Source organism: uncultured Streptomyces sp., from assembly GCF_947488945.1.
Classification (GTDB): Bacteria; Actinomycetota; Actinomycetes; order Streptomycetales; family Streptomycetaceae; genus Streptomyces.
In genome coordinates this window covers 1-57,671 of record NZ_CANLBS010000007.1, presented here as the reverse complement: position 1 = coordinate 57,671, position 57,671 = coordinate 1, and the positions used below count along the sequence as shown (strand labels likewise).

The following is a 57,671-nucleotide window of genomic DNA, read 5'->3' as shown; positions in this document are numbered from 1 at the left end:
CGGACAGATCATCCCGGTCGACTCCGAGCACGCCGCCCTGTTCCAGGCGCTCGCCGCCGGGACCCGCGCCGACGTGCGCAAGCTGGTCGTCACCGCCTCCGGCGGGCCGTTCCGCGGCCGCACCCGGGCGGAACTGGCCGACGTCACCCGCGAGCAGGCGCTCGCCCACCCCACCTGGGCGATGGGGCCGGTCATCACCGTCAACTCCGCGACCCTCGTCAACAAGGGTCTGGAGGTCATCGAGGCGCACCTCCTCTACGACATCCCCTTCGACCGCATCGAGGTCGTCGTCCACCCCCAGTCGTACGTGCACTCGATGGTCGAGTTCACCGACGGCTCCACGCTGGCGCAGGCCACCCCGCCCGACATGCGCGGCCCGATCGCCGTCGGTCTCGGCTGGCCGCAGCGGGTCCCGGACGCCGCACCGGCCTTCGACTGGACCAAGGCCTCCACCTGGGAGTTCTTCCCGCTGGACACCGAGGCGTTCCCGTCGGTCGGACTCGCCCGGCACGTGGGCGCGCTCGGCGGCACCGCCCCGGCGGTGTTCAACGCCGCCAACGAGGAGTGCGTCGACGCGTTCCTGTCCGGAACGCTCGCCTTCAACGGCATCATGGACACGGTCACCGCCGTGGTGGCCGAGCACGGCACCCCCGCCCCGGGAACCACACTGACCGTCGCGGACGTACTGGAAGCGGAGACCTGGGCACGCGCCCGGGCCCGCGAGCTCACGGTGAAGGCGACAGCGGAGGCGCGCGCATGAGTTGGACCACGATCCTGCTGACGATCCTGGGGATCGCCATCTTCGCCGTGGGGCTGCTGTTCTCGATCGCCTGGCACGAGCTCGGCCACCTCTCCACGGCCAAGCTCTTCGGCATCCGGGTCCCGCAGTACATGGTCGGCTTCGGACCCACCGTCTGGTCGCGCAAGAAGGGCGACACCGAGTACGGCATCAAGGCCATTCCGGCCGGCGGCTACATCCGCATGATCGGCATGTTCCCGCCCGGCGCCGACGGCCGCCTCGAAGCCCGCTCCACCTCCCCCTGGCGCGGCATGATCGAGGACGCGCGCTCGGCGGCCTTCGAGGAGCTCCGGCCGGGCGACGAGAGCCGCCTGTTCTACACGCGCAAGCCGTGGAAGCGCGTCATCGTGATGTTCGCCGGGCCGTTCATGAACCTGATCCTCGCCGTGGCGATCTTCATGGGCGTGGCCATGTCCTTCGGCTTCCAGACCCAGACCACCGAAGTCGCGGGCGTCCAGCAGTGCGTGATCTCGCAGAGCGAGAAGCGCGACACCTGCGCCGCCGGCGACCCGGTCTCGCCGGCCAGGGCCGCCGGACTGCGCGAGGGCGACACGATCGTCGCGTTCAACGGCGTGGAGGTCGACGACTGGACCACCCTCTCCGACCGCATCCGCAAGACCGTCGGCCCCGCGACGATCACCGTCGAGCGCGCCGGCCGGGACGTCGTGCTCCACGCGGACCTGCTGGAGAACCGGGTGGCGAAGAAGGACGGCGACGGCGAGGTCGTCCCCGACCAGTACGTCCGGGCCGGTTACCTCGGCTTCGCCGCCCGCACCGAGATCGTGCCGCTGGGCTTCGGCCAGTCCGTCGACCGCATGGGCGACATGCTGGAGAACGGCGTCGAGTCGATCGTCAAGCTGCCCTCGAAGATCCCGGCCCTGTGGAGCGCGGCCTTCGGCGACGGGGAGCGGGCCGACGACTCGCCGGTCGGCGTGGTCGGCGCGGCCCGCATCGGCGGCGAGGTGATGACGCTGGACGTGCCGGCGCAGAACCAGATCGCGATGATGCTGTTCCTGCTCGCCGGGTTCAACCTCTCCCTCTTCCTCTTCAACATGCTGCCCCTGCTGCCGCTCGACGGCGGACACATCGCCGGCGCGCTCTGGGAGGCGCTGCGCCGCAACCTGGCGAGGATCTTCCGGCGCCCCGATCCGGGCCCCTTCGACGTGGCGAAGCTCATGCCGGTCGCCTACGTCGTCGCCGGGATCTTCATCTGCTTCACGCTGCTGGTGCTGGTCGCCGACATCGTGAACCCGGTGAAGATCAGCTGACCGTCCCACCCGTCCCACGCGTGGCGGCCAGGCACACACGAGGTGTCCGGCCGCCACCCGTAGGGGGGAAGCGGCCGAGCGGTGCGTGCGCCGCGCCCTCCGTGCCGTAACCTCGAAAGCTGGAGCCCGCCGATCTCGGGCCTTGATCCACACCTTGGGGATGCAACAGCGCATGACTGCGATTTCTCTCGGAATGCCCGCCGTTCCGACCAAGCTCGCCGACCGACGCGTCAGCCGCAAGATCCAGGTCGGATCGGTGGCCGTCGGCGGGGACGCACCCGTCTCGGTGCAGTCGATGACCACGACGCGCACCTCCGACATCGGCGCGACGCTCCAGCAGATCGCCGAGCTGACGGCCTCCGGCTGCCAGATCGTGCGGGTGGCCTGCCCGACCCAGGACGACGCCGACGCGCTGGCCACGATCGCGCGCAAGTCGCAGATCCCCGTCATCGCCGACATCCACTTCCAGCCCAAGTACGTCTTCGCCGCCATCGACGCCGGCTGCGCCGCGGTCCGGGTCAACCCGGGCAACATCAAGCAGTTCGACGACAAGGTGAAGGAGATCGCCCGCGCCGCGAGCGCCGCCGGCACCCCGATCCGCATCGGCGTCAACGCCGGTTCGCTCGACGCGCGTCTGCTGAAGAAGTACGGCAAGGCGACGCCCGAGGCGCTCGTCGAGTCCGCGCTCTGGGAGGCGTCCCTCTTCGAGGAGCACGGCTTCCGCGACATCAAGATCTCGGTCAAGCACAACGACCCCGTCGTGATGGTCAACGCCTACCGCCTGCTCGCCCAGAGCTGCGACTACCCCCTGCACCTCGGCGTCACCGAGGCCGGCCCGGCTTTCCAGGGCACCATCAAGTCGGCCGTCGCCTTCGGCGCCCTGCTCGCCGAGGGCATCGGCGACACCATCCGCGTCTCCCTCTCGGCCCCGCCCGCCGAGGAGGTCAAGGTCGGCATCCAGATCCTGGAGTCGCTCAACCTCAGGCAGCGCCGCCTGGAGATCGTCTCCTGCCCGTCCTGCGGCCGCGCCCAGGTCGACGTCTACAAGCTCGCCGACGAGGTGAGCGCCGGACTCGAAGGCATGGAGGTCCCGCTGCGGGTGGCCGTCATGGGCTGCGTCGTCAACGGCCCCGGCGAGGCCCGCGAGGCCGACCTCGGTGTCGCCTCCGGCAACGGCAAGGGCCAGATCTTCGTCAAGGGCGAGGTCATCAAGACCGTCCCCGAGTCCAAGATCGTGGAGACCCTCATCGAAGAGGCGATGAAGATCGCCGAGCAGATGGAGAAGGACGGCATCGCCTCCGGCGAGCCCGAGGTCTCCATCAGCTGACCGCCCCGCACGCCTCCCGCGCCCCGCACGGACCCCGGTCCGGGCGGGGCGCGGCCGTGTCCCGGTCCCGTACCCCGGGCGGGAGCGGCGCGCCACAGCCACTTTGGGTACAGTGCGGAAATCAGCAGACCGTATGGTGAGGCCCCCTCGTGTTGACGCACACCACCACCCGGGTCCTCGAACCGGGTGACCTCGACGCGGCGCTCGCCATCCTGGAGAGCGATCCCGTCACCAACGCCTTCGTGACGTCCCGCGTCCGGGTGGCCGGACTCGACCCCTGGCGGCTCGGCGGCGAGATGTGGGGCTGGTACGCCGACGGGCGGCTGCGGTCCCTGTGCTACTCGGGCGCCAACCTCGTCCCCATCTGCGCCGGCCCGGAAGCCGTCCGCGCCTTCGCCGACCGGGCCCGCCGCACCGGTCGCCGCTGCTCCTCCATCGTCGGACCCGCCGACTCCACCGCCCTGCTGTGGCGGCTGCTGGAGCCGACCTGGGGCCCGGCCCGCGACGTCCGCCCGAACCAGCCGCTCATGGTGACCGAGCACGCCTCGACCGACGTCACCCCCGACCCGCTGGTGCGCCGCATCCGCAAGGACGAGATGGACATCGTCCTGCCGGCCTGCGTGGCGATGTTCACCGAGGAGGTCGGCGTGTCTCCGCTGGCCGGCGACGGCGGACTGCTCTACCAGGCACGGGTCGCCGAACTCATCGGCTCCGGCCGGTCCTACGCCCGCATCGACGACGGCAAGGTCGTCTTCAAGGCCGAGATCGGCGCCGCCACCTCCCGCGCCTGCCAGATCCAGGGCGTCTGGGTCGCCCCCGAACACCGGGGCCGCGGCCTGTCCGAGACCGGCATGGCCGCCGTCCTGCGGTACGCCCTCGCCGACGTCGCGCCCGTGGTCAGCCTGTACGTCAACGACTACAACACCCCGGCCCGCAGGGCGTACGCCCGCGTCGGCTTCCGCGAGACCGGCGCGTTCATGAGCGTCCTGTTCTGAACCCCGCCGCAAGCCCCCCGGCGGTCCGGTGCGGCCCGCACGGTCCACGCCCCGCGCCCCTGCCAGTAGGGTTCGCGCATGGCAGCACCAGTTCCGCCGCACGGCCCCGCGACCCCCGGCGTCACGATCGGGCCGGTCGACCTCGCCGCGCGCGTCGACGAGGCCCTCGTCGTCCAGGCCATGGCCTTCGGCCTCAGCCAGGGCGAGATCGACGTACGCCGGCCCCTGGTGCTCCGGCACCTGGAACAGCCCGGCGCCCGCGCCCTGGGCGCCGTCACCCCCGGCGGGCGGCTCGCCGGGTTCGTCTACGGCCTGCCCAACGACCGTGCCCACTGGTGGTCCTCCGTCGTCGAACCCTGCCTGCGCGCCACCGGAACCGACGCATGGCTCGACGACTCCTTCGTCATCACCGAGCTGCACGTCCACCCGGAACACCAGCACCGGGGCATCGGCCGGGCCCTGATCACCGCCCTCACCGACGGCGCCGCCCAGCCGAAGTCGATCCTCTCCGCGATCGACCGGGACAGCCCGGCCCGCGCCCTCTACCGCTCGCTGGGCTACCGCGACCTCGCCCGCCAGGTCGTCTTCCCGAGCGCCCCCGTGCCGTACGCGGTGATGGGAGCCCCGCTCCCGCTGCGGCGCGGCGGGGGTAAGGATTTCCGCCCACACGGGCCGCCCGGCTAATCTCGGGCACATCACCTCCGGGGCCGGGCGTCCGTCCGGCGGACGGCGCCCCCGGAAGACACAGTCGAGCAGGAGTTCACCATGGCCCAGGTCCAGCGCATGTCCCGATTGATGGTCAAGACACTGCGCGACGACCCGGCGGACGCCGAGACGCTCAACCACAAGCTGCTCGTCCGGGCCGGTTACGTCCGCCGCAACGCCGCCGGGATCTGGAGCTGGCTGCCGCTCGGCAAGAAGGTCCTCGACAACATCTCGAACGTCGTGCGCGAGGAGATGGACGCCATCGGCGCCCAGGAGGTCCTGCTCCCCGCCCTGCTGCCCAAGGAGCCCTACCAGGCCAGCGGCCGCTGGGACGAGTACGGCGACCTGCTCTTCCGCCTCCAGGACCGCAAGGGCGGCGACTACCTCCTCGGCCCCACCCACGAAGAGGTCTTCACCCAGACCGTCAAGGACCAGTGCACGTCCTACAAGGACCTGCCGGTGATGCTCTACCAGATCCAGACCAAGTACCGCGACGAGGCCCGCCCCCGCGCCGGCGTGCTGCGCGGCCGCGAGTTCCAGATGAAGGACTCGTACTCCTTCGACACCACCGACGAGGGCCTCGCCGAGTCGTACCGCCTGCACCGCGAGGCGTACATCAAGATCTTCCGGCGCCTCGGCCTCGACCACCGGATCGTCTCCGCCGTCTCGGGCGCGATGGGCGGCTCCGCCTCCGAGGAGTTCCTCGCCCCGGCCCCGGCCGGCGAGGACACCTTCGCCGACTGCCCGAACTGCGACTACGCCGCCAACACCGAGGCCGTCACCTTCGCGCTGACCCCGGCCGACGGCTCCGCGCACGGCCCTCTCGAGGTGCTGGACACCCCCGACACACCGACCATCGAGACGCTCGCCGCGCACCTCGGCGTGCCCGCCTCCGCCACCCTGAAGAACCTGCTGGTCAAGGTGGACGGCGAGATCGTCGCCGTCGGCGTGCCCGGCGACCGCGAGGTGGACCTCGGCAAGCTCGGCGAGCACCTGGCCCCGGCCGTGGTCGAGCTGGTCACCGCCGAGGACTTCGAGGGCCGCGACGACCTGGTGCGCGGCTACGTCGGCCCGCAGGGCCTGGACAAGGTCCGCTACATCGCCGACCCCCGCATCGCCCCCGGCACCGCCTGGATCACCGGCGCCAACGAGAACGGCAAGCACGCCAGGAACGTCGTCGCCGGCCGCGACTTCGAGGTGGACGACTACCTCGACGCCGTCGTCGTCGAGCCGGGCGACCCCTGCCCCACGTGCGGCACCGGCCTCCAGCTCGACCGCGCCATCGAGATCGGCCACATCTTCCAGCTCGGCCGCAAGTACGCCGACACCTTCCAGCTCGACGTCCTCGGCCAGCAGGGCAAGCCGGTCCGCGTGACCATGGGCTCGTACGGCATCGGCGTCTCCCGCGCGGTGGCGGCGCTCGCGGAGCAGACCGCCGACGACAAGGGCCTGTGCTGGCCCCGCGAGGTCGCCCCGGCCGACGTGCACGTCGTCGCCGCCGGCAAGGCGCTGCAGACCGAACTCGCCCTGGACGTCTCCGAGAAGCTCAAGGAGGCCGGCGCCCGGGTGCTGGTGGACGACCGCGCGGGCGTCTCGCCCGGCGTGAAGTTCACCGACGCCGAACTCATCGGCGTGCCCACCATCCTGGTCGCCGGCCGCCGCGCCGCCGAGGGCGTCGTGGAGCTGAAGGACCGCCGCACCGGCGAGCGCGAGGAGCTGACCGTCGACGAGGCGATCGCCCGCGTCACCGCCGACCTGGGCTGAACCGCCCGGCACCGCACGGCCGGCCCCCGCCGCACCCCGGTGCGACGGGGGCCGTCCGCGTACGGGGGAGGGGCGGCCGGGCCGTACGGGGGCGCGGCGGTCAGAGCCAGCCGGCGAACTCCAGCGACAGCTCGCCCGTCTGGCGCCGCCCCTCGGCCAGCGCCCGGGTCCCCGACTCCACCGCCCGGAACAGCGTCCAGCCGTGCAGCCGTTCCTGGTCCACGTCCAGCGACTCCGCCAGCTTCTTGACCCGCCGCCTCGCCGTCACCGGCCCGCCGGGCGACGCGATCAGGTCCTCGACCCGGTCCCGCGCCAGCCGCGCCAGGTCGTAGGCGCGCTCGCCGACCAGCGGCTCCGGGCCGACCGTCAGCCACGGCGCCCGCTCGCCCGACAGCACCTTGCTCTGCCGGAAGTTGCCGTGCAGCAGCAGCGTCTCGTGCGGGCCGGCGACCAGCGCGTCACGGGCCGCCAGCGCCGCCTCCACCAACGGCTCCACCTCCGGGTCCGCCGCGGCGAACGCCCGCATCGGACCGCTCTGGCGCGCCGTGCGCTCCGTCACCGACTCGAAGGGATGGCCGGGCGGGGGTTCCACCCACAGCCGCCGGACCGTGCCCGCCGCCTCCAGTAGCGCCTTCGCCTCCGGCAGTGAGCGCAGCGACATCTCCTGGTGCAGCCGCTCCAGCAGCAGCCCGCCGGACGGACCGGCCGGCGCCTGCGGGTCCAGCAGACGTACCGCGCCCCAGCCTCCCCAGTGCGCGAGCGCCGCCCGCTCCAGCTCGGGGCCGGCCTCGGGCGGCGCGATCTTCAGCACCGCGGGGACACCGTCGGCCGTCGTCACCAGCAGCACGGCCGCGCTGCGGCCGCCGGGGGCGACCACCCGGTCGAGGACCAGGCCGCGGCCCTCCTCGGTCAGCTCGGCCCGCACGAGGGCGTCGAACCGGCCGAGCCAGACGTCGGCCGCGGCCCTTCCGTACGCCTCGCCGAGCGCTCGCACCAGTCGCTGCGGCGGTTCGAAACCCATACGTGCCCTTGTTCCCTTTCGAAGGCGTGAGCGAGCGCGGACTCAGCGCGTGGCGGCCGGGTCCGGTCCGGCCGCCTCCGCCGGTTCGTCCGACGGCTCGTCGGCCCGTTCGGCGAGCCCCGGAAAGGCTACGCCGCCACCCCGCCAGCGGGCCGCGCGCACCGCCGCCTCCCGCAGCGCGAGCGCCGCCACCCCCCGCAGATCGCCGTCGGTGGCCCGCACCAGGTCCGCGCAGGCCCCCGCGACGCCCTCCTCCAGCACCACCGCCAGCCGGACCGCGGCGCCGTCGTCCCGCACCGCGAACGGCAGGGCGTACGCGGCCGACGCGGCGACCGGGTCGCCGCCCAGCTCCCGCACGGTCCGCGCCAGCGTGTCCCGGCGTGCCCGGTGCGCGTCGTACGCCGCCGTGGCGTCCGAGCGGCGGGCGCCCTCGCTGCGGGCGCCGACCACGCCGTAGCCGTACACCGCCGCGTGCTCGGCGGCCAGGGCGGCCTGCGCCGCCTCCAGAGCCCGTGCCCGCGCCCCGTCGTCGCTCATGCCGCGACCTCTTTCGCCAGCTCGGTGAGCAGATGGGCGTGGACCGCGTCGGCCGCCGCCACCGACGCCAGCAGACGGGCCAGTTCGGGTTCCGCCGTCAGCAGCGCCCTGGTGTGCGTGGCCGAGGAGCGCCGCGCGTCGGCGGCCAGTTCCCTGAGCGCCGCCGCCGGGTCCGCGGCGGGCGTCCGGCTGCCGGCGGCCGGACGCACCGCGCCACCGCCCGCCGTCAGGGCCGCCGCGTGCTCCCGCAGGGCCGCCCGCAGCGGGGCCAGTGGGGCGGCGGTGCCGGGATGGGCCTCGGCGACCCGGTCGTAGCGCGCCAGCAGCTCCGCGCTGGTGCGGGCGGCGGCGGTCCGCAGCGCCCCGGTGGCCGCGGCGGCCGCCGCGCGGGCGCGGGCACTCTCCGGCCCGGTACCGTCGTCGGCCCCGCCGCAGGCGGTGAGTACCGTCCCCGCAGCCACCGCGCCGGCGGCGGTGAGGGCCGCCCTGCGCGTCGTCCCCGTACGCCGCACTGTTCTCCTTCGGCCTGGGACCGGTTCCCGACCGGAACTGTCCGCACGTGATCACCGGTGGTGAGCGTACCCGCGACGAGGGGGCGGGCGGACGGCAACACCCTCCGCGACCGGATACCCTTTGACACGACGCACGACGATCCCCACAACAGCAGACGCGGCCGAGGAGTCACCCGGATGAGCACCACCGAGAGCGAGAGGCTGCGCGGACTGCTCGAACCGCTCGTCCTCGCCGAGCAGCTGGATCTCGAAGAGATCGAGGTGTCCCGGGCTGGCCGCCGCCGCGTGCTGCGGATCATCGTGGACTCGGACGAGGGCGTCGAGCTCGACACGTGCGCGGAACTGAGCCGCGCGATCTCCGCGAAGCTGGACGAGAGCGACGCGATGGGCGAGGCCGAATACGTCCTCGAAGTCAGCTCCCCCGGCGCCGACCGTCCGCTCACCGAGCACCGTCACTACGTGCGCGCCACCGGCCGTCTGGTGAAGTTCCAGCTGTCGGTTCGAGACGGCGGAGACGGCGGCGCGGACGGCGAACTCGTCGCCCGCGTCCTCGCCGTGGACGAGGACGGCCTGGACCTGGAGGTCCCGGGCGTCAAGGGCCGCAAGCCCACGTCCCGCCGGATCGCCTTCGCGGACATCGCCAAGGCCCGCGTGGAGATCGAATTCAACCGCAAGGACAAGAAGGAAGAGGAGGCGTAGCCGTGGATATCGACGTGAAACTGCTGAAGGGCTTGGCGCAGGACAAGGAGATCCCCTTCGACGTGCTCGTCGGGGCCATCGAGTCGGCGCTCCTCATCGCCTACCACCGCACCGACGGCAGCTACCGCCGGGCGCGCGTGAAGCTCGACGAGAAGGGCCACGTCACCGTCTGGGCGACGGAGGACCCCGCCGACCTCGAAGAGGGCCAGGAGGCCAAGGAGTTCGACGACACCCCGTCGGGCTTCGGCCGCATCGCGGCGACCACCGCCAAGCAGGTCATCCTGCAGCGGCTGCGCGACGCCGAGGACGACCGCACCTTCGGCGAGTACGCCGGCCATGAGGGCGACGTCGTCACGGGCGTCGTCCAGCAGGGCAAGGACCCGCGCAACGTCCTGGTCGACATCGGCAAGCTGGAGGCCATCCTGCCGGTGCAGGAGCAGGTTCCGGGCGAGGAGTACACCCACGGGCTGCGCCTGCGCACGTACGTCGTCCGGGTCGCCAAGGGCGTCCGCGGTCCGTCCGTGACGCTGTCGCGCACCCACCCGAATTTGGTCAAGAAGCTGTTCGCGCTGGAGGTCCCGGAGATCGCCGACGGTTCCGTCGAGATCTGCGCCATCGCCCGCGAGGCCGGCCATCGCACCAAGATCGCGGTGCGCTCGACCCGCTCCGGGCTGAACGCCAAGGGTGCCTGCATCGGCCCGATGGGCGGCCGCGTCCGCAACATCATGGCCGAGCTGCACGGTGAGAAGATCGACATCGTGGACTGGTCGGACGACCCGGCCGAGATGGTCGCCAACGCGCTCTCCCCGGCCCGGGTCAGCGAGGTCGAGGTCGTCGACCTCGGCTCCCGCTCCGCCCGGGTCACCGTGCCGGACTACCAGCTCTCGCTGGCCATCGGCAAGGAGGGGCAGAACGCCCGGCTGGCCGCCCGGCTCACCGGCTGGCGCATCGACATCCGGCCGGACACCGAGACCGACGAAGAGCGCGACGTCGCCGACCGCGAGCGCGCCGAGCGCGCCCGTGAGCGTGCGGACCGCCGCTGACCCCGTCCACCGGCGGGAATACGGCGGGCCTCCGGTCCGCTGAGAACACGACAACGTCCGTTCGATTTCTCCCCCCACGGGGTGAGGTCGGTACGGGGAGGTAGACTAAACCGTGTCTGGCCGGACGCTAGCCCGCGCTTGCCCCGAACGCACCTGTGTGGGATGCCGGGAGCGAGCGGTCAAGAGCGAGCTGTTGCGCATCGTGGTGGACGAGGGCGCGTGCGTCCCTGATCCACGCGGTACGCTGCCCGGCCGGGGTGCTTATGTGCACCCCGCATCCGAATGTCTCGGCCTGGCGGTCCGCCGCCGGGCCTTCCCCCGGGCCTTCAAGGCCAAGGGGCCGTTCGACACCTCCGCCCTGGAGCGGTTCGTCGGACGGGTGACACCGTAAGAAAGTGAACGGCACGGGACCCCGTGCGGTCAGGTACCTCGCGAGTTGGAAGTAGGTCGAGATTGCGATGAGCACTCGATGAGTACGCGATGAGTACGCCCATGAAGTAGCGACGGTCCGGCGGTAACCCGGACCTAAAAGGAGCGAAGTGGCTAAGGTCCGGGTATACGAACTCGCCAAGGAGTTCGGCGTGGAGAGCAAGGTCGTCATGGCCAAGCTCCAAGAACTCGGTGAATTCGTCCGATCAGCGTCCTCGACGATCGAGGCGCCGGTCGTGCGCAAGTTGACTGATGCACTGCAGGGGCCCGGCGGCAACGCCGGCAAGTCCGCTGCCAAGCCGGGAGCGCCCCGCAAGGCCGCCCCCGCGAAGCCCGCTGCCCCCTCTCCGGCCGGTACGGCGCGTCCCGCCGGCCCGAAGCCCGGCGCACCGGCCCCCCGGCCGGCCGCTGCGGCTCCGGAGAGTCCCAGCACCCCCAGCACCACCCCGTCGGCGTCCGCGCCGTCGGCCGGTCCCCGTCCGGGTCCGCGGCCCGCGCCGCGCCCCGCCCCGGTGGCACCGGTGCCCGCCGCCGAGTTCTCGGCGCCGGAACCGGCCCAGCCGGCCGCCCCCCAGCAGTCGCGCCCCGCGCGGCCCGCGGGTGCGACCCCGGGTCCCCGTCCGGCTCCGGCCGCTGCCCCGCGCGACGGTGGCCAGCGTGACGGCGGCCGCGGCGGCGAGCGTGGCGGCGACCGCCCCGCGCGTCCCGCCGGCCAGGGCGCCCCGCGCCCCGGCGGCGCCCGTCCCACCGGCCCCCGGCCGGGCAACAACCCCTTCACCTCCGGCGGCACCACCGGCATGGCGCGCCCCCAGGCGCCCCGTCCCGGCGGCGCTCCGCGTCCCGGCGGCGGTTCGGAGCGCCCCGGCGCCCCGCGCCCGCAGGGCGGCGGTCCCGGTGGTGCCCCCCGTCCGCAGGGTCAGGGTCAGGGCGGCGCCCGTCCCACCCCCGGCGGCATGCCCCGTCCGCAGGCTCCGCGTCCCGGCGCCCCGGCGGGCAACCGTCCCAACCCCGGCATGATGCCGCAGCGTCCGGCCGCGAGCCCGCGTCCGGGTGCCGGCGGTCGTGGCCCCGGCACCGGTGGCGCGGGTCGCCCCGGCGGCGCGGGCCGTCCCGGCGGCGGCTTCGCCGGCCGTCCGGCCGGTCCCGGCGGTGGCGGCGGCGGCTTCGCCGGCCGTCCCGGTGGTCCCGGTGGCGGTGGCGGCGCGGGTCGTCCCGGCGGTGGCGGCGGCTTCGGCGGTCGTCCCGGCTTCGGTGGACGTCCCGGCGGCCCCGGTGCCCGTGGTGGCACGCAGGGTGCGTTCGGCCGTCCCGGCGGTCCGGCGCGTCGTGGTCGCAAGTCGAAGCGCCAGAGGCGCCAGGAGTACGAGGCCATGCAGGCCCCGTCGGTGGGCGGCGTCATGCTGCCGCGTGGCAACGGCCAGGCTGTCCGCCTGTCCCGCGGCGCGTCGCTGACGGACTTCGCGGAGAAGATCAACGCCAACCCGGCGTCGCTCGTCGCCGTGATGATGAACCTCGGCGAGATGGTGACGGCGACCCAGTCCGTCTCCGACGAGACGCTGCGCCTGCTCGCGGACGAGATGAACTACGTCCTCGAGATCGTCAGCCCGGAGGAGGAGGACCGCGAGCTGCTCGAGTCCTTCGACATCGAGTTCGGCGAGGACGAGGGCGGCGACGAGGCCCTGCTGCCGCGTCCGCCGGTCGTGACCGTCATGGGTCACGTCGACCACGGTAAGACCCGGCTGCTCGACGCGATCCGCAAGACGAACGTCGTGGCGGGCGAGGCCGGTGGCATCACCCAGCACATCGGTGCCTACCAGGTCTCCTCCGAGGTCAACGGCGAGGACCGCCGCATCACCTTCATCGACACCCCGGGTCACGAGGCGTTCACCGCCATGCGTGCCCGTGGTGCGAAGTCCACCGACATCGCGATCCTCGTGGTGGCGGCGAACGACGGTGTGATGCCGCAGACGATCGAGGCGCTGAACCACGCCAAGGCGGCCGACGTGCCGATCGTGGTCGCGGTCAACAAGATCGACGTCGAGGGCGCCGACCCGACCAAGGTGCGCGGTCAGCTCACCGAGTTCGGTCTGGTGGCCGAGGAGTACGGCGGCGACACGATGTTCGTCGACATCTCCGCCAAGCAGGGCCTCAACATCGAGGCACTGCTGGAGGCCGTCGTCCTCACCGCCGACGCCTCGCTCGACCTGCGGGCCAACCCGGAGCAGGACGCGCAGGGCATCGCGATCGAGTCCCACCTCGACCGCGGCCGCGGTGCCGTCGCCACCGTCCTGGTGCAGCGAGGCACGCTGCGGGTCGGCGACACGATGGTCGTCGGCGACGCCTACGGCCGTGTCCGCGCCATGCTCGACGACAAGGGCGAGAACGTCGAGGAAGCGGGTCCGTCGACCCCCGTCCTCGTCCTCGGTCTCACCAACGTCCCGGGCGCCGGCGACAACTTCCTGGTCGTCGACGAGGACCGTACGGCCCGTCAGATCGCCGAGAAGCGTGCCGCCCGCGAGCGCAACGCCAACTTCGCCCGCAAGGGCGTCCGGTTCTCCCTGGAGAACCTGGACGAGGCGCTCAAGGCCGGTCTGGTCCAGGAACTCAACCTCATCATCAAGGGCGACGCGTCCGGTTCGGTGGAGGCTCTCGAGTCCTCGCTGCTCCAGCTCGACGTCGGTGAAGAGGTCGACATCCGGGTCCTGCACCGCGGTGTGGGTGCGGTCACCGAGTCGGACATCAACCTGGCGACGGGTTCCGACGCCATCGTGATCGGCTTCAACGTGCGCGCCGCTGGGCGTGCCGAGCAGATGGCCGAGCGCGAAGGCGTGGACGTCCGGTACTACTCGGTCATCTACCAGGCGATCGAAGAGATCGAAGCGGCCCTCAAGGGCATGCTCAAGCCGGAGTACGAAGAGGTCGAGCTCGGCACGGCTGAGATCCGCGAGATCTTCCGCTCGTCCAAGCTGGGCAACATCGCCGGTGTCCTGGTCCGGTCCGGAGAGGTCAAGCGCAACACCAAGGCGCGCCTGCTCCGCGACGGCAAGGTCATCGCGGAGAACCTCAACATCTCCGGTCTGCGCCGCTTCAAGGACGACGTCACCGAGATCCGCGAAGGCTACGAGGGCGGTATCAACCTCGGAAACTTCAACGACATCAAGATCGACGACGTCATCGCGACGTACGAGATGCGCGAGAAGCCGCGAGGCTGACCCGTACCTCAACGGTCGGGGCCGGTCGACGGAGCGTAATTCCGTCGATCGGCCCCGGCCGTTCCGTGTACGGTTCTTGTGTCCCCGCCCGGTCCGAGGCGGGGCGCGAACCCGAACCGGCGGGACATCCGGGCACACATGTATGTGGGGACTCTGTCCTTCGATCTGCTCCTCGGCGACGTACGGTCGTTGAAGGAGAAGCGTTCCATCGTCCGCCCCATCGTCGCCGAGCTCCAGCGGAAGTACGCGGTGAGCGCGGCGGAGACGGGCGGTCAGGACCTCCATCGCAGGGCCGAGATCGGCCTCGCCGTGGTTTCCGGGGAGACCCGGCATCTCACAGACGTGCTGGACCGGTGCGAGCGACTCGTGGCCGGCCGGCCGGAAGTGGAACTGCTGTCCGTACGGCGGCGGCTGCACAGCGACGAAGACGATTGAGCAAGGCAGAAGGAGACGGACCAGTGGCCGACAACGCGCGGGCGAAGAAGCTGGCGGACCTCATTCAGGAGGTGGTCGCCGAGAAACTGCAGCGCGGTATCAAGGACCCCCGTCTGGGTTCGCACGTGACCATCACGGACACCCGCGTCACGGGTGACCTGCGGGAGGCCACGGTCTTCTACACGGTCTACGGCGACGACGAGGAGCGGGCGAGCGCCGCGGCCGGTCTGGAGAGCGCCAAGGGCGTGCTGCGTTCGGCGGTCGGAGCGGCGGCGGGGACCAAGTTCACCCCCACCCTCACCTTCGTCGCCGACGCACTCCCGGACAACGCCAAGGCGATCGAGGACCTGCTCGACCGGGCGCGCGCCTCGGACGCCAAGGTCCGCGAGGCGTCCTCGGGCGCCTCGTACGCGGCCGGCGCGGACCCGTACCGCAAGCCGGAGGACGACGACGACAACGACGGGGACACCGCCTCCGCATGACGCAGCAGACCAAGACGCCGGACGGACTTGTCATCGTCGACAAGCCGTCCGGCTTCACTTCGCACGACGTCGTCGCCAAGATGCGCGGGATCGCACGCACCCGCCGCGTCGGCCACGCCGGCACGCTCGACCCGATGGCGACCGGGGTGCTGGTGCTCGGCGTGGAGAAGGCCACCAAACTGCTGGGCCACCTCGCGCTCACCGAGAAGGAGTACCTCGGCACGATCCGGCTCGGCCAGAACACCGTCACCGACGACGCGGAGGGCGAGATCACCTCGTCCGCCGACGCGTCCGGCGTCACCCGTGAGGGCATCGACGCCGGGGTGGCGGCCCTGACCGGGGCGATCATGCAGGTCCCCTCCAAGGTCAGTGCCATCAAGATCGACGGCAAGCGGTCCTACGCGCGGGTCCGCGGCGGCGAGGAGTTCGAGATCCCGGCCCGTCCGGTGACCGTCTCCTCCTTCCGCGTCTACGACGTCCGGCAGGACACCGCGCAGGACGGCACCCCCGTCGTCGACCTGGTGGTCTCGGTCGTCTGCTCCTCGGGCACCTACATCCGGGCGCTGGCCCGGGACCTCGGTGCCGGACTCGGCGTCGGCGGGCACCTGACCGCGCTCCGCCGCACCCGGGTCGGCCCGTACGGACTGGACGCGGCGCGGACGCTCGACCAGCACCAGGAGGAGCTGGCGGTGATGCCGGTGGCCGAGGCCGCCGCGTCGGCGTTCGCGCGCTGGGACGTGGACGAGAAGCAGGCCAAACTCCTGCTGAACGGTGTCCGGGTGAACATGCCGTCCTTCCCGACCGGGCCGGTGGCGGCCTTCGGGCCGGACGGGACGTTCCTCGTCCTGGTCGAGGAGCAGCAGGGCCGGGCGAAGAGCCTCGCGGTCTTCGCCTGACGCACCGCGTGCCGCGTGCCGTGGGTCGCGCCCTTCCGCGTCCGCGCCGCGCGTGGTTCCGTCGTGGAACGGGCCCGTCCCCCCTCCGGCCCCCGTGCCCGTTCCACGACCCCCCCTCCGCCGTAAGCTCTGTCCAATTCTGCACGCGAATTCACCCCAATGGACGGGCGCTCGGAGTGAACCGGGGGTGCGAGGGGGCGCATTCGTCCCCCGTGGTCGGTGACCCGCCCGCGGGCCGCCTACCGTCGGACCATGGGTAGCGGGGACCGGTCGAAGCTGGTGAGGATCTGCGACGAGGCCGGCCGGCCCCGGGGCACCGGCTTCGTCGCCGACGACCGCGGCACCGTCGTGACCAGCCACCAGGTGCTCCTCACCGCCTCCGGCCTGGTGCTGCACGGACCCGACGGCCGGACCCGGCCCGTCCCCCCCGACGAGATCACCGCGCTGCCCGCGCTCGGCCTCGCCCTGCTGGCCACCGACGACCCCGACGCGCTCGGCGTGGCCCCGCTGCCCGTCGCGTCGCGCGAACGCACCGAGCCCGGCGGCTACGTCCGGATCGCCGCGCACGGATGGCGCCAGGGACGCGTCCTCGGCACCACCCCCGCCGTCTACACCGAGCGGGGCCGGGCCCATCCGGTGCCCGCCGCGCTGGAACTCGCCCTCGGCACCGACGCCCGCGACGCCCTGCGCAGCGGCGGCGCCGCCGTCGGAGGGCCGGTCACCGACCCCGCGACCGGCGCCGTCCTCGGGGTGCTCAGCACCGCGCTGCACGCCCCGCACGAGGCGGGCGGGCTCGCCGTGCCGCTCGCGCCGGGCGACGGCGGCCCGCTCGACGCACTGCTGCGCCGCAACGCCCTGTGCGCCCCCGCCTACGGCCCCGACCTCAACCTGGCCGGCGCGCTCCAGCTCACCGCCACCTCGGTCGGCGCGGCCGAGGCAGGGGCCCCGGGCGTCGCGCCGGTCGAGCGGGCCGCGGTCCGGGCCGAGTGCGCCGCCTTCGCCGCCGGGCCCGCCGCCGTCCTCGGCATCGTCGGAGCCCCCGGCACCGGCCGGACCACCGAGCTCGCCGCCCTCGCCGCCCGCCGCGCGCAGGGCCCCGCACCCGCCCCGACGCTGTGGCTGCGCGGCGCGGACCTGCTGCCCGAGGACGGGTCGGTGGCCGACGCCGTCGCCCGGACCCTGGAGCGGTCCGCCCGCATCGTCGCCGCGGACGGCGGCCCCGGCGGCGCGGCCACCGCACCGGAACGGCTGGCCGCCCTCGCCGCCGGCTGCGGCAGCCCGCTGCTGGTGGTCCTGGACGGGCCGGAGGAGATGCCGCCCGTCCTCGCCCACCGGCTCGACGAGTGGACCCCCGCCACCGCCGCCTGGCTGCGCGCGCACGAGGTGCGCCTGGTCGTCGCCTGCCGGCCCGAGCACTGGGAGACCGCCGGCGCGCTCTACCCGCCCGACGCCCTGCACCGCCCCGCCCGCCCGGCCCGCGGTCTGCCGCCCGCGCTGCGGCTGACCGACCTCACCGCCCGGCAGGCCGCCGAGGCCAGGGAACGCCACGGGCTGCCGGACGGCGCCCTCGCCCCCGGCCACGACCGGCACCCGCTCACCCTGCGGCTGCTCTCCGAGGTCCGCGCCGCGCTCCCTCCCGACGTGCCCGGCAGCCCCACCACCGAGGACGTCTTCGGCGCCCACCTCGACCTCGCCTGCCTGCGCATCGCGGTCCGGATCGCGCTGGCCGCAGACGCCGGCCCCCGCCCCCGCGGCGGCGCGGTGCGCCGGCTCGCAGCCCGGGTGGCCGGACAGGTCCACGAGGCGGCCCGCCGGTGTCTCGGCCCCGGACAGGGCGAGCTGGACCGGGCCGCGTTCGAGGAGCTCTTCCCCTGGCGCACCGGCTGGGCCTCCGCGGTGCTCGCCGAGGGGCTGCTGGCCCCGGCGGGCGAGGGATACCGCTTCGCCCACGAGGAGGTCGGCGACTGGGTCCAGGGCGCCCACCTGGACCTGGACGCGGCACTGCACTCCCTGGTCCACCGCCGGCACGCCGACGGCGAGCCGCCCGGCCCGCCCGACCCGGCGGCCGCCCCCCGCAGCCTGCCCGTGCCACGCCACCGGGCCGGACCCGTGGTGCACGCGATGCTGGTGCTCGGCCGCCGCCACGGCCCCGCCGCGCTCGCCCACCGGACCGCGGACCTGATCGAGGCGCTGGACCGGCTCACCGCCCCGGCCGCCGCCGCCCGCCGGGAGGAGCCCGGCCACCGGGACGCCGTCTGGTGGGCCGCCCACCTGCTGCGCGAGGCCCTGCTCCGGGTGGCCGACGCCCGCCCCTACCTGGGCGTGCTGCGGGTGCTCGCCGGACGGATCACCCGGTACGCGGCGGGCGACGCCGATCCGCGGACGCCGGGCCCGTACGCCGGGTTCGGACCGTGGTTCTGGCTCCGGTTGCGGCTGCCCGAGGCGGACCGGCTGGACCTGCTGCGGCGGCTGGTGCCGGCCGACGGCGTGGACCGGCCGGACGGCGTGGAGCGGTACCTCGACGCGGTGGCGCACCGGCTCACCGTCGCCCCGGCGGTCGTCCAGCCGCTGCTGTGCGGATGGTTCACCGACGAACGCCCGCTGCTCGCCGCGGCCGGGGACGGCGCCGGCGGCACCGAGGACGGCGTGCGGCCCACCGTGGCCGCCGCCGCCCAGGCCCTGCTGTACGCCCGCCGGGACGTGGCCGTGGACGGGCTGACCGAGGTCCTGGTCGCCACCGGCCACCCGCGCGCCGCCGAACTGCTCACCGCGCTCGCCGAGGACGCCCCGTCCGCGCTCTGCCGGGCGGTGCACCGCTGGGCCCGCGACGAGGACCGCCCGGAACGCCGGGCCGCCGCCGCCCGGTACGCGCTGCTCGCGGCGGGCTCGGCCACCGGAGCGCGCGACCGGGAACTGCTGCGCTCCACCGCCCTGGCGCTGCTGGCCCGGCCCGGCGACGCCGCGCTGCGCGGCGCCGCGTTCACCCTGCTGGCCCGCGACCCGGACAGCCGGGACCGCTGGCTGTCGTCGGCGCTCGGCGCGTTCGGGGCGGGGGAGCCGGGGCTGCCGGTGGCGCTGCTCGCCGAGTTCTTCACCGAGCGCCCGGACGCCGCGCTCGCCGCGCTGCGCGCCCGGCTGCTGCGGCCCGGCTCCGACGCCGGCCGGGTGCTGCGCGAGCTGGCGGCGCTGGACGCGCCCGCGCTGGCGCTGCACGCCGCCGGGCTGGTCCGCGAGTTCGTCGCCGCCCACCCCGACGGGGCGGCCGACGCGGCCGCCTACGTGGGCCTGCGGCTGGAGCGCGGCCCGGCCGCCCGCGCCCTGCTGACGCCGCTGGTGGTCGGGCTGCTCCGGGAGCGGCCCGCGCCGCCGCCGGTCCGCGCGGAACTGGCCCGGGTGCTGGCCGGGCCCGGCAGCCCGGCGGCCCGCACCGCGCGCGCCGAACTGCTGGAGGTGCTGCTCGACTTCGAGCAGACCACCGGAGGCCACCCGGACGTGCTGGAGGCCCTGCTGCGGGCCGCCGCCACCGGAGCCGCCGATCGCCCCGAGGTCCGCACCCGCACCCTGGTCCACCGGACCGGCATGCTCCTCGTCCGCACCCCGGAGGGCGCCACCCGCTTCGACCGGGCGCTGCTGGAACTCGCCCGGGACGTGCCCGGCTTCGCCCTGCTGGTCACCCGCTGGCTGGCCGACGCCCCCGACGAGTGGGCCGTGGTCGTGGGCCCGAGCACCCGCCGCACACTGGAGTCCCGGGTGGCGGAGCGCGTGCCCACGACGGTGCCGATGCAGGCGGCGGGGCGGGCGCATGGCAGTCTTAGACCTGCGTAATCGACATCCACACGTACACAGGTTCGGGCGAGGAGCGGTCACAGTGCAGCGCTGGCGTGGCTTGGAGGACATCCCGGAGGACTGGGGGCGCAGCGTCGTCACCATCGGGTCCTACGACGGGGTGCACCGTGGGCACCAGCTCATCATCGGCCGTGCCGTGGAACGGGCGCGGGAGCTCGGCGTGCCCTCCGTCGTCGTCACCTTCGACCCGCACCCCAGCGAGGTCGTCCGGCCGGGCACGCACCCGCCGCTCCTCGCCCCGCACCACCGCCGCGCCGAGCTGATGGCCGGACTCGGCGTCGACGCGGTGCTGGTCCTCCCGTTCACCACCGAATTCTCGAAGCTGTCGCCCGCCGACTTCATCGTCAAGGTCCTGGTCGACCGGCTGCACGCGAAGACCGTCATCGAGGGCCCCAACTTCCGCTTCGGACACAAGGCCGCCGGGAACGTGCGGCTCCTCGCCGAACTGGGCGCCACCTACGACTACACCGTCGAGGTCATCGACCTGTACGTGACCGGTGAGGCGGGCGGCGGCAAGCCGTTCTCCTCCACCCTGGTCCGCACGCTGGTCGCCGAGGGCGACGTGGCGGGCGCCGCCGAGATCCTCGGCCGTCCGCACCGGGTCGAGGGCATCGTGGTGCGCGGTGCGCAGCGCGGCCGCGACCTCGGCTTCCCCACCGCCAACGTCGAGACGCTGCCGCACACCGCGATCCCCGCCGACGGCGTCTACGCGGGCTGGCTGGAGGTCGGCGGCGAGTCGATGCCCGCCGCGATCTCCGTCGGCACCAATCCGCAGTTCGACGGTGTCGAGCGCACCGTCGAGGCGTACGCCATCGGCCGCGTCGGACTCGACCTGTACGGCATGCACGCGGCCGTCGACTTCCTGGCGTACGTGCGCGGGATGCTGAAGTTCGACTCCATCGACGACCTGCTGGTGGCCATGGCGGCCGACGTCGAGCGCTGCACCGAGCTGATCACCGCGCACGAGCGCGCCACCGCCTGACGCGCCGCCGGGCCCGGCGATCCGAAGACGCCGGGCCCGCACCCCCGGTCAGGCCCGGTCAGCCCGCTTCCGGCGCCACCGCCGCCCGCGCCCCGGTGGCCGCGGCCCAGTGGCAGGCCACCGCGTCCTCGCCGCCGCCGGCCAGCACCGGCAACTCCTTCGTCCGGCAGGCGTCCGCCACCCCGGCCGCCTCCGCGGCGCCGGAGGCGAGCACCGGGCAGCGGACGTGGAACCGGCAGCCGGCCGGGATCCGCGACGGGTCGGGCGCCTCGCCCGACAGCACCACCGGCTCGCCCGGCGCCTCCGGCAGCACCGACAGCAGGGCGCGGGTGTACGGGTGCCGGGGGGCGGTCAGTATCCGCTCCACCGTCCCGGTCTCCACGATCCGTCCGAGATACATCACCGCCACCCGGTCCGCGATGTTCCAGGCCAGCCCCAGGTCGTGGGTGACCACCAGTGCGGACAGCCCCAGCTCGTCCCGCAGCCGCAGCAGCAGCGCCAGGATCTCGCCGCGCACCGAGGCGTCCAGCGAGGCCACCGGCTCGTCGGCCACGATCAGCTCCGGTTCCAGCACCAGAGCCCCGGCGATCACCACGCGCTGGCGCTGCCCGCCGGACAGCTCGTGCGGGTGGCGCAGGAAGAACCGCTCCGGAGGCCGCAGCCCGGCCCGTGCCAGCGCCCCGGCCACCGCGGCCGTCTCGTCGCCCGCGTAGCCGTGGATGCGCAGACCCTCCGCCACCGCGTCGTACACCGTGTGCCGGGGGTTGAGCGAGCCGCTGGGGTCCTGGAGCACGAGCTGGACCCGGCGGCGGTAGGCCTTCAGGCCCCGGCCGGTGTAGTCCAGCGGCCGTCCCTCGAAGGTGATGCGGCCCGCCGTGGGCGTCACCAGGCCCAGCAGGGAGCGGGCCAGCGTCGACTTCCCGCAGCCGGACTCGCCGACCAGCGCGACGATCTCGCCGCGCCCCACGTCGAGCGTCACCCCGTCGACGGCCCGCGCGGTGCCGGCGCCCCGGCGCCCCGGAAAGGCGACCTCCAGCCCTTCGGCGCCGAGCAGGGCAGGGGTGGGACCGGTCATGTGGTGCTCCTCGCCTCTTCTGCGCCCGGACCCTCGGGGTCCGTGACGGACGTCCGGCCGCGCTCCCCGTCGCGTACCGGACCCTGCGCGCCGCCTTCCCGTTCGCCTCCGGGCGAGTCGGCCCGCTCAGCGTCGGCCCGCTCAGCGTCGGCCGCCGCCGGGTCGACCCGGACGCAGGCCGCGGTCCGGTCCGGGCCGGCCGGCCGCAGCTTCTGGCCGTGCGTGGCGCAGGAGTCCAGCGCCACCGCGCAGCGCGGATGGAACGCGCACCCCGACGGCAGCGCCGCCGGGTCCGGCGGGTCGCCCGGCAGCCCGCGCGGGGCCCGCCGGGACGCCGGGTCCCCGATCCGGGGGAACGCCCCCGACAGAGCCGCCCCGTACGGGTGGCGGGCGTCCTCGTACACCGCCCGTGCGGGACCCTCCTCGACGACCCGGCCCGCGTACATCACCGCCAGCCGGTCGCAGGTGTCGGAGAGCACCGCCAGGTCGTGGCTGATCATCATCAGGCCGACGTCGTGCTCGGCGACCAGCCCCTCGATCAGCCGCAGGATCTGCGCCTGCACCATCACGTCGAGCGCGGTCGTCGGCTCGTCCGCGACGATCAGGCGGGGGTCGCAGGCCAGCGCCATCGCGATCATCACGCGCTGGCGCTGCCCGCCGGACAGTTCGTGCGGATAGGCCCGTCCGCGGGCGGCCGGCAGACCGACCTGTTCCAGCAGTTCGCCCGCGCGCCGGCGGGCGGCGGCCGGGGTCGCCCGTGCGTGCAGCACGACCGGCTCGGCGATCTGGTCGCCGACCCGGTGCACCGGGTTCAGCGAGTGCATCGCTCCCTGGAAGACCAGGGAGGCGCCCGCCCAGCGGACCGCCCGCAGCCGCCCCCACTTCATGGTGAGCACGTCCTCGCCGTCCAGCAGGATCTGCCCGGTCAGGGTGGCGGTGGGGGGCAGCAGCCGCAGCAGGGCCAGCGCCAGGGTGGACTTCCCGCACCCCGACTCCCCGGCGACGCCCAGCTTCCGCCCGGCGTCCAGCCGCAGGTCCACCCCCCGCACCGCGGGGACGGCGGACGGCCCCGACCCGTAGGTGACGTGGAGGTCGCGGACCTCCAGCAGGGGCTGCCCGCTCGGCGCAGCCACCGGTTCCCGGTCCTCGCCGTCCCTGGGGGCCTCGGTCTCGGCGGTCGTCAACGGGACGCTCCCAGCTTCGGATTGAGCACGGTCTCGACGGTACGGCCGCAGAGCGTGAAGGCGAGCGCGACGGCCGCGATGGCGAGTCCGGGCGGGGCGAGGTACCACCAGTCGCCGGAACTGACCGCCCCGGCCTCCCGCGCGTCCTGGAGCAGCCCGCCCCAGGAGACGACCGTGGGATCGCCCAGGCCGAGGAAGGCGAGCGTCGCCTCGGTGAGGATGGCGGTGGAGATGACCAGCGTGGTCTGCGAGAGCACCAGCGGCATCACGTTCGGCAGCACATGACGGCCCATCACATGACCGTGCCCGCCGCCCAGCGCCCGGGACCGTTCGATGTACGGGCGCGACTCCACCGACAGCGTCTGCGCCCGCACCAGCCGCGCGGTGGTCGGCCAGGTGGTCACGCCGATCGCCAGGATCGTGGTCCACAGCGAGCGGGAGAGCACGGTGGCCAGGGCGATGGCCAGCACCAGCGTCGGCATCACCAGGAACCAGTCGGTGATCCGCATGACGACCGTGCCGTACCAGCCCTTGAAGTGGCCGGCGGTGACGCCGACCAGGGTGCCGATCGCCACCGAGAGGAACGCGGCGAGCAGCCCCACGGTGAGCGACACCCGCGCGCCCCACACCAGCAGGGCCAGCAGGGAGCGGCCGAATTGGTCGGTGCCCAGCGGGAACGCGCCGCTGGGCGCCTCCATCGGACCGCCGGGCGCCCGGGTGACGCTCTGCGAGTCCGCGCCCACCAGTAGCGGCGCGGCCAGGGCCACCAGCGCGATCAGCCCGAGGACCCAGAGCCCGGCCAGACCGGCCCGGTGGGTGCGGTACCGCCGCCAGAACCGGGCCGCGGAGCTGCGCCGCCGGGCCCACGTCAGCGCGCGGGGGCCGGGGGCGGCCGCCGCTTCGGTCTCGGTCGTCATCGGCCCACCCGGGGGTCCAGCAGCGGATAGATCACGTCGGCGAGGGTGTTCATCAGGATCACCGCGGCGGCGAACACGAAGAACAGTGCCTGCACCAGCGGCAGGTCGGGCACGCTCAGCGCCTGGTAGAACAGCCCGCCGAGCCCCGGCCAGGAGAACACCGTTTCCACCAGGATGGCGCCCGCCACCGTGTTGCCGAGGTTCACGAACAGCAGCGTCACCGTCGGCAGCATCGCGTTCGGCACCGCGTGGCGCCGGCGCACCACGTCGTCGCGCAGCCCTTTGGCGCGCGCCGTCGTCAGATAGTCGCCGCCCATCTCGTCGAGCAGCGAGGACCGCATCACCAGCAGCGTCCGCGCGTACTCGACCGCCACCAGGGTCACCACCGGCAGCACCAGGTGGTGGGCCACGTCGAGGACGTGGTCGAACCCGGAGGTGGAACCGGATTCCATCCCGCCGGTGGGGAAGAGGCCCGGCACCGGTCCCACGCCCACGGACAGCGTGATGATCAGCAGCAGCCCCAGCCAGAACGACGGCACCGAGTAGAGCGTCAGCGCGAACGCGGTGTGGAAGCGGTCGCCGGCCGAACCGGTGCGCCAGGCCGACCGCGCGCCCAGCCAGACGCCGATCACGGTGTAGATCACGAACGCCGTGCCGGTGAGGAGCAGCGTCGCGGGCAGCGCCTCGGAGATCTTGTCGATCACCGGTGCGTGGAACTGGTACGAGGTGCCGAAGTCGCCGGTCAGCGCCTTCCCGCAGTACTGCGCGAACTGCTGCCACACCGGCAGGTCGAGGCCGAACTCGCGCCGCATGGAGGCGATCTGCTCGTTGGAGACCTGGCGTCCGCCGGTCATCGCCTTGACCGGATCGCCGGGGATCAGCCGGAACAGGAAGAAGCTGGTGACCAGCACGGCGAAGAGCGAGACGGCCGCGCCGACCAGCTTCCCGGCCGTGTACCGCAGATAGGCCGCCGCGGAACGCGACCGCGGCCCGCGGCCCGGCGGACCGGCCGTGACCGGCCCGCCGGGTCCCGCACCGTCCGCGCTCGTAAGGAGCGCGGGAGTGTCTGTGCTCATGCGTCACTCACGGTCTTCCGCGGTGGAGCGGCGGCGCAGCGCGAACAGGACGCCGGCGCCGACGACCACGACGGCCGCGATGCCGACCCCGACGAGCACCCCGGTCGAACCGCCGTCGGAGTCACCGCCGTCGCCCGCCCCGGCCGGGACCGCCGACCACCAGCTCCAGTAGCCGTCCTGACCGTAGATGTTGCCGCCGTCCGACGGCATCGTCGTGATCGAGGCGATCTGGTCGGTGCGGTACGCCTCGACGGCGTTCGGGTAGGCCATGACGTTCATGTAGCCGGTGTCGTAGAGCCGCGACTGCATCTGCTTGACGAGGGCGGCGCGCGCCGCGGGGTCGTACTCCGCCAGCTGCTTCGCGTACAGCTCGTCGTACTGCTTGTCGCAGATGAAGTTGTCGGTGGCCGCCGACTCCTTCGCCTTGGCGGGCAGCGCCGCGCAGGTGTGGATCGACAGCACGAAGTCCGGGTCGGGGTTGACGGACCAGCCGTCGAAGGCGAGGTCGTATTCGCCCGCGTACCAGGGGTCGGAGACGTTGTCGAGGCAGTCGACCTTCAGGCCGATGCCCAGCTCGCCCCACCACTCCTGGAGGTACTTGCCGATCGCCTTGTCGTTCGGGTCGGTGGCGTGGCAGAGGATGCGCAGGTCCAGCGGCTTGCCGTCCTTGCCGGTCCGCTTGCCGTCCGCGTTCTTGCGGTAGCCGGCCTCGTCCAGCAGTGCGGCGGCCCTCGCCGGGTCGTGCGCCAGGGCCTGGCCGGCCGAGGGCTGCCAGAAGTAGTCGCCGTAGCGCGGAGGGATGTACCCCTCACCCGGCTCGGCGTGGCCCTGGAAGACCTTCTCGATGATCGCCTCGCGGTCGACCGCCAGGAACAGCGCCTGGCGCACCTTCTGGTCGAGCAGCGCCGGATTGCCGTCGCCGAACTTCTCGCCGTCCTTGGTCCGGGCGCCCGGATTGGTGGCCAGGGCGTAGAAGCGGCGGCCGGGCCCCTCGTTCACCTTGATGTCCGGGGCGTCCTTGAGCGAGTCCGCCTGCGCCGGGGTCAGGCTGGGGCTGCCCGCGACGAAGGAGACCTCGCCCTTGCGCAGCGCCGCGACGGCCGCGTCCTGGTCCTTGTAGTACCGGAAGACGAGTTCGTCGAACTTGGGGGCGCCGCGCCAGAAGTCCTTGTTGGCCTTGAGCTTCACGTAGCTGTCGACCTTGTAGTCGGTCAGCACGAAGGGTCCGTTGCCCACGATGGGGAAGGAGGTGTCGTTGTTGAACTCGGAGAAGTCGGTGACCTTCTCCCACACGTGCCGGGGCACGATGGGCACGTCCAGAGCCGCCATCGTCGCCTGGGGCTTCTTGAGGGTGATCACCAGCTTGTCGCCGGACGCCTCGACCTTGTCGAAGTTGGCCACGAAGCTGCCGTTGGCCTGGGCCGCGCCCTCGTCCGTCATCATCTTCTGGAACGTCCAGGCGGCGTCCTCGGCGGTGACCGGCTGTCCGTCGGACCACTTCGCGCCGGACCGTATCGTGTAGGTCCACGTCAGCTTGTCGGCCGACGGCTCCCACGAGGTGGCGAGACCGGGGACGGCGTGACTGTCCTTGGCGTCATAGTTCGTCAGGTAGTCGTACATCAGCCGGAGCACGCTGGTGGAGAGCAGCCGCTGAGCGAGGAACGGGCTCAGCGAGTCGACGCTCTGCGCGACCGCGACCGTCAGCGTCGTCGGCCCGGCGGCCTGCGCCTCGGGCGCGGAGTCCGGCAGCGGGGAGCCCGGTACGACGGACCCGGCGGCGAGCGCGAGCGCGGCGGCCGCCGAGGCCAGGAGCAGGCGCACCCGGCGGCGGGGGCGACGCGGACTGCGGGGAGTTCTTGTGACCATAAGACGTCGACCTCGCGTCATGACTCGCTGGGGGGAGGCGGGTTGAGCTCGTGGTGACCAGTGGGTGAAGCGAAGGTCTACCAGCGGTGGTCGAGTCCAGTCAACGGTTGGCGGACGGCGTGTGGGCTGCGCGGACGTGCCGAAGGCCCGCGCCGCCGGAGCGGTGCGGGCCTCCAGTGGTCCAGACCTCTAGTGCCTCACTGCTGAGGGGGTGACGGCGGCTGCTGGGGCCACCCGGCGGGCGGTACGGGACCCTCCGGCTCCCGTGCCTCGGGCCGCTGAACCGGTCCGCCGGACGCGTCCCCCGGTCCCTGCCACGGCTGTTGCGCCGGAGCGCCCGCAGGCTGCCCGTACGGCCCGCCCTGCGCGGGGGGCGCGGCCGGGGGCTGCTGCTGCCAGGCGCCGCCCTGGCCGGGGGCGCCGGGCCGCGGGTCGCCGTAGGCCTGCTGGGGCGGCTGCTGTCCGCCGTACGGTTGCTGCGGAGGCTGCTGTCCGCCGTAGGGATGCGGGGGCTGCTGTCCCCCGTACGGCTGCTGCTGATACGGCTGTTGGGGGACCCCCTGCGGCGGGTACTGCTGATGCCCGGGCATCGGCGGTGCGTACTGCGGCGGCGGGTTCTGGCCGTCGCCGGTCCACAGGCCCTGCTGCTGCTGGGCGCGGGCGAAGTCCTCGGCGACCAGCGCGGAGAGGTTGAAGTACGCCTCGCGGGTCTTCGGACGCATCATGTCGAGGTCGACTTCGGCGCCCGCCGCGAGGTGCTCGTCGAACGGTACGACGACCACGCCGCGGCAGCGGGTGCGGAAGTGCTGGACGATGTCGTCCACCTTGATCATCTTGCCGGTCTCGCGGACCCCCGAGATGACGGTGAGTGAACGCTGCACCAGGTCGGCGTAGCCGTGCGCGGACAGCCAGTCCAGTGTGGTGGAGGCGCTGGACGCCCCGTCCACCGACGGCGTCGAGATGATGATCAGCTGGTCGGCCAGGTCCAGCACCCCGCGCATGGCGCTGTAGAGCAGCCCGGTCCCGGAGTCCGTGAGGATGATCGGGTACTGCCTGCCCAGCACGTCTATGGCGCGCCGGTAGTCCTCGTCGTTGAACGTGGTGGAGACCGCGGGGTCCACGTCGTTGGCGATGATCTCCAGGCCCGACGGGGCCTGCGAGGTGAAGCGCCGGATGTCCATGTACGAGTTGAGGTACGGGATCGCCTGGACGAGGTCGCGGATGGTGGCGCCGGTCTCGCGGCGCACCCGGCGTCCGAGCGTGCCGGCGTCCGGGTTGGCGTCGATCGCGAGGATCTTGTCCTGGCGCTCGGTGGCCAGCGTCGAGCCGAGGGCGGTGGTCGTGGTCGTCTTGCCGACACCGCCCTTGAGGCTGATCACGGCGATCCGGTAGCAGGAGAGCACCGGCGTCCGGATGAGGTCGAGCTTGCGCAGCCGCTCGGCCTCCTCCTTCTTCCCGCCCAGCCTGAACCGGGCGGCGGGGGAGGGCGTCCTGCTGCTCCTGGCCTTCTGCTTGCCCCGGACCAGTCGGTCCGAGGACAACTCCACGGCGGCGGTGTAGCCGAGCGGGGCGCCGGGGACCGAACGCTCGCGCTGGTCATGGGTGACCGGAGTCGGCCACGCCCCGCCCGCACGCGGGTCCGCGGGGGGCTGGAGCTGACCGGGCTGGGCCTGACCGGGTTGGGGCTGACCGGGCTGCGGGCCGGGGTGCTGGGGCTGCGGCGGTCCAGCCTGCGGGTGGCCCGGCTGCTGCCCCGGTTGCTGTCCCGGCTGTTGCTGTGCGGGCAGGCCGGGGTACGGCTGCTGCTGGGGCTGCTGGGGCTGCTGGGGCTGCTGGGGCTGCTGAGGGGGAAGCGGGGCGTTCGGCGCGGGCGGGTACGGGGCGCCGCCCTGGGCGTACGGGGGCTGGGGCGCGGGGTAGCCGTAGCCGTCCGCGTTCCGGGGCGGCTGGGGCGCCTGCTGCGCCGGGGGAAGCTGGTGCGGTGGCTGGGGCTGCTGGTGCGCCGGGAGCTGGTGCGGGGGCTGCGGCGGCTGGAGGGCCGGCGGGAGGCCGTGGCCGCCGCCCGCGCCCCGAGGCGGCTGTCCGCCCGGCGGGAAGCCGTAGCCGCCCTGCGGCTGGTGCGGTGGCCCGTCACCCTGGGCGGGCGGCAAGGGCTGGCCGGGCCCCGCCGGGAACCCGTAACCCCCCTGCTCGCCAACGGAGTTGTGCTGCTGCTGCTGCTGCGCGGCGGGCGGGAATCCGTACCCGTCGGCGGGCTGCTGCTGCGGCGAGCCCGGCCACTCGGCGGCGGCGGAGGGCGCGGTGGGCTGCGGGGCCGCGGGGTGGAACGCGGGCGGCAACGGCGGCAGGGCCGCCTGCGCGGGCACCCAGGGCTCGGGGGCCGGCGGCAGTGCGGGGGCGCCGGTGGCGGCCGGACCGTTCGGGAGAGGTGCGGCGGGGCCACCGGCCGGCACCGCGTCGGCGGGTGCGTCGCCGGTGGGCGCGTCGCCCGCGGAGGAGCGCGCGTCGCCGGGGGCGGCGTCCTGCGGCTCGTCCTGCGGTCCGTCCCCCGGTTCGTCCTGCTCCGGGGGCGCGTCGGTGGCCGCCGGCGCGGAGGCGTTGGCGCCGTCGTCGGTCTCGTCGCCGGGCGTCGCGTTCCCGGACGGGTCCGGGGCGAAGACGTGGTCCGGGGCGGAGTTGTCGGGGTGGCCGGAGCCCGGAGCGGAGACGTGGTCCTGGCCGGACGCGTCCGGCGCGGAATCGCCTTCCGTGCCGCTCGCGGGGGAGTCGGCCGCGTCGGCACCGGTCGCTCCCTCTCCGGCGGCCGCGGCAGCGGCGGCGTCGCGCTCGGCGAACTCGCGCCTGAGCGCGGCCGGTGAGAAGCGCATGGTCGCGCCGGACTCCAGGTCCCCGCCGCCGAACGGCTCGGACGCCGCCCCGGCCGACGGACCCGGCCCGGCGGAGGCGGTGGCGTATCCGCCGGTGGTCCCCGGCGGGTACGCCCCCGCCTCCGTGCGCGGCGCGGGCACCTCGGCCGACGGGACCGCCGGAGCCGGCGCGGCGGGCGGCGGGCCGGACGTCCACCCCGGCTCGTAGCCGCCCGTCGCGGGCAGGCCCGGCACGGCGACCGGGGCGCCCAGCGGCGGGGGCGGCGCGAGGTGCGCGCCGGCGCCGCCGGACGTATCGCCCCCGGAGTTCTGCGTGTACCAGGCCGGCGGGGTGTAGTCGATGGTGAACTCACCCGTCATCTCGGCGGGATCCGCGTCGGACGACTCGTCGCCGGGCGTGTTCCATCCCTCGCGCATCTCGTCCCGATCGCCGTTCACTTTGCCTCCTGGTGTGGTCGAGCACCCTTGTACCGTGGCGGGGTCGGGGCGACCGTCCCGCAGGTGCGGTCCGCCCGGCTCTCCCTCCGGGGACGCACGGTGCCTGTCCGTGGGTTCTCCCCCCGCGCCCGCAGCACACCCTAATCGTCCGCGCGGCACCTCCGGAGGGCGTCCGGCGACTACCCGGCTCTCCCGTACCCCAGGAGTTGTACCGAAACCGCCACGCCGTGAACCCGAAGTGGGCCCGGCAATGCGCAGGATGAGAGCCGAAGCGGTCGCATCCGTACCTCCGCGGGCGTGACGGTGGGCCTCGCCGCCGATGCCGGAACCGGGATCGTGACCGGAACCCGGCGGAACCGGAACCTGAACCGGAAACCGGAGCCGCCCGTGCGACGGGACGTTCCCCGCCCGGACGGGGGACCTCCGCCGCAAGCGGAGTGACCCCCGTGCGACCGGGCGGTGCGAGCGGGCGGTGCGACCGGGCCGGGCGGCCGGACGGAAGAAGGGCGGCCACCCCCTCGGGGCGCCACCCTTCACCGGCGGGTACGCGGGCCCGGCGCGATCCGCCGCCCGCGGACCGCGGCCGTCACGTGAGGTCGAACTCGCCGTCCCGCGCGCCGAGTACGAAGGCCGTCCACTCGGCCTCGGTGTACCGCAGGACGGTGTCGGGGTCCAGCGACGAGCGCATCGCCACCGCGCCGCCCGGCAGATGCGCGATCTCCACCCGCTCCTCCACGTCCTCGGTTCCGGGCGGGCAGAGCCACTCCACGTCCGAGATGTCGAGAGCGTAGAGCTCGTCCTTTTCCTGCTGGGTTCCCATGCCGGCGTCCCTTCGTCGATCCTTGCTTGTGCCGTGCGTCATGCTGCCCGACGGTGGCGGCCCGCCGGGCGGAAACGAGCCGGAATTCAGTCCATCCGGCGAGCGGCGCCCAGCAGCCCGGACTCGGCGTCCGTCGCCGACGTCATCACCCAGTGGTGCTCGCGGCCCGCCACCCACAGGGTGACGCCGTCGGCCAGCGTCGGCAGGGTATCGACCTCGGCGCGCGAGAGGTTCAGGATGCGGCCGATCTGCGCCGCCTCCTCCGGAGACACCCGCTGGATCCCCACCAGCGCCGAGGACCGCATCAGCCGCGGCGCCACCGGACTCAGATAGGGCAGCAGCGTCAGCACGGACTGCCACGCCGAGGAGACCACCCGCCCGCGCGGCGGCCGCATCCCGCAGTCGCGCACCACGACCACCGGGCTGCCCACCGTCGCGCCCGTCGGCGGCACCCGGCCCACCTCGTGCAGCGAGACGCACTCCAGCCCGGCGCCCGCCGCCCGCGCGAGCGTCGTCCACGCCTGCGCCCGCCCCGTCTCGACCGCCACGCGCGCCCCGGTGCCGGCCGCCCGCAGCGCCAGCACCTGCGCCGTCCACAGTCCGCCGATCAACAACACGTCGTACGGCGTGGGGCGGTGGAAACCGATGATCTGCGGGCGGCCCTCCGTGTCGCTGCCGATCACCACCCCGTCGTCCCCGACGGGCAGCGCCAGCGCGCCCAGGTGCTCCGACGCCACGGTGTGCCCCGCGTGACGTGGACCGCGCAGCCCGAACCTCGACACCCTCGCGTTCACTGCGCGCCCCCCAGCGGAAGTGTGGCCAGTACGCCCGGAAGCTGCTCCCGGTCCAGCCGCACCAGGCCGACCTTCGCCACCCGCGCAGCCTGCGTCAACGTCCTTCGTACGCCCACGAGTTCGGTGTCCGATCCGCCGGTGATCCGGACATGGCCCGCCACCGACGTCTCGCCCCGGTGGGCGCCCCGGCGCACGGTGAGGCTGAACGTCGTCGCGTACGCCGGCACCGAGGTCAGCAGCGCCACCAGCTTCGGCAGCGGCGTCGCTCCGCGCCCCATCTCGGGCCAGCGGTCCACCGCGTACGTCGTGTGCCAGCGGTCGTCGCACCGCCAGACCCGTGACGTCTCCATCGTCCGCCGCTGCGCCCCGGCCTCCGGGCGGCCCGCCCGGGCCGACTGGATCGGGTTGGCGCACGCCGAGGTGACGACGGCGGAGTTGAGTTCCTCCTGGTCCAGCACCACGGCCCGGAACCCGGCGCCGGTGATCCGGCTCGCCACGTGGTCCGCGACCCGCACCAGGCACCGCTGGGCCCCCTCGATCCCGCCGCCGCGCGCCTCGACGGCCTCCCGGCACAGCTCCGGATCGAGCTTCACCGCCACCCACGTCATCCGCAGTGCCGGTGCTCCGGTCTGCTCCTGGAGCGGGGCGTAGGAGAGCCGGGCGACCGACTGCGCCGGCAGATGCGGCGCCGGGGCGCAGCGCACCTGCTGCACCAACTGCGCCGACTCCAGCACGATGTCGTCGACTTCCAGCGCCTCGCCGAGCAGCGACAGCGGCAGGGCGCGGGCGCCGAACGCCGGACGCAGGGCCTCGCCGCTCGCCTCCACCCGCACCACGGCGGTGAGGAAGGTGCCGTCGCCCAGCATCCCGACCGTGCGCCGGTTCCGGTCGACGTATATGTACGGGGCGAATCCGGGCACGTTCTCCGCGACCGGGGCGAGCGACGCCTCCGTGTCCGGACCGGTGGGCGCGGCCGTCCGCTGCCGGGCGCGCAGGGCACGCGCGGCGGCCAGCCAGTCCGGCAGGGCCGTGCCCCGGCGCCGGATCACCGCGACGACCACCAGGGCGCAGGCGACGACCAGCGCCGGCGCCATCCACATCCCGCCGAGCAGCGCGCCCGCGGCGGCGACCGCGAGGGCCGCCTCGACCAGCACCAACTGCCGCAGCAGCGGCCGTACGGGGCTCGTCCGGGGGGCCGGCCGCAGGGAGCCGGGACGCTGCGCGGAGGGGGCGGCGGGCACCGGCCCGGACGGTTCGTTGCGGCGTTGCCGTCGGGAAGTGCCGGGCGCCCGAGCGGCCTCCTGACCCGTACGCCCGCGCGTCGCTGTACGCATCGCCGCGTTGCCCCCTCGTGTCCCTATTTACCGTTTTCCCGCGGGTGTTGACCGGGCGATCACCCTACCTGAGCGGTGCCCGGCGACCCCCGGCAGGCATAGTAGGGGCGCCGGTGCGACGGCCGGATCCGTCAACGGATGTGGTTACCTGGTCGCCCGTCGGGGAGAAGGGGCAGCGGAACATGGCATCGCGGCGAGACGAGCTCAACGCCTACACCTTTGCGAAGCGAAGGCTGATCGCACAGTTCCTGCAGCCCAACGCCACCGGCTCGGAGGAGGGCGCCCCGCGCCCGCTGCGCGCGGTGGTGCCGGGAGCGATCGTCGGCGTCGTCGTCCTCGCCGTCTTCGGCGCCTGGGGCATGTTCAAGCCCGTCGCCCCCAGCAAGTGGGACACCCCGAACGAGAACGTCATCGTCGCGAACAAGTCGACCACCCGGTACGTGGTGCTCAGGACCGACGGCAAGGTCCAGCTCCACCCCGTCCTCAACATGGCCTCCGCCCGGCTGCTCCTCGACCCGGACAAGAACAAGGTCGTCACCGTCGACGAGTCCGTCCTCGACAACGGCGAGATCCCGCACGGCGCCACCCTCGGCATCCCGTACGCCCCCGACCGCCTCCCCGACGCCGGCGAGGCCGGTACCGCCAAGCGCTGGGTCGTCTGCGAGCGGCCCGGAGAGGGCGGCCGGGCCATCCAGAAGGCCGCCTTCGTCCTCGCCGCGCGCGACCGGGGCACGGTGGACACCAAGGGCGGCCGGCTGCACGGCGGCGAGCTGATGTACGTCGAGGCCCCCGACCGCACCCGCTACGTCGTGGACGCGGCCGGCCGCGCCTACCCGGTCGCCGCCGACGACGAACTGCTGCTGCGCACCCTCGTCGGCGAGACCGCCCCCGGCGAACCCCGCTCCCCCCAGCGGGTGTCGGCCCAGTGGCTCGCCACCCTGCACACCGGTGACCCGATCACCTTCCCCACCGTCCCCACGCCCGGCGCCGACGCGGGAGTCGGCGGCGACCTGGACCCGGCGCTCGACAAAGTCGGCACGGTTCTCAAGGCGACGGCGGGCACCAAGACCCAGAGCTACGTCGTGCTGCCCGGCAGGGTCGCCCCGGTCTCCGACTTCACCGCGAAGCTCCTCCTCAGCAGCCGCGCCCTGCTGAGCCTCGAACAGCAGGGCGCGGCCGACGCGGTCAGCGCCGCGGCGATCGAACCGGGAGTGCCGTTCAACCAGGACAAGACCTGGCCCGCGGCGGCCCCCGAGGCCGTCAACTCGCCGAGCACCACCGCCGGAAGCCGCAACACCGTCTGCAACGTGCTGCGCGGCGTCGACGGGAAGACCGGCGCCACCACCCTCTCCACCTGGGCCGGCACGGGCTTTCCCGCCACCCTGCCCACCGGCTCCAGCAGCGCCTACGTCACCCCCGGATCCGGCCAGCTCTACCGCCAGTTCAAGGGATCGGACACGGCCTCCGGCTTCCTCTTCCTCGTGACCGACACCGGCCTGCGCTACGCGATGCAGTCCAACGGCGACAGCGCCGAGGACGACGCGGGCATCGGCGAATCCGGCTCCGTCAAGGAGAAGCAGGCCCGCATGCAGGAGGCGCAGCAGGCCCAGAACCGGCTCGGTTACGCCAAGGTGGACCCCGCCCCGATCCCCGCCGCCTGGTCCGTGCTGCTTCCGACGGGCCCCCGCCTGTCGACCGGCGCGGCCCGCCAGCCGCAGGGCTCCTGAGAGAAGGCACGGGCAGCCCATGAACCCCACGACGCCCCACCCGCGCACCGGCCGCCGCGCCCGTGCCGCCCGCCCGCGCCTGCTCGGCTGCGCCGCCGCGCTCGCCGTCACCCTCGCCGGCACCCCCTTCATGCCGGCCGCCCCCGCCGCGGCCGACGACTCGGCCTCGTGCACCTTCCCGTCGAAGCCCTACGCCGGCCGCCCCTGGGCGCTGCAACGCGTCCTGCTCGACGAACTCTGGACCCGCTCCACCGGGAAGGGGGTGCGGGTCGCCGTCATCGACACCGGGGTGGACGTCGGACACCCCCAGCTGAAGGCCGCCGTGGACACCGGGGCCGGCGTCAACCTGATGCCCAAGAACCTCAAGGACGACAACGGCACCCCGATCGACCGGGGCAAGGAGGACGGCACCACCGACACCGTCGGCCACGGCACCAAGGTCGCCGGCATCATCGCCGCCCGCGAGGCGGAGGGCACCGGCTTCGTCGGCCTGGCGCCCGACGCCACGATCATCCCGGTCCAGCAGAACGACGCCGAGGGCCACGGCACCGCCGAGACCCTGGCGAAGGCCATCCGCTACTCCGTGGACACCGCGCACGCCGACGTCATCAACATCTCCCAGGACACCGCCGACGCCGTCGAGCCCGATCCCGCACTGGAACAGGCCGTCGACCACGCACTGGCCGAGGAGGTCGTCGTGGTGGCGTCGGCCGGCAACGACGGCCTGGGAGGGAACGTCAAGGAGACCTTCCCCGCCTCGTACGACGGTGTGCTGGCGGTCGCCTCCTCGGACCGCAACAACGAACGCGCGCCCTTCTCCCAGTCCGGCGACTTCGTGGGCGTCGCGGCCCCCGGCGTGGACATGGTCTCCACCGTGCCCGGCGGCGGCCACTGCGCCGACAACGGCACCAGCTTCTCCGCCCCGTACGTCGCGGGCGTCGCGGCCCTCGTCAAGGCACGCCACCCGGACTGGGAGCAGGAGGAGATCGTCGCCCAGATCGAGCAGACCGCCGAACGCTCCGTCGCCGGCCACGACCGCCTCGTCGGCTGGGGCGTCGTCGACCCCGTACGCGCCCTGACCGAGGACGACAAGCCGCTGAAGCGGCCCACGGCCCACGAGGGCGTGACCCGGGCGCAGGCGCCGACCCCGGCCGAACTCCACCTCGGCGAGACCCCGGACGAACGCAACGCCCGACTGGCGACGTACGTCTTCGTGGGCGGCGCCGTCCTGGTCGCGGCGATCGCCGGAGCGTCCGTCGCGCTGCGCGACGCCCGGCGGCGAAGGCGCCGGCTCGCGGAGGGCACGACGGCCGGCCGGGAGGACGCCCGCACGCCCGTCCGGCCGTAGCGGCTGTCCCGTGGGCGCAGCCGGAATCCACGTGGCCGACAAGGCAGTTGGAGCCGGTACCGGCAGTGGCTAGAGTGGTGGACGTGTGATTGCTGTGAACGTGTTCCGGTGCGAAAGCAACGGAATGCGGTCGGAGCAAACGGGGAACGACGGGGGAAGGACGGAGCACCGTGCTCGCAGCTGACGGTGGCGGAGGAAGCCCGACCAAAAAGACGGCGGACCTGGAGCGCGGAGTCGGCGCGCTGGAGAAGTTCAAGAAGAAGGTCGACGCGCTCCTCGCCGACTTCGACGGATCGGCGGCCGGCGGGACCACGGTCGCCGCCCAGCGGGTGTCCCGGTCCTCCTTCAGCGGCTCGAACGCCGGCTTCGCGGAAGCGGACGGGCTCTACACCCAGTACAACCGCGTCCACGAGTCGCTGGTCTCGCTCTCCCGTTCGCTCGGCGACCAGATCGAGTACCTCAGCATCGGCGTGTACGCCGCCGCGGTCGGCTACGACGACGTGGACGACGACATGCGCCGCCGGTTCTACGAGATCCAGGCACGCATCGACCGCGAGGCCGGGCGCGACCGCGCCGAGGGCGGCGCGTCGTCCGGGCCGCGCAACGACGACAAGAAGTCCGACGCGGGGTGGGCAGCCGAATGAGCGACGAGACGCAGCCGGAGATGACCCCCGCCGAACAGCACGCGTACGACCAGGGACGCGTGCGCACCCAGCTCGTCGTCACCGACTTCACCGAGCGGGCCCGGGAGGTGATGGGCGGCTTCTTCGGCTCGTTCCAGCCCGCCGGGCGCACCTCGTTCGAGGGCCACGACCTCAACTCCATGATCGACCTGGTGGAGAACTCCGACCCGGCCGATCTCGAAAGCGCGGGCCGGGCGCTCTACAGGGCCAGGGACGCGATCAAGGAGGCGGCGACCGAACTCGAGGGCAACCTCGCCGCGGTGGAGTGGAAGGGCGAGGCCAACACCGCCTTCCGCGACTACGGCGCCGGGCTGGTGGCCCACGCCACCCGCCTCAGCGACTTCGCCGACGCCGCGGCCACCCAGATCACCGTCGCCGGCACCGGCCTCGCCTCCGTCCGCAACAGCCTCCCGCCGCGCGACGACCGCCTCGTCCGCAAGGACGTCGAGGACATCCCGGTGGTCGCCCGCGTCGAGGGGAACGCGGAGTACACCGCCGCGCAGCGGGTCGAGGCCCACCGCCAGGAGGCCATCAACCAGGCCAACCGGCTGGCCTCGTACTACGCCGTCTCCGAACAGGCCCTCGCCGCCCAGGAACCGCCGACGTTCGGGCAGAAGCTGGACGTGGCGATGCCGCGGCCCACGGGGGACGGCGACAGCTGGAACGCCCCGGAAGGCTCCGGAGGTTCGGACCAGACCCTCGCCAGGGGCCGCGGCGCCGACGAACACGCCGTACGCGGGACGATCAACGAGGGCACGACCACCGGCGCGGCGCGGGTGGGACCCGACGCTCTCGGCGTTGTCAGGCCTTCTCCGGACAGCAGCACCGGAACCGTGATCGACAGCGTCGCCACCCCCACCGCCCCCACGGCCACGGGACCGGCACTGCCGACCGCCCCCACCGCCACGGGCGGTCCGACGACCGGCACCACCGCACCGCTCCCGCCCGTGGGCGCCTTCGGCAACCCCGGCCGGGGCAACGGCGCTTCGTCCCGCGCCACCGGAACCACTGCCCCCGCGCGGGGCGTCGGCCGGTCGGGGGCGGGCGGCACCAGCGCGTCGGCGACCGGACGGGCCGGGGGAGTCACCGGGGGCACCGGCGGAACCTCCTCGCCCGTGGGCCGTGCCGCCGGCGGGACCGGAGCCTCCGCCGCCGGACGCTCCGGCGTGACCGGTGGCCGCCCGGTCGCGGGACACGCGGGTGCCGGAACGGGCTCGGCGCCGCGCGCGGGACGGAGCGGCATCGTCGGCGGCACCCCCCAGCGCCCCACCGCGTCCGGAGCGGGAACGGCGGGCGCCCGCGGCACGGTCGTCGGCGCACCGGGTGCCGGGCAGGGCCGGGCCCCCGGATCGCCCGCCGGACAGCGCGGAGTCGTCGGCAACGCGGCCGCGCCCGCGAAGCAGGCCGGCCGGGGCACGCCGGGGACCAACGGCGTGGTCGGCAACCCCCGTCCCGGTTCGGGCGGGCGGCCCGGCGGCAAGGGCTTCACGGCCGGCGGAGCGGGACTGGTACGAGGCCCGGCCGGCCGCCGGGAGAACGACGACGAGGAAGAGAACGAGACGTCGGCCCGGCCCGACTACCTGACAGAAGACGAAGAGACCTGGACGGCAGGCCGGCGCGGAGCCGTACCGCCGGTGATCGAGTAGGCACGTGGAAGGTACGGAAGCCAGGATGACCGCAGGAACGAGCCCCCTCCGCACGCGCCACCGGCCGCGCGCCGCGCGCCGGCCGGTTGCCGCGCTGACCATCGCCCTCGCATGCGGTCTCGGCCTCGCCGGCCCCGCGCCGTCCGCCGTCGCGGACACGCGCTCGGAGCAGTGGTACCTCAAGGCCATGCAGATGGAGGACATCTGGAAGACGGCCAGGGGCGAGGGCGTCACGGTGGCGGTCATCGACACGGGGGTGAACCCCGACACCCCGTCGCTCCGAGGCCAGGTACTCAAGGGACTCGACGCGACGGGGGCCGACGGCGACGAGAACGACGACTACGACGGCCACGGCACCAGCATGGCCGAGCTCATCGCCGGCACGGGGAAGAGCGGAGGCCTCCAGGGGGTGGCCCCCGCAGCGAAGATCCTGCCGATGCGTGTCGGCACGGCGGAGTTCCAGAAGGCGCATTCCTCCAACGCCTCCGACTGGGCGGACGCCATTCGTGCGGCGGCCGACAGCGACGCGAAGATCATCAGCATCTCCATGGGCAGTGACTACGCGATGGAACGGGAGCGCGCGGCAACCGAGTACGCCCGGAGCAAGGGCAAGCTGATCTTCGCCTCCGTGGGCAACGGGGCTCTCCAGGGCAACAAGGAGGAGCATTACCCCGCCGCCTACCCGGACGTCGTCGGCGTCTCCGCGGCCGACAGCGAGGGCGCCGTGGGCGAGTTCGCGCAGAACGGCAATCTGGTGGACATCGCCTCGCCCGGTGTCGACGTCCCGGTCTGGTGCGACGAGACGTTCCAGAAGTACTGCCCCGAGGCCGGCGGCACCAGCCAGGCCACCGCCATCGCCTCCGGTTCCGCCGCGCTGGTCTGGTCCGCCCATCCCGACTGGACCGCCAACCAGGTGCTCAACGTCCTCTTCGACACCGCGGCGCGCGACTGGGAGGACGGCACGCTGAGCAAGTACCTCGGCCACGGCCTGATCCGCCCGTCGATGAACATCCTCAAGGGCAAGGGCGACCCCGGTGACCCGGACGTCAGCCCGCTCACCGACGAGAAGACGGCCGGGGCGCAGGCGGCTTCCCCCACGGGGTCGGCGCCCGCGTCCCCGGCGGCTGAACGGGACGCACCGGCGGCCGGCGACACGGTCGCGGCGGACGCGGCCGACGACGGACCCGGTGCGGGTCTGATCGCGGGCGTGGCCCTCGCCGTGGTGGTGGTAGTCGGGGGAGCGGTCCTCCTCGTCCGCAGGCGGCGCGGTGCGTGACGGCCCCGGCCGTCTCCCGGCCGCCCCTCCCGTCGCCTTCGCATCAGCTTCGTCACAGCTCCCACCGGCCCGCCGACGGCGGACTCGGTGCCGTGGCAGGCTCTCGTGAAGTGAACGACGGCAAAGCCGGGTTGCGGCCCGCCCGGCACAAGAGCCGCCCGGACACCCGCCCTGCGGGGCCGGGGGCCGCAGGTCCCGGAGCGGCGAGCCGCCCGGCGGCAGCGGCGCACACGAGCTTCCGGCTGCACCAGCCGGTCTTTGCAGAAGCAGAAGCAGCAGAAGTACCCGAAAGGAAGTCAGGTCCATGGCAGATCAGAAGGTCACAGAACACAGTCTCATCCGGCTGGAGAACGAGCTCTCGACCCGGTTCGACTCCGTCAAGGGTCAGCTGAGGCAACTGCAGGCGACGATCGACAGCCTGGAAGGCGCCTGGAAGGGCATCGGCGCCGGCGCCTTCAACCAGAAGCAGGAAGCGATCAACCGGAACATGGTCTCGATCGGCAACCGGCTTCTCAACTTCCAGGAAGCCATCAAGGCCGCCCGCACCATCTCCGGGAACACCGAGGACGAGGTCAAGGCCGCCCTCCAGGGCGTCGACGTCGTCGAGGGCTACTCCGGCGACGCCGCCGCGACCGCCGCGGTCTCGAACCTCAGCAAGTTCTGATCCTGCGGCGCACGCCGTAGCGGTCACCACCGCACCACCTCGATCCCCTCACGCATCGGAGGACCAGATGTCGAACAACGACGGCTCGACCGTTGTCACTTATTCCAGCCTGGAGCAGGCCGCCAGCACCATCGAGGCGCAGTCGAAGCGGCTCGACGCCGACCTCGCGGCCATCAAGCACGAGATCGCCTCGGTCTCGGAGCTGTGGCAGGGCGAGGCCAAGGGCGCGTACGACGCCGCCCAGGCGGGCTGGGACAAGGACGCCCGCGCGATCCACGACTCGCTGGCCGCCATCGCCCGCGCCGTGCGCGAGGCGGCCCCCGCCTACCAGGGCGGCGACAGGCGGGCCGCGCAGAACTTCATGTAGGCACACGGCCCGGCAGGACCGGGTGGGCACGTGCGGGAGGTGCCCACCCGGTCCCCGGTGACCTGACGACGGCGCACTCTCCGACACCGGAGGGTGCGCCGTCGTCGTGCGCCGGACGCTCCGCGCCCGGCGACCGCCTGCTACCGCTCCCCGTCCACCAGCCCCGTCTGCACCAGCGGGTTCCCCCGGCGCCGGGTCACGAAGACGCCCCGGCCCGCCGGCATCGGTCGCGGGCGCACGTTGTTGAGGACGTCGCCCTCGGCCGGGTCGCCGGACAGCACGATGCCCTGCGCGCCCAGCTCCGTCATCCGCTGGACGAACGGCTCGTACGAGGCGCGGCTCGCGCCCGCCGTATTGCGGGCGATGATGAAGCGCACGCCCACGTCGCGGGCGAACGGCAGCAGTTCGGTGAGGCGCGACATCGGGTTGCCGCTGGAGGTGGACACCAGGTCGTAGTCGTCGACGACCACGTACACCGTCGGGCCGCGCCACCAGCTCCGCTCCCGCAGCTCCCGGGCCGTGACCGTCGCCGACGGGGTGCGGCGCTGCATCAGGTCGTGCAGCGCCTCCATGTGGTGCTCCATGTTGTTCGACATGGGCACGTACTCGGCCAGGTGCGACGGCGGGGTGACGTCCAGCAGGGAGCGCCTGTTGTCGATCACGAACAGCTTGCAGGTGTCGCCGTCGTACCGCTCGGTCAGCTGCTTGATCAGCAGCCGCAGCAGGTTGGACTTGCCGGACTCGCTCTCGCCGAAGACCAGCAGGAACGGGTCGTGCTCGAAGTCCAGGAAGACCGGCTCCAGCGCGTTCTCGTCGATGCCGAAGGCGATGCCGCGCTCCGGGCGGGCGTGGCCCGGCGGGAGCGCGGACGCGGGGAGCTCGCGCGGCAGCAGGCGCACCGCGGGGGCCGGCGCGGCCGTCCAGTGGCGGGAGACCTCCTGGTTCATGGCCGCGGTGGCCTCCGCGAGGTCGCTGTCGGAGTTGATGCCGTCGATCCGCGGCACCGCCGCCATGAAGTGCAGCTTCTCCGGGGTCAGGCCGCGCCCCGGCACCCCGGCCGGGACGTTGACCGCCGCCTTGCGGTCCAGCTCCGAGTCCATGACGTCACCGAGCCGCAGCTCCAGCCGGTTCATCAGGTGGTCCTTGAGGTTGGCCCGGACCTCCATGGACCGCGACGCCGTCACGATCAGGTGGATGCCGTAACCGAGGCCGCGCGCCGCGATGTCGAGCACCGCCGCCTCCAGGCCCTCGTAGTCGGAACGGAAGTTGCCCCACCCGTCGATGACCAGGAAGACGTCGCCCCACGGCTGGTCCTGCACCGACACCGTGCCGCGCTCCCGCATCCTGCGGAACGTGCCGATCGAGTCGATGCCCGCGCTGCGGAAGTACTCCTCGCGCCGCGTCAGGATCCCGTACACCTCGGCGACCGTGCGCCGCACCCGCTCCGGATCGAGCCGGGACGCGACCCCGCCGACGTGCGGCAGCCCGCTGACCGAGGACATGCCGCCGCCACCGAAGTCGAGGCCGTAGAACTGCACCTCGTGCGGGGTGTGGGTGAGGGCGAAACCGGCGATGAGCGTGCGCAGCAGCGTGGACTTGCCGGACTGCGGACCGCCGGTGATCTGCATGTGGCCGGCCGCGCCCGAGAAGTCCCGGTAGAGCGTGTCGCGCCGCTGCTCGTACGGCTTGTCGACCACGCCGAGCGGGACCACCAGACGCCCCGCCCCCTCGAATCCGGGCTGCGTCAGCCCGCGGCCCCGCACCGGCGACAGGCCCGGCAGCAGTTCGTCCAGCGACGGCGGGTTGTCCAGGGGCGGCAGCCACACCTGGTGCGCCGACGCGCCCCGGCCCTCCAGCCGCCGCACGATCACGTCCAGCACGGTGTCGGCCAGCGCGTCGTCCTCCGCAGTCCGGGCCTCCGGCACCCGCGGCTGCGGAGCCGGCTCCACGTACCGCACCGGCACCGGCGCGGCCGTGAACGCGACCGGCCGGCGGTCCACCGGCAGCGGGCCGCCCGCCACGGACGCCCGCTCGGCACCCGTGCGGTACACCCCGGAGACGTACGCGGCCTTGAACCGCACCATTTCGTCGGTGCCGTACTTCAGATAGCCGGAACCCGGCACGTTCGGCAGCAGGTACGCGTCCGGCACCCCGATCGCCGCCCGCGACTCGCCCGCCGAGAAGGTACGCAGACCGATCCGGTACGACAGGTACGTCTCCAGGCCGCGCAGCCGGCCCTCCTCCAGGCGCTGCGAGGCCAGCAGCAGGTGGACGCCCAGCGAACGGCCGATGCGCCCGATCTGCACGAACATCTCGATGAAGTCCGGCTTGGCGGTGAGCAGTTCGCTGAATTCGTCGATGACGAGGACGAGCGAGGGGATCGGCAGCAGCGCGGCGCCCGCGGCGCGGGCCTTCTCGTAATCGTGGATGTTGGCGTAGTTGCCCGCGTCGCGGAGCATCTCCTGGCGCCGGTTGAGTTCGCCGCGGATGGAGTCACCCATCCGGTCGACCAGCGTCAGGTCGTCCGCCAGGTTGGTGATGACGGCCGCGACGTGCGGCATCTGCGCCATTCCGGCGAAGGTGGCGCCGCCCTTGAAGTCCGCGAGGACGAAGTTCAGCGTCTCCGACGAGTGCGTGACCGCCAGCCCCAGTACCAGGGTGCGCAGCAGTTCGGACTTGCCGGAACCGGTCGCGCCGACGCACAGCCCGTGCGGTCCCATGCCCTCCTGCGCCGCCTCTTTGAGGTCCAGCATCACGGGCGTGCCGTCCTCGCCGACCCCGATCGGGACCCGGAGCCGCTCCGCCTGCGAGCGCGGCCGCCAGGTCCTGCCGACGTCGACCGACGCGGCGTCCCCGAGGTTCAGCAGGTCGGTGAACTCCAGGTTGGCGAGCAGGGGTTCGTCGTCGTCCCCGCCGGCCGCCACGTGCAACGGCGCGAGCTGTCGGGCCAGCGCCTCGGCGGTCTCGTAGCTCAGCAGATCGGGCACCCCCTCGTAGACGAGGCCGTGCCCCGACTCCAGCTGGAGCGTCTGCGGGTGCACCACGACGGAGAGCCCGCCGCGCGCACCGGTCACTTCTCCGGGCACGACCTCGACGACCGTGACGCCCTGGACGCCCTCCGGGGACGCCAGGACCGACATCGGCGGCACCGACTCGCCGTCCAGGACCACCACGAGGTGCGGCTGGTCCAGCAGCGGCTGCCCGCCCGGCTGGAACCGCGGCCGGCCGTCCAGCCGGCCGCCGAGCAGTTCCTCCAGTTCGGCGGCGCTGGTCGAGATGAGGCGCCGGGTGCCCGCCCCGTCGGCGGACCCGTGCGCCTGCACGTGCGGGAGCCACTTCGCCCACTCCCACGCGGGAGCCGCGTCCCGGTCCGCCGCCACGGCGACGATCAGGTCCTCGGGGGAGTGCAGCGACGCCAGTGAGCCGATCATCGCCCGCGTCGCGGCCCGCACGGACTCCGGGTCACCGCTGACCGTCACGTGGTAGAAGGCGCGCAGCGACACGGCCATCGGCAGCCCGTCCAGCGTGGAGTGCGTGGTGAGGAACTGCTGCATGGCGCCCGCCGTCAGCGGCTCCAGCTCGTCGACCGGCGCCGTCTGCGGCGGGATCAGCGGGGTGGCGAGTTCCTGGCTGCCCAGCCCGATGCGCACCTGCCCGAAGTCGCCGTCGCCGACCCGCCGCTCCCAGACCCGGCTGCCCTCGGCGACCAGCGCCCACAGCTGTTCGGGCGACGGGTGCAGGTAGAACTGCGCGTCGCGCTGCAGCCGCGCCGTGCGCAGGACCTCGCGCCGGGTCTGCGTCAGGTACTTCAGGTAGTCGCGCCGCATGTCGGCGAGCTGGCCCTGGGTGCCCCGCCGGTGGCGCACCAGCATGGAGATCGCCATCGCGACCGTCGACGCGATCATCACCATGCCCATGATCCGCATGATCGGGTTCGGCGTGATGAAGAAGAAGACGACCGAGCCGCCCATCCCGAGCATCGGGAGCAACTGCATCATCGCCCCCTCCTGCTGCCCACGGGGCAGTTCCGGAGGGGGTTGCAACTGCACCTGCGCGTCCGGTACTTCGGAGGGCAGCGCGCGCGGTGGGCGCTTGACGACGATCTGGCTCACGGCTCACCAATTCCCTTGCCCGACAGAAGATTTCCTTCCCCGCGCCCCCGTGGCGGCGGGCCCTGCCCGGGCAAGGATCCTACTGACGGAGGGGGCCGGCGGAGAGCGGTAGGGTAGCGCGACGCGTGTACGCACCCGCGAACTACCGCCCGAAAACCGGCCAATGGGGACGGGGCGCGCGAGCGCGGCGGGAGCGAACGAAAAGCGCGCGAAAGACGCGACGAGGGGGAGCGACAGGTGACCACGACGACCCGAGCGGCGACCACCGGACCAGGCCGCACCGGCCCCGGCATTCCGGCCGGCGACGGGACCGGCTTCTGCCGCGTGACCGTCGTCGCGCCCGACAGCCGCGTCGACGTGGCCCTCCCCGAGGACATCGCCGTCGCCGACCTCTACCCCGAGATCCTCCGGCTCTCCGGCCAGAGCCCCGCCGAGGGCGCCCCGGTGGGCTACCACCTCGTGCGCCGCGACGGCACCGTCCTCGACAGTGCGCGGACCCTGGCCCACCAGCGCATCCTCGACGGGGAACTCCTCTCCCTGCGCCCCTTCTCCGAGTCGCTGCCGCCCGCCGTCTTCGACGACGTCTCCGACGCCGTGGCCTCCGCGGTCGCCCGCGACCGCACCCTGTGGGGCGACGCCCTCATGCGGGGCGCCGGGCTCTTCGGCGGCTCCGTGCTGCTGGCGCTGCTCGCCTTCGTCCTGTGGAACGCCGATCCCGGCCACGACATGCACGGCCTGCCCGGGGTCCTCGCCGCCGTCGTCGGCGTCCTGCTGCTGGCCGTGGCCGGTGTGCGCGCCCGGATCTACGACGACCGGGGCTCCGCCGTGGCCCTCGGCGTCGGCGCGCTGGCGAACGCCGCCGTCGCCGGCTCGGGGCTGCTGGCGCCCGGCGCCGGCGAGGGCATCGGCAGGCTGCAGTTCCTGCTCGCCTGCGTCGCCGTCCTGCTCGCCTCGGTCGTCCTCATGATCGTCGCCCCCACCGGCGACGGGCCCTTCGTCGCGTTCGTCTTCGCGTCGGCGGTGGGCGTCCTGGTCACCTTCCTCGCGATCATGACCGGTCTGGAGCCCGTCGAGACCGCGGCCGTCTGCGCCCCGCTCTCGGTCGGGGCGCTCGGATTCCTGCCCGGACTCTCCACCCGCTTCGCCCGGCTCCCCATCGGCTTCGAGCCGCCCCGCACCACCAGCGGCGATTACGGCACCGCCGAGCCCGCCCCGCAGGGCCCGGTCGACGCCGTCCGGATCGCCGCCCAGGCCCGGCGCGGCCACGAGCTGCTGGTGGGCCTCGCCGGAGGCTGCGCGATGGTCGCGGTGGCCGCCGCCGCCGTCCTCGGCTTCTCCTCGGACGTCTGGGCGCAACTGCTGGCCTTCGCCACCGGCTGCGCGATGCTGATGCGCGCCCACCTGTTCCGCTACACCGCCCAGGTCGGCTGCGCGCTGGCCGCCGGACTCGGCGCCCTGGTACTGCTCGGCCTCGGCCTCTGCCTCAATCCGCCGACGGAGATCGTCGTCGACGCCCTGAAGGGGGACAGCACCGCCCTCGACATCCGTACGATCTGGCTGGCCGCCGCCGTCACCGGCACCGCCGCCCTGATCATCGCGATCGGCCTCATCGTGCCGCGGCGCGGCGTCACTCCCTTCTGGGGGCGGTTCCTGGAGATCGCCGAGACGTTCGTGCTGCTCACGCTGGTGCCCCTGTGCCTCGCGGTGTTCGACGTGTACACCTCCATCCGCTCCCTCACCAGCTGATCCGCCTCCCGCGGCCCCGCCCGGGGCCGTGGCCGGGGGTCACCCGGGCGGCTGGTAGTCTGTGCGGTGGCCGTTTGTGTACGCGTTCCCGGTTCGTTCTGGGGACAGCGCCCATCGGACCTTCGCCTCCGAGTCACGGAAGCTCCCCTGAGATCCAGACCAGGGGCACTCGTGGGCGCTTCGAACATCAAGAGGAGTACGCGTGCCGCTCGACGCCGCTACGAAGAAGCAGATCATGACCGAGTTCGCCCAGAAGGAGGGTGACACCGGTTCCCCCGAGGTTCAGGTCGCCATGCTCTCCCGCCGGATCTCGGACCTGACGGAGCACCTCAAGACGCACAAGCACGACCACCACTCCCGTCGTGGTCTGCTGATCCTGGTCGGCCAGCGTCGCCGCCTCCTTCAGTACCTGGCCAAGAAGGACATCCAGCGCTTCCGCGCCCTCGTCGACCGCCTCGGCATCCGCCGCGGCGCGGCCGGCGGCGCGAAGTAAGCACGCGGTGAGAGGGAGCGGTTCCCGCCTTCAGGGGGCCGCTCCCTTTGCCGTACGTGCGCCGACGGCCCCCGGGTCAGTAACCTGGACGCACGACAACTGAACAGGCACCACCAGTACGACCGGGGCGAGCACCACCGATGAGGCAGCCCCGGCAGCATTGCCGCACGAGGGGAAGCGCCCCTCCGCCGCCGCCGGTCCTCGGTAGTGGCCCCCGGGAAAACGCCCGGGTGCTTCGATCGAAGACCGGCCCGCACCACGGGCGCTTCTCCATACCGCCCCTCCGCCACACGGGCCGGGGGACGAAAGACGACGAGTATGGAGATATCACTAGTGGAGAACGAGACCCACTACGCCGAAGCCGTGATCGACAACGGCACGTTCGGCACCCGCACCATCCGCTTCGAGACGGGCCGCCTGGCCAAGCAGGCCGCCGGCTCCGCCGTCGCGTACCTGGACGACGACACCATGGTGCTGTCGGCCACCACCGCCTCCAAGCGGCCCAAGGACCAGCTCGACTTCTTCCCCCTCACGGTGGACGTCGAGGAGCGGCAGTACGCCGCCGGCAAGATCCCCGGCTCCTTCTTCCGCCGCGAGGGCCGCCCCTCCGAGGACGCGATCCTCACCTGCCGCCTGATCGACCGGCCGCTGCGCCCCTCCTTCAAGAAGGGCCTGCGCAACGAGATCCAGATCGTCGAGACGATCATGGCGCTCAACCCCGACCACCTGTACGACGTGGTCGCGATCAACGCCGCCTCCGCGTCGACGATCCTGGCGGGCCTGCCCTTCTCCGGCCCCATCGGCGCCACCCGCGTCGCCCTGATCAAGGGCCAGTGGGTCGCCTTCCCGACGCACACCGAGCTCGAGGACGCCGTCTTCGACATGGTCGTCGCCGGTCGCGTCCTGGAGGACGGCGACGTCGCGATCATGATGGTCGAGGCCGAGGCCACCGAGAAGACCGTCCAGCTCGTCAAGGACGGCGCCGAGGCCCCCACCGAGGAGGTCGTCGCCGCCGGTCTGGAAGCCGCGAAGCCCTTCATCAAGGCGCTCTGCAAGGCCCAGTCCGAGCTCGCCGCCAAGGCCGCCAAGCCCACCGGCGAGTTCCCGGTTTTCCTCGACTACCAGGACGACGTCCTGGAGGCGCTCACCTCCGCCGTCTCCTCCGAGCTGTCCAAGGCGCTCACCATCGCCGGCAAGCAGGAGCGCGAGGCCGAGCTGGACCGCATCAAGGAGATCGCCGCCGAGAAGCTCCTCCCGGCCTTCGAAGGCCGCGAGAAGGAGATCTCGGGCGCCTACCGCGCGCTGACCAAGAAGCTCGTCCGCGAGCGGGTCATCAAGGACAAGGTCCGCATCGACGGCCGCGGCGTCACGGACATCCGTACGCTCGCCGCCGAGGTCGAGGCCATCCCGCGCGTGCACGGCTCGGCGCTGTTCGAGCGTGGCGAGACCCAGATCCTGGGCGTCACCACCCTCAACATGCTCCGCATGGAGCAGCAGCTCGACACCCTCTCCCCGGTGACGCGCAAGCGCTACATGCACAACTACAACTTCCCGCCGTACTCCGTCGGCGAGACCGGCCGCGTGGGCTCGCCCAAGCGCCGCGAGATCGGCCACGGAGCGCTCGCCGAGCGCGCCATCGTCCCGGTCCTGCCGTCGCGCGAGGAGTTCCCCTACGCGATCCGCCAGGTCTCCGAGGCGCTGGGCTCCAACGGCTCCACCTCCATGGGCTCGGTCTGCGCCTCCACCATGTCCCTGCTGAACGCCGGTGTGCCGCTCAAGGCCGCCGTCGCCGGCATCGCCATGGGCCTCATCTCCCAGGAGATCGACGGCAAGACGCACTACGTCGCCCTCACCGACATCCTCGGTGCGGAGGACGCCTTCGGCGACATGGACTTCAAGGTCGCCGGCACCAAGCAGTTCGTGACCGCGCTCCAGCTCGACACCAAGCTCGACGGCATCCCCGCCTCGGTCCTGGCCGCCGCGCTGAAGCAGGCCCGTGACGCGCGTCTGCACATCCTGGACGTCATGAACGAGGCCATCGACGTCCCGGACGAGATGTCCCCGAACGCCCCGCGGATCATCACCGTCAAGATCCCGGTGGACAAGATCGGTGAGGTCATCGGCCCCAAGGGCAAGATGATCAACCAGATCCAGGAGGACACCGGCGCCGACATCACGATCGAGGACGACGGCACCATCTACATCGGTGCCCAGCAGGGCTCGCAGGCCGAGGCCGCGCGCGCCACGATCAACGCGATCGCCAACCCGACCATGCCGGAGGTCGGCGAGCGCTACCTGGGTACGGTCGTCAAGACCACCACCTTCGGCGCGTTCGTCTCCCTCATGCCCGGCAAGGACGGCCTGCTGCACATCTCGCAGATCCGCAAGCTCGCCGGTGGCAAGCGCGTGGAGAACGTCGAGGACGTCGTCGCGGTCGGCTCCAAGGTCCAGGTCGAGATCGCCGAGATCGACTCCCGCGGAAAGCTCTCCCTGATCCCGGTCATCGAGGGCGAAGAAGACGAGAAGAAGGACGACGCCTCCAAGTGACGTCCCGTAGTTCCGTGACGACGGCCCGCGCCTCCTCGGAGGCGCGGGCCGTCGCCCGTACCCAAACGCTCATCCCCGGCGTCAACGGCATCGGCACGGTCCGCCGCACCGTGCTCCCCGGCGGCCTGCGCGTCGTCACCGAGACGCTGCCCTCCGTACGCTCCGCCACCTTCGGGATCTGGGCCAACGTCGGCTCGCGCGACGAGACCCCCTCGCTGAACGGCGCGACGCACTACCTCGAACACCTCCTCTTCAAGGGCACCGCCGAGCGCAGCGCCCTCGACATCTCCGCCGCCGTCGACGCGGTCGGCGGCGAGATGAACGCCTTCACGGCGAAGGAGTACACCTGCTACTACGCGCGGGTCCTCGACACCGACCTGCCGCTGGCCATCGACGTCGTCTGCGACATGCTGACCGGCTCGCTGATCAACGCCGAGGACGTCGACGCCGAGCGCGGCGTCATCCTCGAAGAGATCGCGATGACCGAGGACGATCCGGGCGACTGCGTGCACGACCTGTTCGCGCACACCATGCTCGGCGACACCCCCCTCGGCCGCCCGGTCCTCGGCACCGTCGACACCGTCAACGGTCTGAGCCGCGCCCAGATCGCCCGCTTCTACAAGAAGCACTACGACCCGTCCAACCTCGTGGTCGCCGCGGCGGGGAACATCGACCACGCCACGGTCGTGCGCCGGGTCCGCAAGGCGTTCGAACGCGCCGGCGCCCTGTCCTCCGCCGCCGTCGCCCCGTCGGCGCCGCGCTCCGGCGTCCGCACCCTGCGCACCGCCGGACGGGTCGAGCACCTCAACCGCAAGACCGAACAGGCCCACGTCGTCCTCGGCATGCCGGGACTGGCCCGCACCGACGAGCGCCGCTGGGCGCTGGGGGTCCTCTCCACCGCCCTCGGCGGCGGCATGAGCTCCCGCCTCTTCCAGGAGGTCCGCGAGAAGCGCGGCCTGGCGTACAGCGTCTACGCGTACACCTCCGGCTTCGCCGACTGCGGCCTCTTCGGCGTGTACGCGGGCTGCCGCCCGAGCCAGGTCCACGACGTGCTGAAGATCTGCCGCGACGAACTCGACCGGGTCGCCTCCGAAGGGCTGCCCGACGAGGAGATCGCCCGCGCCGTCGGCCAGCTCTCCGGCTCCACCGTCCTCGGCCTGGAGGACACCGGCGCCCTGATGAACCGCCTCGGCAAGAGCGAGCTGTGCTGGGGCGAGCAGATGTCGGTGGACACCATGCTGGAGCGGATCGCGGCCGTCACCCCCGACGACGTCCGCTCGGTGGCGGCCGAGGTGCTCGGACACCGGCCCTCGCTGTCCGTCATCGGACCGCTCAGGGACAAGCAGGCCGACCGCCTCCACGACGCGGTCTCCTGACCCGCACCGCCCTCACCATCCGATCGAGGAAGCAGAGCACATGAGCAAGCTGCGCGTAGCCGTCATCGGCGCCAGGGGCCGCATCGGCTCCGAGGCGGTACGGGCCGTCGAGGCCGCCGAGGACATGGAACTGGTGGCCGCCCTCGGCCGCGGCGACTCGCTGGAGACCCTGAAGGATTCCGGCACCCAGGTCGCCGTCGAACTGACCACGCCCGCCTCGGTGATGGAGAACCTCGACTACTGCGTCGGGCACGGCATCCACGCGGTCGTCGGCACCACCGGCTGGAACGACGAGCGGCTCGCCCACCTCACCGCGCAGTTGGACGCCTCACCGGGGACCGGGGTGCTCATCGCCCCCAACTTCTCCGTCGGTGCCGTCCTGACCATGAAGTTCGCCGAGCAGGCCGCCCGCTTCTTCGAGTCGGTGGAAGTCGTCGAGCTGCACCACCCGAACAAGGGCGACGCCCCCTCCGGCACCGCCACCCGGACCGCGCAGCTCATCGCCGCGGCCCGCCGCGAGGCCGGACTAGGGGCGCAGCCCGACGCCACCGCCACCGCCCTGGACGGCGCGCGCGGCGCGGACGTCGACGGCGTGCCGGTCCACGCGGTACGGCTGCGCGGCCTCCTGGCCCACCAGGAGGTCCTGCTGGGCGGCGAGGGCGAGACCCTCACCATCCGGCACGACTCCCTGCACCACAGCGGTTTCATGCCGGGCATCCTGCTCGGCGTCCGCCGCGTGGCCACCACTCCCGGCCTCACCTTCGGCCTGGAACACTTCCTCGACCTGAACTGACGGGGCCCACCCCAATGCGCGCAAAGATCACTTACGTCGTCACCGCCGTCGTCCTGGTCTTCTACTTCGTCCTGGCCGGCAGCCGCGGCGTCCTCCTGCTGCGGGAGGGCACCGTGCTCACCGTCGCCTTCGGGCTGGCGGTGCTGATCCTGCCGGTGATCGGCGTCTGGTTCCTCTGGAAGAACACCCAGTTCGTCCGCCGGGCCAACGCCCTCGCGGCCGAATTGGACGCCGAGGGCGGACTGCCCGTGGACGAACTGGTCCGCACCCCGTCCGGCCGGATCGACCGCGACTCCGCCGACGCCGTCTTCGCGCGCCGCAAGGAGGAGGCGGAGGACGCCCCGGACGACTGGCGCTGCTGGTTCCGGCTGGCTGTGGCCTACCAGGACGCCCGCGACACACCCCGCGCCCGCAAGGCCATGCAGCGCGCCATCGCCCTGCACCGGGCGGGGCAGCCCGTCCGCGGCTGACGCGCGCAGAGCGGCCCGTGCATGGCGGAGGGCCGGTCACCACCCGCGGGTGGTGACCGGCCCTCCGCCATGCACGGCGGCGGCTACGGGCGGCGGTACTCGTCGCCCCAGGCCTCCACGGTGTCCGTGGCCCGCTCGAAGGCCTCGGCCCGCGCCAGGAAGTCCGCGTTGTGGTCCGTGAGCAGGGGCGGCAACTGGTCGCCGCCCTTGCGGACGACCACCAGGGCCTGGCCCTGCACCGTGCGGGGCAGGCCGAGCCACTTGACCGGCTGCTGGACCGTGCGGACGGCCTGGGCCCCGTCCCACGGCACCGTGGTGGTGCGGAAGAAGCCGACGCGCCGGACGCCGTGCCGGCTCACCCAGGCACCGACCCGCAGCAGCCGCAGCGCGCCGCCGATCATCACGGCCGCCAGCACCAGACACGCCAGCGCCCCCGCAGAGGAGCCGGCGACACCGGTGATCAGGGCCGCGAGCAGTACGAACGACGCCAGCAGCAGCGCACCGGCGGCGGCGGCGACCCGCCACGGACCGGGGCGGTAGGGACGCCGCCAGCCGTCGTGATCGTCGAACGGCAGAGCGGCGTCGTCCGCCGCCTCCGTGTCGAATGCGCGGTCGGCCGTCAGAAAGGGCAGGGGCACGACTGATCCTCACTCAGAAGCACGCTCATCTTGCTGTGCCCGGTGAGGCTACCGAGGGTGGGGCCGAACCGACCACCCCAGGGGGTCCGTACGAGTCAGCGGCCCTGCGAGGCTTCCGACTGCTGACCGTTCGACGAGGAATCGGTGCCGAGAGCCGGCAGCCCGAACAGGAGGGAGCCGACCAGGCCGGCGACGACGGTCAGTCCGACGAGATAACCGCCGGCGCGTTCGGAGACGCTGGCGCGCGGCCGGGGAGGGGGAGTGACATTGCTGCGGAACCGCTCGGCCTCGGCTACGAACGAGAACGGGACGGATTCACGCCGGCGGAACATGAAGGGAACTCTCCTTGGAAAAGTGACGGATACCACTGCACAGTCAGACGTACGGGAAGCGTGATCGGTGCCCGGAATCGCGAAGAAACTCGAATCGGCACCCGGACGGAGCTGACGGAGGTGTCCGTCGCGGCCCGTAGAGTGGACGCCGCCCGAGCGAAGCAATTGGAAGGACCCCGCCGGTGAGCGACACCCCCGAGCCCGCGAAGCCCAGTTTCCGCAGCGATGTCACCGTGGAGCTGGTGAAGCACGCGGCCGGCGACGCCGACGTCCTGTTCGCCGCCCGTGTCTCCACCGCGGGCGAACAGTCGCTGGAAGAGGTCACCAAAGACCCCGAACGCTCCAAGGGTCTCATCAATTATCTGATGCGCGACCGCCACGGCAGTCCTTTCGAGCACAACTCGATGACGTTCTTCATCAGTGCCCCGATCTTCGTGTTCCGCGAGTTCATGCGGCACCGCGTCGGCTGGTCGTACAACGAGGAATCCGGCCGCTACCGGGAGCTCCAGCCGGTCTTCTACGTCCCGGGCGAGTCGCGGAAGCTGGTCCAGCAGGGCCGCCCCGGCAAGTACGAGTTCGTCGAGGGCACCGAGGCCCAGTCCGAGCTGACCGGCCGCGTCATGGAGGAGAGCTACCTCCGCGCCTACGAGGCGTACCAGGAGATGCTCGCCGCGGGCGTCGCCCGCGAGGTGGCCCGCGCGGTCCTGCCGGTCGGCCTGTTCTCGTCGATGTACGCCACCTGCAACGCCCGGTCGCTGATGCACTTCCTCGGCCTGCGCACCCAGCACGAGCTGGCGGCCGTCCCCTCCTTCCCGCAGCGCGAGATCGAGATGGTCGGCGAGGCGATGGAGGAGCACTGGGCGCGTCTCATGCCCCTCACTCATGCCGCCTTCAACAAAAACGGACGGGTAGCCCCTTAAGCGGTGTCCGTATTGCGGCGTTTCGTGAAGTTCATCTAGGCTGATCAAACGGACCCGGCACTGCTTGAACCCCCGAGCAGGCAGTGCCGGGTCCTACATCCCGTCCCCCGAGGGACCACCTCGCGCTGAGTAACGAGTAGCGTGTTACCCATGGCTCCGATCTCCACTCCGCAGACCCCCTTCGGGCGGGTCCTCACCGCTATGGTCACGCCCTTCACGGCGGACGGCGCGCTCGATCTCGACGGCGCCCAGCGGCTCGCAGTCCACCTCGTGGACGCAGGCAACGACGGCCTCGTCGTCAACGGCACCACCGGCGAGTCCCCGACCACCAGCGACGCGGAGAAAGAGCAGCTCGTCCGGGCCGTGCTCGAAGCGGTCGGAGACCGGGCGCACGTCGTCACCGGCGTCGGCACCAACGACACCCGCCACAGCATCGAGCTCGCCCGCACCGCGGAACGCGCCGGCGCGCACGGCCTGCTCGCCGTCACCCCGTACTACAACAAGCCCCCGCAAGAGGGCCTGTTCCGTCACTTCACGGCGATCGCCGACTCCACCGGCCTGCCCGTGATGCTGTACGACATCCCCGGCCGCAGCGGCGTCCCGATCGACACCGAGACCCTCGTCCGCCTCGGCGAACACCCCCGGATCGTCGCCAACAAGGACGCCAAGGGCGACCTCGGCCGTGCGGCCTGGGCCATCGCCCAGTCAGACCTCGCCTGGTACTCCGGCGACGACATGCTGAACCTCCCGCTGCTCTCCATCGGCGCGATCGGCTTCGTCTCGGTCGTCGGCCACGTCGCCACGCCCGAACTGCGCGCCCTGCTGGAGGCGCACGTCGGCGGCGACGTCCAGAAGGCGACGGAGATCCACCAGAAGCTGCTGCCGGTCTTCACCGGCATGTTCCGCACCCAGGGCGTCATCACCACCAAGGCCGCCCTCACCCTGCAGGGCCTCCCGGCCGGCCCGCTGCGCCTTCCCCTGGTGGAACTCACCGCCCAGGAGACGGCACAGCTCAAGACGGATCTGGCCGCCGGCGGGGTAGAGCTGTAACCACGGACTTCACAACCGAATAAGCACCGCACAACGGCATACGCGAGTCCGCTCGCACCCAGACCTGACCAACAGCAAGTGCACGAATGACACACGCGCCACGTGCCCGAGCGGTACGTGGCGTGCGTGGTAAGGAGAGTCTTTTGAGTCATCCGCATCCTGAACTCGGTACCCCGCCGAAGCTCCCCAAGGGCGCCCTGCGGGTCACGCCGCTCGGCGGTCTCGGCGAGATCGGCCGGAACATGACGGTCTTCGAGTACGGCGGCAAGCTGCTCATCGTCGACTGCGGCGTCCTGTTCCCGGAGGAGGAGCAGCCCGGCATCGACCTGATCCTGCCGGACTTCACCACCATCCGGGACCGGCTCGACGACGTCGAGGGCATCGTCCTCACGCACGGGCACGAGGACCACATCGGAGGCGTGCCCTACCTGCTGCGCCTCAAGCCGGACATCCCCCTCATCGGCTCCAAGCTGACGCTGGCCCTCATCGAGGCGAAGCTCCAGGAGCACCGGATCCGTCCGTACACCCTGGAGGTCAGCGAGGGCCACCGGGAGCGCATCGGCGTGTTCGACTGCGAGTTCGTCGCGGTCAACCACTCCATCCCGGACGCGCTCGCCGTCGCCATCCGCACCCCGGCCGGCATGGCCGTGGCGACCGGCGACTTCAAGATGGACCAGCTGCCGCTCGACGGCCGCCTCACCGACCTGCACGCCTTCGCGCGACTGAGTGAGGAGGGCATCGATCTGCTGCTCTCCGACTCCACGAACGCCGAGGTGCCGGGCTTCGTCCCGCCGGAGCGGGACATCTCCAACGTCCTGCGCACGGTCTTCGCCAACGCCAACAAGCGCATCATCGTGGCGAGCTTCGCGAGCCACGTGCACCGCATCCAGCAGATCCTGGACGCCGCCCACGAGTACGGCCGCAGAGTCGCCTTCGTCGGCCGCTCGATGGTCCGCAACATGGGAATCGCCCGCGACCTGGGCTATCTGAAGGTCCCGGCCGGCCTGGTGGTCGACGTGAAGACCCTCGACGACCTGCCGGACGACGAGGTGGTGCTGGTCTGCACCGGTTCGCAGGGCGAGCCGATGGCGGCACTCTCCCGGATGGCCAACCGCGACCACCAGATCCGGATCGTCCCAGGCGACACCGTGATCCTGGCGTCGTCGCTGATCCCGGGCAACGAGAACGCGGTCTACCGCGTCATCAACGGTCTGACCCGCTGGGGCGCCCACGTCGTCCACAAGGGCAACGCCAAGGTGCACGTCTCGGGCCACGCCTCGGCCGGCGAGCTGCTGTACTTCTACAACATCTGCAAGCCGAAGAACCTGATGCCGGTCCACGGCGAATGGCGCCACCTGCGGGCCAACGCCGAACTGGGCGCGCTGACCGGCGTGCCGAAGGACCACATCGTCATCGCCGAGGACGGCGTGGTCGTCGACCTGATCGACGGCAAGGCGAAGATCGTCGGCAAGGTCCAGGCGGGGTACGTGTACGTCGACGGCCTCTCGGTCGGCGACGTCACGGAGACGTCCCTCAAGGACCGGCGCATCCTCGGCGACGAGGGCATCATCTCCGTGTTCCTCGTGGTGGACAGCGCCTCCGGCAAGATCGTGGGCGGTCCGCACATCCAGGCCCGCGGGTCCGGCATCGACGACGGCGCCTTCGGCGCCGTGGTGCCCAAGATCCAGGACGCTCTGAACAAGTCCGCCCAGGACGGCGTGCTGGAGCCGCACCAGCTCCAGCAGCTCATCCGCCGCATCGTCGGCAAGTGGGTGTCCGACACCTACCGCCGGCGCCCGATGATCCTTCCCGTGGTCGTCGAGGTCTGACCCGTACCGCGCCCGACCTGGAGCGGGGCTCCCCGATTTGCATCGGGGAGCCCCGCTCCAGTACGTTTACGTCTCCGCCTGAACGGGAAGCACCCGGCGCGCTCGTGCCCGGATCCAGCTCCTACAGGGCGGGAAATCCGACTCAGACTCTCTGATAAAGTCGGGTCCGCCGAAAGGCAAAAGGCCTGGTCCACGGGTCGCTGGATTCGCGTACGAGCCGGAAACGGCGCGCAGACGGTCTGGTAAAGTGGATATCGCCGGAAAGGGAAACGCGAAAGCGAAGAACTGGAAAGCGGAAAGTGCTTGACCCGCTTCGGCCGGGAATCGGACA

At 72.9% G+C, this 57,671-nt stretch carries 46 protein-coding genes (1 of these 46 running past the window's edge); 31 read left to right on the top strand and 15 right to left on the bottom strand.

Going from position 1 to position 57,671, the window contains the following annotated elements; all coding sequences use genetic code 11:
- The 6 genes from dxr to Q0994_RS13040 form a co-directional block, all read left to right on the top strand.
- On the top strand, positions 1-760 hold the 3' portion of the coding sequence (gene dxr / locus Q0994_RS13065; RefSeq protein ID WP_299533226.1) for a 1-deoxy-D-xylulose-5-phosphate reductoisomerase. Its footprint begins 494 nt before the window's first position; the window shows 760 of its 1,254 coding nt (coding positions 495-1,254); its start codon lies beyond the left edge, outside the window; its stop codon occupies positions 758-760.
- Positions 757-2,067: an RIP metalloprotease gene (locus tag Q0994_RS13060; protein ID WP_299533224.1), complete on the top strand. Its 1,311-nt coding sequence runs from the start codon at positions 757-759 to the stop codon at positions 2,065-2,067. Before dxr ends, Q0994_RS13060 begins: the two co-directional genes overlap by 4 nt.
- Before the next feature lie 172 nt (positions 2,068-2,239).
- A complete protein-coding gene (ispG, locus tag Q0994_RS13055; RefSeq protein WP_299533222.1) occupies positions 2,240-3,394 on the top strand; it encodes a flavodoxin-dependent (E)-4-hydroxy-3-methylbut-2-enyl-diphosphate synthase in 1,155 nt (384 codons plus the stop codon).
- Positions 3,395-3,543: 149 nt separating this feature from the next.
- A complete protein-coding gene (locus Q0994_RS13050) occupies positions 3,544-4,389 on the top strand; it encodes a GNAT family N-acetyltransferase (protein ID WP_299533190.1) in 846 nt (281 codons plus the stop codon).
- A 78-nt stretch (positions 4,390-4,467) separates the two neighbouring features.
- Positions 4,468-5,073, top strand: coding sequence for an N-acetyltransferase (locus Q0994_RS13045; RefSeq protein WP_299533188.1), 606 nt, complete (start codon positions 4,468-4,470; stop codon positions 5,071-5,073).
- A gap of 81 nt (positions 5,074-5,154) precedes the next feature.
- Positions 5,155-6,858, top strand: coding sequence for a proline--tRNA ligase (locus tag Q0994_RS13040; RefSeq protein ID WP_299533186.1), 1,704 nt, complete (start codon positions 5,155-5,157; stop codon positions 6,856-6,858).
- Positions 6,859-6,958: 100 nt separating this feature from the next.
- Here the strand turns inward: Q0994_RS13040 and Q0994_RS13035 are convergent, their stop codons facing one another.
- Genes Q0994_RS13035 through Q0994_RS13025 form a run of 3 tightly spaced genes read right to left on the bottom strand, consistent with a single transcriptional unit; the run spans position 6,959 to position 8,928 of the window.
- The gene (locus Q0994_RS13035; protein WP_299533184.1) at positions 6,959-7,879 is read right to left on the bottom strand and encodes an aminoglycoside phosphotransferase family protein; all 921 of its coding nucleotides are present in this window, start codon (positions 7,877-7,879) and stop codon (positions 6,959-6,961) included.
- A gap of 42 nt (positions 7,880-7,921) precedes the next feature.
- Positions 7,922-8,416 carry a ferritin-like domain-containing protein gene (locus Q0994_RS13030; RefSeq protein WP_299533182.1) on the bottom strand — a complete coding sequence of 165 codons (495 nt, stop codon included), beginning with the start codon at positions 8,414-8,416 and terminating at the stop codon, positions 7,922-7,924.
- Positions 8,413-8,928, bottom strand: coding sequence for a hypothetical protein (locus Q0994_RS13025; protein WP_299533179.1), 516 nt, complete (start codon positions 8,926-8,928; stop codon positions 8,413-8,415). Before Q0994_RS13025 ends, Q0994_RS13030 begins: the two co-directional genes overlap by 4 nt.
- Positions 8,929-9,105: 177 nt before the next feature.
- Here Q0994_RS13025 and rimP point away from each other — a divergent pair, with 177 nt between their 5' ends.
- The 9 genes from rimP to Q0994_RS12980 all read left to right on the top strand — a co-directional run bounded on the left by rimP (position 9,106) and on the right by Q0994_RS12980 (position 20,952).
- Positions 9,106-9,627, top strand: coding sequence for a ribosome maturation factor RimP (rimP, locus tag Q0994_RS13020; protein WP_299533177.1), 522 nt, complete (start codon positions 9,106-9,108; stop codon positions 9,625-9,627).
- Between the two features lie 2 nt (positions 9,628-9,629).
- Positions 9,630-10,670: a transcription termination factor NusA gene (gene nusA, locus Q0994_RS13015; RefSeq protein ID WP_299533174.1), complete on the top strand. Its 1,041-nt coding sequence runs from the start codon at positions 9,630-9,632 to the stop codon at positions 10,668-10,670.
- A 112-nt stretch (positions 10,671-10,782) separates the two neighbouring features.
- Positions 10,783-11,061: a YlxR family protein gene (locus tag Q0994_RS13010; RefSeq protein ID WP_299533172.1), complete on the top strand. Its 279-nt coding sequence runs from the start codon at positions 10,783-10,785 to the stop codon at positions 11,059-11,061.
- Positions 11,062-11,209: 148 nt separating this feature from the next.
- Entirely contained in the window at positions 11,210-14,311 is a 3,102-nt protein-coding gene (infB, locus tag Q0994_RS13005; RefSeq protein ID WP_299533170.1) for a translation initiation factor IF-2, read from the top strand.
- Between the two features lie 138 nt (positions 14,312-14,449).
- Positions 14,450-14,746, top strand: a complete 297-nt coding sequence (locus tag Q0994_RS13000; RefSeq protein WP_299533168.1) for a DUF503 domain-containing protein — start codon at positions 14,450-14,452, stop codon at positions 14,744-14,746.
- A 23-nt stretch (positions 14,747-14,769) separates the two neighbouring features.
- Complete coding sequence (rbfA, locus tag Q0994_RS12995) at positions 14,770-15,228, top strand: 30S ribosome-binding factor RbfA (RefSeq protein WP_299533165.1); 459 nt, start codon at positions 14,770-14,772, stop codon at positions 15,226-15,228.
- The gene (truB, locus tag Q0994_RS12990; RefSeq protein WP_299533162.1) at positions 15,225-16,124 is read left to right on the top strand and encodes a tRNA pseudouridine(55) synthase TruB; all 900 of its coding nucleotides are present in this window, start codon (positions 15,225-15,227) and stop codon (positions 16,122-16,124) included. The genes rbfA and truB overlap by 4 nt, the downstream gene beginning before the upstream one ends.
- A gap of 252 nt (positions 16,125-16,376) precedes the next feature.
- Positions 16,377-19,949: a trypsin-like peptidase domain-containing protein gene (locus Q0994_RS12985; RefSeq protein WP_299533160.1), complete on the top strand. Its 3,573-nt coding sequence runs from the start codon at positions 16,377-16,379 to the stop codon at positions 19,947-19,949.
- Positions 19,950-19,992: 43 nt separating this feature from the next.
- Complete coding sequence (locus Q0994_RS12980; protein WP_299533158.1) at positions 19,993-20,952, top strand: bifunctional riboflavin kinase/FAD synthetase; 960 nt, start codon at positions 19,993-19,995, stop codon at positions 20,950-20,952.
- Positions 20,953-21,010: 58 nt separating this feature from the next.
- Here Q0994_RS12980 and Q0994_RS12975 read toward each other — a convergent pair whose 3' ends face one another.
- From Q0994_RS12975 to eccE, 9 genes are all read right to left on the bottom strand, one after another.
- Positions 21,011-22,027, bottom strand: a complete 1,017-nt coding sequence (locus Q0994_RS12975; RefSeq protein ID WP_299533155.1) for an ABC transporter ATP-binding protein — start codon at positions 22,025-22,027, stop codon at positions 21,011-21,013.
- Positions 22,024-23,160 carry an ABC transporter ATP-binding protein gene (locus Q0994_RS12970; RefSeq protein ID WP_299534124.1) on the bottom strand — a complete coding sequence of 379 codons (1,137 nt, stop codon included), beginning with the start codon at positions 23,158-23,160 and terminating at the stop codon, positions 22,024-22,026. Before Q0994_RS12970 ends, Q0994_RS12975 begins: the two co-directional genes overlap by 4 nt.
- A 47-nt stretch (positions 23,161-23,207) precedes the next feature.
- Positions 23,208-24,128: an ABC transporter permease gene (locus tag Q0994_RS12965; protein WP_299533152.1), complete on the bottom strand. Its 921-nt coding sequence runs from the start codon at positions 24,126-24,128 to the stop codon at positions 23,208-23,210.
- On the bottom strand, positions 24,125-25,204 hold the full coding sequence (locus Q0994_RS12960; protein WP_299533150.1) for an ABC transporter permease: 1,080 nt from the start codon (positions 25,202-25,204) through the stop codon (positions 24,125-24,127). The genes Q0994_RS12965 and Q0994_RS12960 overlap by 4 nt, the downstream gene beginning before the upstream one ends.
- 3 nt (positions 25,205-25,207) lie before the next feature.
- The gene (locus tag Q0994_RS12955) at positions 25,208-27,070 is read right to left on the bottom strand and encodes an ABC transporter substrate-binding protein (protein WP_299533148.1); all 1,863 of its coding nucleotides are present in this window, start codon (positions 27,068-27,070) and stop codon (positions 25,208-25,210) included.
- A gap of 197 nt (positions 27,071-27,267) precedes the next feature.
- Positions 27,268-30,375 carry an SCO5717 family growth-regulating ATPase gene (locus tag Q0994_RS12950; protein ID WP_299533146.1) on the bottom strand — a complete coding sequence of 1,036 codons (3,108 nt, stop codon included), beginning with the start codon at positions 30,373-30,375 and terminating at the stop codon, positions 27,268-27,270.
- A 586-nt stretch (positions 30,376-30,961) separates the two neighbouring features.
- Positions 30,962-31,195 (bottom strand): DUF397 domain-containing protein, encoded by a 234-nt coding sequence (locus Q0994_RS12945; RefSeq protein WP_299533144.1) that lies wholly within the window; start codon positions 31,193-31,195, stop codon positions 30,962-30,964.
- Between the two features lie 86 nt (positions 31,196-31,281).
- Entirely contained in the window at positions 31,282-31,989 is a 708-nt protein-coding gene (locus tag Q0994_RS12940) for a hypothetical protein (protein WP_299533142.1), read from the bottom strand.
- Positions 31,986-33,323, bottom strand: coding sequence for a type VII secretion protein EccE (eccE, locus tag Q0994_RS12935; protein WP_299533140.1), 1,338 nt, complete (start codon positions 33,321-33,323; stop codon positions 31,986-31,988). The genes Q0994_RS12940 and eccE overlap by 4 nt, the downstream gene beginning before the upstream one ends.
- 182 nt (positions 33,324-33,505) lie before the next feature.
- On the opposite strand from eccE, the gene eccB reads away from it, so the two are divergent.
- The 7 genes from eccB to Q0994_RS12900 all read left to right on the top strand — a co-directional run bounded on the left by eccB (position 33,506) and on the right by Q0994_RS12900 (position 41,034).
- Positions 33,506-35,050, top strand: a complete 1,545-nt coding sequence (gene eccB / locus Q0994_RS12930; RefSeq protein WP_299533138.1) for a type VII secretion protein EccB — start codon at positions 33,506-33,508, stop codon at positions 35,048-35,050.
- Between the two features lie 19 nt (positions 35,051-35,069).
- Entirely contained in the window at positions 35,070-36,398 is a 1,329-nt protein-coding gene (gene mycP, locus Q0994_RS12925; RefSeq protein WP_299533136.1) for a type VII secretion-associated serine protease mycosin, read from the top strand.
- Between the two features lie 170 nt (positions 36,399-36,568).
- Positions 36,569-37,042, top strand: a complete 474-nt coding sequence (locus Q0994_RS12920; protein WP_299533133.1) for a hypothetical protein — start codon at positions 36,569-36,571, stop codon at positions 37,040-37,042.
- Complete coding sequence (locus Q0994_RS12915) at positions 37,039-38,727, top strand: WXG100 family type VII secretion target (RefSeq protein ID WP_299533131.1); 1,689 nt, start codon at positions 37,039-37,041, stop codon at positions 38,725-38,727. The genes Q0994_RS12920 and Q0994_RS12915 overlap by 4 nt, the downstream gene beginning before the upstream one ends.
- A 25-nt stretch (positions 38,728-38,752) precedes the next feature.
- The gene (locus Q0994_RS12910) at positions 38,753-40,003 is read left to right on the top strand and encodes a S8 family serine peptidase (RefSeq protein ID WP_299533129.1); all 1,251 of its coding nucleotides are present in this window, start codon (positions 38,753-38,755) and stop codon (positions 40,001-40,003) included.
- Between the two features lie 304 nt (positions 40,004-40,307).
- A complete protein-coding gene (locus Q0994_RS12905; RefSeq protein WP_299533126.1) occupies positions 40,308-40,667 on the top strand; it encodes a WXG100 family type VII secretion target in 360 nt (119 codons plus the stop codon).
- A 67-nt stretch (positions 40,668-40,734) separates the two neighbouring features.
- Positions 40,735-41,034: a WXG100 family type VII secretion target gene (locus Q0994_RS12900; RefSeq protein WP_299533124.1), complete on the top strand. Its 300-nt coding sequence runs from the start codon at positions 40,735-40,737 to the stop codon at positions 41,032-41,034.
- Between the two features lie 140 nt (positions 41,035-41,174).
- On the opposite strand, the gene eccCa is transcribed toward Q0994_RS12900, so the two are convergent.
- Positions 41,175-45,146, bottom strand: coding sequence for a type VII secretion protein EccCa (gene eccCa / locus Q0994_RS12895; RefSeq protein WP_299533122.1), 3,972 nt, complete (start codon positions 45,144-45,146; stop codon positions 41,175-41,177).
- Positions 45,147-45,383: 237 nt separating this feature from the next.
- Between eccCa and eccD the strand changes: the two genes are divergently transcribed.
- The 6 genes from eccD to Q0994_RS12865 all read left to right on the top strand — a co-directional run bounded on the left by eccD (position 45,384) and on the right by Q0994_RS12865 (position 52,571).
- Positions 45,384-46,892 (top strand): type VII secretion integral membrane protein EccD, encoded by a 1,509-nt coding sequence (gene eccD / locus Q0994_RS12890; RefSeq protein WP_299533120.1) that lies wholly within the window; start codon positions 45,384-45,386, stop codon positions 46,890-46,892.
- Between the two features lie 202 nt (positions 46,893-47,094).
- Entirely contained in the window at positions 47,095-47,385 is a 291-nt protein-coding gene (gene rpsO, locus Q0994_RS12885; RefSeq protein WP_018551846.1) for a 30S ribosomal protein S15, read from the top strand.
- A gap of 333 nt (positions 47,386-47,718) precedes the next feature.
- Complete coding sequence (locus Q0994_RS12880) at positions 47,719-49,932, top strand: polyribonucleotide nucleotidyltransferase (RefSeq protein WP_299534121.1); 2,214 nt, start codon at positions 47,719-47,721, stop codon at positions 49,930-49,932.
- Positions 49,929-51,308: a pitrilysin family protein gene (locus Q0994_RS12875; protein WP_299533110.1), complete on the top strand. Its 1,380-nt coding sequence runs from the start codon at positions 49,929-49,931 to the stop codon at positions 51,306-51,308. Before Q0994_RS12880 ends, Q0994_RS12875 begins: the two co-directional genes overlap by 4 nt.
- 40 nt (positions 51,309-51,348) lie before the next feature.
- The gene (gene dapB / locus Q0994_RS12870) at positions 51,349-52,101 is read left to right on the top strand and encodes a 4-hydroxy-tetrahydrodipicolinate reductase (RefSeq protein WP_299533107.1); all 753 of its coding nucleotides are present in this window, start codon (positions 51,349-51,351) and stop codon (positions 52,099-52,101) included.
- Between the two features lie 14 nt (positions 52,102-52,115).
- Positions 52,116-52,571, top strand: a complete 456-nt coding sequence (locus Q0994_RS12865; RefSeq protein WP_299533104.1) for a hypothetical protein — start codon at positions 52,116-52,118, stop codon at positions 52,569-52,571.
- Between the two features lie 83 nt (positions 52,572-52,654).
- Here Q0994_RS12865 and Q0994_RS12860 read toward each other — a convergent pair whose 3' ends face one another.
- Together Q0994_RS12860 and Q0994_RS12855 are read right to left on the bottom strand one after the other, a co-directional pair.
- The gene (locus Q0994_RS12860; RefSeq protein ID WP_299533101.1) at positions 52,655-53,209 is read right to left on the bottom strand and encodes a hypothetical protein; all 555 of its coding nucleotides are present in this window, start codon (positions 53,207-53,209) and stop codon (positions 52,655-52,657) included.
- A gap of 95 nt (positions 53,210-53,304) precedes the next feature.
- Complete coding sequence (locus Q0994_RS12855; protein ID WP_299533098.1) at positions 53,305-53,541, bottom strand: hypothetical protein; 237 nt, start codon at positions 53,539-53,541, stop codon at positions 53,305-53,307.
- Positions 53,542-53,723: 182 nt separating this feature from the next.
- Here Q0994_RS12855 and thyX point away from each other — a divergent pair, with 182 nt between their 5' ends.
- The 3 genes from thyX (at position 53,724) to Q0994_RS12840 (ending at position 57,340) form a co-directional block, all read left to right on the top strand.
- Positions 53,724-54,461 (top strand): FAD-dependent thymidylate synthase, encoded by a 738-nt coding sequence (gene thyX / locus Q0994_RS12850; protein ID WP_299533096.1) that lies wholly within the window; start codon positions 53,724-53,726, stop codon positions 54,459-54,461.
- Between the two features lie 150 nt (positions 54,462-54,611).
- Entirely contained in the window at positions 54,612-55,511 is a 900-nt protein-coding gene (dapA, locus tag Q0994_RS12845; RefSeq protein WP_299533094.1) for a 4-hydroxy-tetrahydrodipicolinate synthase, read from the top strand.
- Positions 55,512-55,654: 143 nt separating this feature from the next.
- Complete coding sequence (locus Q0994_RS12840; protein ID WP_299533092.1) at positions 55,655-57,340, top strand: ribonuclease J; 1,686 nt, start codon at positions 55,655-55,657, stop codon at positions 57,338-57,340.
- The last annotated feature ends 331 nt before the right edge of the window (positions 57,341-57,671 follow it).

What these genes read in the sequence shown, in the direction of transcription:
- Q0994_RS13060 (WP_299533224.1), top strand. Translation starts at nt 757, where the DNA reads ATGAGTTGGACCACGATCCTGCTGACGATCCTGGGGATCGCCATCTTC.
- ispG (WP_299533222.1), top strand. Translation starts at nt 2,240, where the DNA reads ATGACTGCGATTTCTCTCGGAATGCCCGCCGTTCCGACCAAGCTCGCC.
- Q0994_RS13045 (WP_299533188.1), top strand. Translation starts at nt 4,468, where the DNA reads ATGGCAGCACCAGTTCCGCCGCACGGCCCCGCGACCCCCGGCGTCACG.
- Q0994_RS13040 (WP_299533186.1), top strand. Translation starts at nt 5,155, where the DNA reads ATGGCCCAGGTCCAGCGCATGTCCCGATTGATGGTCAAGACACTGCGC.
- Q0994_RS13035 (WP_299533184.1), bottom strand. Translation starts at nt 7,879, where the DNA reads ATGGGTTTCGAACCGCCGCAGCGACTGGTGCGAGCGCTCGGCGAGGCG.
- Q0994_RS13030 (WP_299533182.1), bottom strand. Translation starts at nt 8,416, where the DNA reads ATGAGCGACGACGGGGCGCGGGCACGGGCTCTGGAGGCGGCGCAGGCC.
- rimP (WP_299533177.1), top strand. Translation starts at nt 9,106, where the DNA reads ATGAGCACCACCGAGAGCGAGAGGCTGCGCGGACTGCTCGAACCGCTC.
- Q0994_RS13000 (WP_299533168.1), top strand. Translation starts at nt 14,450, where the DNA reads ATGTATGTGGGGACTCTGTCCTTCGATCTGCTCCTCGGCGACGTACGG.
- truB (WP_299533162.1), top strand. Translation starts at nt 15,225, where the DNA reads ATGACGCAGCAGACCAAGACGCCGGACGGACTTGTCATCGTCGACAAG.
- Q0994_RS12985 (WP_299533160.1), top strand. Translation starts at nt 16,377, where the DNA reads ATGGGTAGCGGGGACCGGTCGAAGCTGGTGAGGATCTGCGACGAGGCC.
- Q0994_RS12975 (WP_299533155.1), bottom strand. Translation starts at nt 22,027, where the DNA reads ATGACCGGTCCCACCCCTGCCCTGCTCGGCGCCGAAGGGCTGGAGGTC.
- Q0994_RS12965 (WP_299533152.1), bottom strand. Translation starts at nt 24,128, where the DNA reads ATGACGACCGAGACCGAAGCGGCGGCCGCCCCCGGCCCCCGCGCGCTG.
- Q0994_RS12960 (WP_299533150.1), bottom strand. Translation starts at nt 25,204, where the DNA reads ATGAGCACAGACACTCCCGCGCTCCTTACGAGCGCGGACGGTGCGGGA.
- Q0994_RS12955 (WP_299533148.1), bottom strand. Translation starts at nt 27,070, where the DNA reads ATGGTCACAAGAACTCCCCGCAGTCCGCGTCGCCCCCGCCGCCGGGTG.
- Q0994_RS12945 (WP_299533144.1), bottom strand. Translation starts at nt 31,195, where the DNA reads ATGGGAACCCAGCAGGAAAAGGACGAGCTCTACGCTCTCGACATCTCG.
- eccE (WP_299533140.1), bottom strand. Translation starts at nt 33,323, where the DNA reads ATGCGTACAGCGACGCGCGGGCGTACGGGTCAGGAGGCCGCTCGGGCG.
- eccB (WP_299533138.1), top strand. Translation starts at nt 33,506, where the DNA reads ATGGCATCGCGGCGAGACGAGCTCAACGCCTACACCTTTGCGAAGCGA.
- mycP (WP_299533136.1), top strand. Translation starts at nt 35,070, where the DNA reads ATGAACCCCACGACGCCCCACCCGCGCACCGGCCGCCGCGCCCGTGCC.
- Q0994_RS12915 (WP_299533131.1), top strand. Translation starts at nt 37,039, where the DNA reads ATGAGCGACGAGACGCAGCCGGAGATGACCCCCGCCGAACAGCACGCG.
- Q0994_RS12910 (WP_299533129.1), top strand. Translation starts at nt 38,753, where the DNA reads ATGACCGCAGGAACGAGCCCCCTCCGCACGCGCCACCGGCCGCGCGCC.
- Q0994_RS12905 (WP_299533126.1), top strand. Translation starts at nt 40,308, where the DNA reads ATGGCAGATCAGAAGGTCACAGAACACAGTCTCATCCGGCTGGAGAAC.
- Q0994_RS12900 (WP_299533124.1), top strand. Translation starts at nt 40,735, where the DNA reads ATGTCGAACAACGACGGCTCGACCGTTGTCACTTATTCCAGCCTGGAG.
- dapB (WP_299533107.1), top strand. Translation starts at nt 51,349, where the DNA reads ATGAGCAAGCTGCGCGTAGCCGTCATCGGCGCCAGGGGCCGCATCGGC.
- Q0994_RS12865 (WP_299533104.1), top strand. Translation starts at nt 52,116, where the DNA reads ATGCGCGCAAAGATCACTTACGTCGTCACCGCCGTCGTCCTGGTCTTC.
- Q0994_RS12855 (WP_299533098.1), bottom strand. Translation starts at nt 53,541, where the DNA reads ATGTTCCGCCGGCGTGAATCCGTCCCGTTCTCGTTCGTAGCCGAGGCC.
- dapA (WP_299533094.1), top strand. Translation starts at nt 54,612, where the DNA reads ATGGCTCCGATCTCCACTCCGCAGACCCCCTTCGGGCGGGTCCTCACC.